The sequence below is a fragment of the Aeromonas sp. PI_26 genome (assembly GCF_027854445.1).
Taxonomy (GTDB): Bacteria; Pseudomonadota; Gammaproteobacteria; order Enterobacterales; family Aeromonadaceae; genus Aeromonas; species Aeromonas veronii.
The window spans coordinates 1-56,994 of the sequence record NZ_JAJNOE010000024.1 but is presented as its reverse complement, the minus strand read 5'-3'; the positions used below and the strand labels follow the sequence as shown (position 1 = coordinate 56,994).

General features: G+C 58.1%; 50 protein-coding genes. 23 read left to right on the top strand and 27 right to left on the bottom strand.

Annotation, left to right across the window (positions count from 1 at the left end):
* From galK to bacA, 3 genes are all read left to right on the top strand, one after another.
* Positions 1-832 (top strand): galactokinase (gene galK / locus LRL22_RS19315; protein ID WP_270906146.1); only part of this gene is annotated, 832 nt, incomplete at its 5' end.
* Positions 829-1,818 carry a galactose-1-epimerase gene (gene galM, locus LRL22_RS19310; RefSeq protein WP_270906145.1) on the top strand — a complete coding sequence of 330 codons (990 nt, stop codon included), beginning with the start codon at positions 829-831 and terminating at the stop codon, positions 1,816-1,818. The genes galK and galM, both read left to right, overlap by 4 nt.
* Positions 1,819-1,933: 115 nt before the next feature.
* A complete protein-coding gene (gene bacA, locus LRL22_RS19305; RefSeq protein ID WP_021230740.1) occupies positions 1,934-2,749 on the top strand; it encodes an undecaprenyl-diphosphate phosphatase in 816 nt (271 codons plus the stop codon).
* Positions 2,750-2,815: 66 nt separating this feature from the next.
* Here the strand turns inward: bacA and LRL22_RS19300 are convergent, their stop codons facing one another.
* The 3 genes from LRL22_RS19300 to LRL22_RS19290 form a co-directional block, all read right to left on the bottom strand.
* The gene (locus LRL22_RS19300; RefSeq protein ID WP_270906144.1) at positions 2,816-3,505 is read right to left on the bottom strand and encodes a ChrR family anti-sigma-E factor; all 690 of its coding nucleotides are present in this window, start codon (positions 3,503-3,505) and stop codon (positions 2,816-2,818) included.
* Complete coding sequence (locus LRL22_RS19295; RefSeq protein ID WP_005355542.1) at positions 3,498-4,067, bottom strand: sigma-70 family RNA polymerase sigma factor; 570 nt, start codon at positions 4,065-4,067, stop codon at positions 3,498-3,500. Before LRL22_RS19295 ends, LRL22_RS19300 begins: the two co-directional genes overlap by 8 nt.
* A 141-nt stretch (positions 4,068-4,208) precedes the next feature.
* The gene (locus LRL22_RS19290; RefSeq protein ID WP_270657060.1) at positions 4,209-4,775 is read right to left on the bottom strand and encodes an LON peptidase substrate-binding domain-containing protein; all 567 of its coding nucleotides are present in this window, start codon (positions 4,773-4,775) and stop codon (positions 4,209-4,211) included.
* 310 nt (positions 4,776-5,085) lie between these two features.
* Here LRL22_RS19290 and argS point away from each other — a divergent pair, with 310 nt between their 5' ends.
* The 9 genes from argS (at position 5,086) to mgtE (ending at position 16,797) form a co-directional block, all read left to right on the top strand.
* Positions 5,086-6,831 (top strand): arginine--tRNA ligase, encoded by a 1,746-nt coding sequence (gene argS, locus LRL22_RS19285; RefSeq protein ID WP_270906143.1) that lies wholly within the window; start codon positions 5,086-5,088, stop codon positions 6,829-6,831.
* Between the two features lie 3 nt (positions 6,832-6,834).
* Positions 6,835-7,680, top strand: a complete 846-nt coding sequence (locus LRL22_RS19280) for an SPOR domain-containing protein (protein ID WP_270906142.1) — start codon at positions 6,835-6,837, stop codon at positions 7,678-7,680.
* A 187-nt stretch (positions 7,681-7,867) separates the two neighbouring features.
* Positions 7,868-8,401, top strand: coding sequence for an ATP-dependent protease subunit HslV (gene hslV, locus LRL22_RS19275; protein ID WP_005340772.1), 534 nt, complete (start codon positions 7,868-7,870; stop codon positions 8,399-8,401).
* 79 nt (positions 8,402-8,480) lie between these two features.
* Positions 8,481-9,809: an HslU--HslV peptidase ATPase subunit gene (gene hslU, locus LRL22_RS19270; RefSeq protein ID WP_149151899.1), complete on the top strand. Its 1,329-nt coding sequence runs from the start codon at positions 8,481-8,483 to the stop codon at positions 9,807-9,809.
* Positions 9,810-10,073: 264 nt separating this feature from the next.
* A complete protein-coding gene (gene nirB / locus LRL22_RS19265) occupies positions 10,074-12,620 on the top strand; it encodes a nitrite reductase large subunit NirB (RefSeq protein ID WP_270906141.1) in 2,547 nt (848 codons plus the stop codon).
* Positions 12,620-12,937: a nitrite reductase small subunit NirD gene (gene nirD, locus LRL22_RS19260; RefSeq protein WP_026456163.1), complete on the top strand. Its 318-nt coding sequence runs from the start codon at positions 12,620-12,622 to the stop codon at positions 12,935-12,937. Before nirB ends, nirD begins: the two co-directional genes overlap by 1 nt.
* Before the next feature lie 57 nt (positions 12,938-12,994).
* On the top strand, positions 12,995-13,807 hold the full coding sequence (gene nirC / locus LRL22_RS19255; RefSeq protein ID WP_270906140.1) for a nitrite transporter NirC: 813 nt from the start codon (positions 12,995-12,997) through the stop codon (positions 13,805-13,807).
* 12 nt (positions 13,808-13,819) lie between these two features.
* A complete protein-coding gene (cysG, locus tag LRL22_RS19250) occupies positions 13,820-15,226 on the top strand; it encodes a siroheme synthase CysG (RefSeq protein WP_270906139.1) in 1,407 nt (468 codons plus the stop codon).
* Positions 15,227-15,372: 146 nt separating this feature from the next.
* Complete coding sequence (mgtE, locus tag LRL22_RS19245) at positions 15,373-16,797, top strand: magnesium transporter (protein WP_270906138.1); 1,425 nt, start codon at positions 15,373-15,375, stop codon at positions 16,795-16,797.
* An 80-nt stretch (positions 16,798-16,877) separates the two neighbouring features.
* Here mgtE and LRL22_RS19240 read toward each other — a convergent pair whose 3' ends face one another.
* Positions 16,878-17,819, bottom strand: coding sequence for a hypothetical protein (locus LRL22_RS19240; RefSeq protein WP_270906137.1), 942 nt, complete (start codon positions 17,817-17,819; stop codon positions 16,878-16,880).
* Between the two features lie 349 nt (positions 17,820-18,168).
* Here LRL22_RS19240 and LRL22_RS19235 point away from each other — a divergent pair, with 349 nt between their 5' ends.
* Entirely contained in the window at positions 18,169-20,160 is a 1,992-nt protein-coding gene (locus LRL22_RS19235) for a bifunctional 2',3'-cyclic-nucleotide 2'-phosphodiesterase/3'-nucleotidase (protein WP_270906136.1), read from the top strand.
* Positions 20,161-20,426: 266 nt separating this feature from the next.
* Here LRL22_RS19235 and LRL22_RS19230 read toward each other — a convergent pair whose 3' ends face one another.
* From LRL22_RS19230 to LRL22_RS19215, 4 genes are all read right to left on the bottom strand, one after another.
* Positions 20,427-21,392, bottom strand: a complete 966-nt coding sequence (locus LRL22_RS19230; RefSeq protein WP_005340795.1) for an ABC transporter permease — start codon at positions 21,390-21,392, stop codon at positions 20,427-20,429.
* Positions 21,393-21,394: 2 nt separating this feature from the next.
* Entirely contained in the window at positions 21,395-22,513 is a 1,119-nt protein-coding gene (locus tag LRL22_RS19225) for an ABC transporter permease (RefSeq protein ID WP_005357011.1), read from the bottom strand.
* Positions 22,513-24,078, bottom strand: a complete 1,566-nt coding sequence (locus LRL22_RS19220) for an ABC transporter ATP-binding protein (RefSeq protein ID WP_270906135.1) — start codon at positions 24,076-24,078, stop codon at positions 22,513-22,515. Before LRL22_RS19220 ends, LRL22_RS19225 begins: the two co-directional genes overlap by 1 nt.
* An 85-nt stretch (positions 24,079-24,163) precedes the next feature.
* Positions 24,164-25,162 carry a BMP family lipoprotein gene (locus LRL22_RS19215; RefSeq protein WP_005340803.1) on the bottom strand — a complete coding sequence of 333 codons (999 nt, stop codon included), beginning with the start codon at positions 25,160-25,162 and terminating at the stop codon, positions 24,164-24,166.
* A 506-nt stretch (positions 25,163-25,668) separates the two neighbouring features.
* On the opposite strand from LRL22_RS19215, the gene uvrD reads away from it, so the two are divergent.
* The gene (gene uvrD / locus LRL22_RS19210; RefSeq protein ID WP_167573774.1) at positions 25,669-27,840 is read left to right on the top strand and encodes a DNA helicase II; all 2,172 of its coding nucleotides are present in this window, start codon (positions 25,669-25,671) and stop codon (positions 27,838-27,840) included.
* A 76-nt stretch (positions 27,841-27,916) separates the two neighbouring features.
* Here uvrD and LRL22_RS19205 read toward each other — a convergent pair whose 3' ends face one another.
* The 4 genes from LRL22_RS19205 to ydfZ form a co-directional block, all read right to left on the bottom strand.
* The gene (locus LRL22_RS19205; RefSeq protein WP_270906134.1) at positions 27,917-29,062 is read right to left on the bottom strand and encodes a beta family protein; all 1,146 of its coding nucleotides are present in this window, start codon (positions 29,060-29,062) and stop codon (positions 27,917-27,919) included.
* Between the two features lie 23 nt (positions 29,063-29,085).
* Positions 29,086-30,318 carry an ImmA/IrrE family metallo-endopeptidase gene (locus tag LRL22_RS19200; protein WP_219265095.1) on the bottom strand — a complete coding sequence of 411 codons (1,233 nt, stop codon included), beginning with the start codon at positions 30,316-30,318 and terminating at the stop codon, positions 29,086-29,088.
* The gene (locus LRL22_RS19195; protein ID WP_125609046.1) at positions 30,311-30,574 is read right to left on the bottom strand and encodes a type II toxin-antitoxin system HigB family toxin; all 264 of its coding nucleotides are present in this window, start codon (positions 30,572-30,574) and stop codon (positions 30,311-30,313) included. Before LRL22_RS19195 ends, LRL22_RS19200 begins: the two co-directional genes overlap by 8 nt.
* Positions 30,575-31,136: 562 nt before the next feature.
* Positions 31,137-31,334 carry a putative selenium delivery protein YdfZ gene (gene ydfZ, locus LRL22_RS19190; protein WP_005342516.1) on the bottom strand — a complete coding sequence of 66 codons (198 nt, stop codon included), beginning with the start codon at positions 31,332-31,334 and terminating at the stop codon, positions 31,137-31,139.
* A gap of 311 nt (positions 31,335-31,645) precedes the next feature.
* On the opposite strand from ydfZ, the gene LRL22_RS19185 reads away from it, so the two are divergent.
* Positions 31,646-32,146, top strand: a complete 501-nt coding sequence (locus LRL22_RS19185; RefSeq protein WP_270906133.1) for a DUF1993 domain-containing protein — start codon at positions 31,646-31,648, stop codon at positions 32,144-32,146.
* A gap of 98 nt (positions 32,147-32,244) precedes the next feature.
* Here the strand turns inward: LRL22_RS19185 and LRL22_RS19180 are convergent, their stop codons facing one another.
* The 7 genes from LRL22_RS19180 to LRL22_RS19150 all read right to left on the bottom strand — a co-directional run bounded on the left by LRL22_RS19180 (position 32,245) and on the right by LRL22_RS19150 (position 37,854).
* Positions 32,245-32,757 (bottom strand): cupin domain-containing protein, encoded by a 513-nt coding sequence (locus LRL22_RS19180; protein ID WP_139433489.1) that lies wholly within the window; start codon positions 32,755-32,757, stop codon positions 32,245-32,247.
* 125 nt (positions 32,758-32,882) lie between these two features.
* A complete protein-coding gene (locus tag LRL22_RS19175) occupies positions 32,883-33,245 on the bottom strand; it encodes a cystatin domain-containing protein (protein ID WP_043821426.1) in 363 nt (120 codons plus the stop codon).
* A gap of 100 nt (positions 33,246-33,345) precedes the next feature.
* Positions 33,346-34,002, bottom strand: a complete 657-nt coding sequence (locus LRL22_RS19170; RefSeq protein ID WP_270906132.1) for a DUF3313 domain-containing protein — start codon at positions 34,000-34,002, stop codon at positions 33,346-33,348.
* 389 nt (positions 34,003-34,391) lie between these two features.
* Positions 34,392-35,522: an ABC transporter substrate-binding protein gene (locus tag LRL22_RS19165; RefSeq protein WP_270906131.1), complete on the bottom strand. Its 1,131-nt coding sequence runs from the start codon at positions 35,520-35,522 to the stop codon at positions 34,392-34,394.
* A 57-nt stretch (positions 35,523-35,579) separates the two neighbouring features.
* Positions 35,580-36,215, bottom strand: a complete 636-nt coding sequence (locus LRL22_RS19160; RefSeq protein ID WP_236398573.1) for a LysE family translocator — start codon at positions 36,213-36,215, stop codon at positions 35,580-35,582.
* Positions 36,216-36,255: 40 nt separating this feature from the next.
* On the bottom strand, positions 36,256-37,077 hold the full coding sequence (locus LRL22_RS19155) for a helix-turn-helix transcriptional regulator (protein ID WP_021230719.1): 822 nt from the start codon (positions 37,075-37,077) through the stop codon (positions 36,256-36,258).
* Positions 37,078-37,137: 60 nt separating this feature from the next.
* On the bottom strand, positions 37,138-37,854 hold the full coding sequence (locus LRL22_RS19150) for a substrate-binding periplasmic protein (RefSeq protein ID WP_270906130.1): 717 nt from the start codon (positions 37,852-37,854) through the stop codon (positions 37,138-37,140).
* Positions 37,855-38,153: 299 nt separating this feature from the next.
* Between LRL22_RS19150 and LRL22_RS19145 the strand changes: the two genes are divergently transcribed.
* Positions 38,154-38,693 carry a hypothetical protein gene (locus LRL22_RS19145; protein ID WP_058056425.1) on the top strand — a complete coding sequence of 180 codons (540 nt, stop codon included), beginning with the start codon at positions 38,154-38,156 and terminating at the stop codon, positions 38,691-38,693.
* A 43-nt stretch (positions 38,694-38,736) separates the two neighbouring features.
* Here the strand turns inward: LRL22_RS19145 and LRL22_RS19140 are convergent, their stop codons facing one another.
* From LRL22_RS19140 to rfaD, 6 genes are all read right to left on the bottom strand, one after another.
* A complete protein-coding gene (locus LRL22_RS19140) occupies positions 38,737-39,936 on the bottom strand; it encodes a 3-deoxy-D-manno-octulosonic acid transferase (protein ID WP_336296657.1) in 1,200 nt (399 codons plus the stop codon).
* 245 nt (positions 39,937-40,181) lie between these two features.
* A complete protein-coding gene (locus LRL22_RS19135; protein ID WP_216960224.1) occupies positions 40,182-40,892 on the bottom strand; it encodes a glycosyltransferase family 32 protein in 711 nt (236 codons plus the stop codon).
* Between the two features lies 1 nt (position 40,893).
* Entirely contained in the window at positions 40,894-41,625 is a 732-nt protein-coding gene (locus LRL22_RS19130) for a glycosyltransferase family 25 protein (RefSeq protein ID WP_139408931.1), read from the bottom strand.
* Complete coding sequence (locus LRL22_RS19125) at positions 41,622-42,941, bottom strand: O-antigen ligase family protein (protein ID WP_216960221.1); 1,320 nt, start codon at positions 42,939-42,941, stop codon at positions 41,622-41,624. Before LRL22_RS19125 ends, LRL22_RS19130 begins: the two co-directional genes overlap by 4 nt.
* Before the next feature lie 39 nt (positions 42,942-42,980).
* Entirely contained in the window at positions 42,981-44,741 is a 1,761-nt protein-coding gene (locus tag LRL22_RS19120) for a polysaccharide deacetylase family protein (protein WP_270906128.1), read from the bottom strand.
* Positions 44,742-44,859: 118 nt separating this feature from the next.
* Entirely contained in the window at positions 44,860-45,816 is a 957-nt protein-coding gene (rfaD, locus tag LRL22_RS19115) for an ADP-glyceromanno-heptose 6-epimerase (RefSeq protein WP_005340846.1), read from the bottom strand.
* 158 nt (positions 45,817-45,974) lie between these two features.
* Between rfaD and LRL22_RS19110 the strand changes: the two genes are divergently transcribed.
* The 5 genes from LRL22_RS19110 to LRL22_RS19090 all read left to right on the top strand — a co-directional run bounded on the left by LRL22_RS19110 (position 45,975) and on the right by LRL22_RS19090 (position 52,023).
* Positions 45,975-46,619, top strand: a complete 645-nt coding sequence (locus tag LRL22_RS19110; protein WP_100644767.1) for a TetR/AcrR family transcriptional regulator — start codon at positions 45,975-45,977, stop codon at positions 46,617-46,619.
* A gap of 115 nt (positions 46,620-46,734) precedes the next feature.
* Complete coding sequence (locus LRL22_RS19105) at positions 46,735-47,925, top strand: glycine C-acetyltransferase (RefSeq protein ID WP_127007235.1); 1,191 nt, start codon at positions 46,735-46,737, stop codon at positions 47,923-47,925.
* Between the two features lie 55 nt (positions 47,926-47,980).
* Entirely contained in the window at positions 47,981-49,009 is a 1,029-nt protein-coding gene (tdh, locus tag LRL22_RS19100; RefSeq protein WP_005340852.1) for an L-threonine 3-dehydrogenase, read from the top strand.
* A 197-nt stretch (positions 49,010-49,206) separates the two neighbouring features.
* Positions 49,207-49,662, top strand: coding sequence for a c-type cytochrome (locus tag LRL22_RS19095; protein ID WP_058056430.1), 456 nt, complete (start codon positions 49,207-49,209; stop codon positions 49,660-49,662).
* Positions 49,663-49,746: 84 nt separating this feature from the next.
* Positions 49,747-52,023: a putative bifunctional diguanylate cyclase/phosphodiesterase gene (locus LRL22_RS19090; RefSeq protein ID WP_270906127.1), complete on the top strand. Its 2,277-nt coding sequence runs from the start codon at positions 49,747-49,749 to the stop codon at positions 52,021-52,023.
* 2 nt (positions 52,024-52,025) lie between these two features.
* Here the strand turns inward: LRL22_RS19090 and rep are convergent, their stop codons facing one another.
* On the bottom strand, positions 52,026-54,038 hold the full coding sequence (gene rep, locus LRL22_RS19085) for a DNA helicase Rep (protein WP_270906126.1): 2,013 nt from the start codon (positions 54,036-54,038) through the stop codon (positions 52,026-52,028).
* Positions 54,039-54,218: 180 nt separating this feature from the next.
* On the opposite strand from rep, the gene LRL22_RS19080 reads away from it, so the two are divergent.
* Together LRL22_RS19080 and LRL22_RS19075 are read left to right on the top strand one after the other, a co-directional pair.
* Complete coding sequence (locus LRL22_RS19080; protein ID WP_270906125.1) at positions 54,219-55,439, top strand: aminotransferase class V-fold PLP-dependent enzyme; 1,221 nt, start codon at positions 54,219-54,221, stop codon at positions 55,437-55,439.
* 13 nt (positions 55,440-55,452) lie between these two features.
* Entirely contained in the window at positions 55,453-55,887 is a 435-nt protein-coding gene (locus LRL22_RS19075; protein ID WP_058056434.1) for a SufE family protein, read from the top strand.
* A 21-nt stretch (positions 55,888-55,908) separates the two neighbouring features.
* On the opposite strand, the gene tcdA is transcribed toward LRL22_RS19075, so the two are convergent.
* Positions 55,909-56,745 carry a tRNA cyclic N6-threonylcarbamoyladenosine(37) synthase TcdA gene (gene tcdA / locus LRL22_RS19070; RefSeq protein ID WP_270906124.1) on the bottom strand — a complete coding sequence of 279 codons (837 nt, stop codon included), beginning with the start codon at positions 56,743-56,745 and terminating at the stop codon, positions 55,909-55,911.
* Between the last annotated feature and the right edge of the window lie 249 nt (positions 56,746-56,994).

Sequence of the window (56,994 nt, the reverse complement as noted above, 5' to 3'; positions counted from 1 at the left end):
CGGTTATGCCCTGCGCGGCCTCGATCTGGTGGTCTCCGGCAATGTGCCGCAGGGGGCGGGGCTCTCCTCCTCCGCCTCGCTAGAAGTGGCCATTGGTCAGGCCTTCAAAGAGGCGCTGGGGCTCGACATCACTCAGGCCGAGATCGCCCTCAACGGCCAGCAGGCGGAGAACAAGTTCGTCGGCTGCAACTGCGGCATCATGGATCAGATGATCTCCGCCAGCGGCAAAACCGATCATGCCCTGCTGCTCGACTGCCGCTCGCTGGAGACCCGTCTCATCCCCATGCCCAGCGATCTGGCAGTGCTGATCGTCAACTCCAACGTGCGTCGCGGTCTGGTGGACAGCGAATACAACACCCGCCGCCAGCAGTGCGAAGCGGCCGCCCGTCACTACGGAGTCAAGGCGCTGCGCGACCTCGATCTGGCCGGACTGGAAGCGGGCAAGGCCGGGCTGGATGATGCTTGCTATCGTCGTGCCCGCCACATTGTCGGTGAAAACGCCCGCACCCTGGCGGCGGCCGATGCACTGGCGAGCCACGATCTGACCCGACTCGGCGAGCTGATGGCCGAATCACACGCCGCCATGCGCGATGATTTCGAGATCACAGTGCCCGCCATCGACGGGCTGGTGGAGATCATCAAGGCCAAGATCGGCACCGATGGCGGCGTGCGGATGACCGGCGGCGGCTTCGGCGGCTGCGTGGTCGCCCTGCTGCGCCCGGAGAAAGTGGCCGAAGTGATCGCCGCAGTCGAGGCAGAGTATCCGGCCATCTCGGGCCTCAAGGCAGACTGCTACGTCTGCTCTGCCAGCGCCGGTGCAGGCAAGCTATGAGCAGCGCCATGACCCCGTTCGAGCTGGAAAATGAAGAGGGGCTGCGGCTGCGCGGCCTCGACTTCGGCGCCACCCTCACCTCCCTCACCCTGCCGGTGGCGGGCAAACAGCGTGAAGTGCTGCTGGGCTGTGCCGACGACGCCTATCCCACCCAGCAGGTGTGGCTGGGTGCGGTGGCCGGGCGTTTTGCCAACCGCATCGGCGGTGCCGAGCTGGTGCGTGATGGACAGCACTGGCCGCTGAATGCCAATCAGGCACCCAACTGTCTGCACGGCGGGCAGGCTGGCTTTCATCGCCAGCGCTGGCAAATCAGGGAGCTGGAGGCGGATCGGGTCAAGCTGGCGTTGCTCTCCCGGGCGGGGGATCAGGGCTTTCCCGGCAATCTGCGGGTAACCCTAGAGTACCGGCTGGAGCAGAGCGATCTGGTGGTGGATTTCATCGCCAGCACGGATGCCGCTACGCCGGTCAGCCTCACCAGCCACGCCTACTTCAATCTCGATGGGCAAACCGATGGCGGCGATATCCGTGACCACCTCATCAGCATCAATGCCGACCACTTCCTGCCGACCGACCCGAGCGGTTTGCCGATCACCATCACTCCGGTGGAGGGGTCGTTCGATCTGCGCCGCGAGCGCCTTGTCGGACAGGATTGGTTGAGTCATCCCCAGCAGCAACAAGCCAAGGGGTACGATCACGCCTTTGTACTCAATGGACCGGAGCAGAAGTGGGCAGCTCGCGTGGTGTCAGGTGACAGACAGCTGGCGATGGAGGTCTATACCAACCAGCCCTCGCTACAGTTCTACACCGGCAACTGGCTGGCCAATACCCCGAACCGCAGCGGCCTGTCGCACCGGGATCACGACGGCTTCTGTCTTGAGGCGCAACAGCTGCCGGACAGCCCCAATCGCCCCGAGCTGGGCAACCCCTGGCTGCTGCCTGGCGAGCGTTATCACCACCAGACCCGCTACCGCTTTATCCGCGACTAACTTAAAGAATTCATGATTTTTACATAGCCTCAGCAGTCACAATCGAGCAAGATATGCCGCCCCGAGACCCTTTCGGGGCGTTTTTACATCAACGAAGTTAAGGATTGTTTGTTCGATGACTGACACTTATAGCCTGCTGGTCGCCTTTATTCTGGGCGTCGTCGAGGGGCTGACCGAGTTCCTCCCCGTCTCCTCCACCGGCCACATGATTATCGTCGGCCATCTGTTGGGCTTTGAAGGGCCCAAGGCAGCCACTTTCGAAGTGGTGATTCAGCTTGGCTCCATCCTCGCCGTAGTCGCCGTCTTCTGGCGCCGCCTGTTTGGCCTGATTGGCATCCACTTTGGCCAGAAGCCGTCCCGGGATCACGCCACCCTGTCGCTGATCCACGTCATCCTCGGCATGATGCCCGCCATCGTGGTCGGTCTGGCCATCCACAGCTGGATCAAGGCCAACCTGTTTGGTCCGCAGACCGTCATGTACGCGCTGGTCGCAGGGGGCATCCTGCTGATCATCGCCGAGAAGTTCCGCCCGGCCGTCACAGCCGAAACCCTGGATGACATCAGCTACAAGCAGGCGTTTGGCATCGGTCTGTTCCAGTGTCTGGCCCTGTGGCCCGGCTTCTCCCGCTCCGGCGCCACCATCAGTGGTGGCATGCTGATGGGGATCAGCCGTCACGCCGCCGCCGAGTTCTCCTTCATCATGGCAGTGCCCATGATGGTGGCAGCCAGCGGGCTTGATCTCTACAAGAGCCGCGATTTCCTCTCGATGGCCGACTTCCCGATGTTTGCAGTGGGCTTTATCACCGCCTTCGTGGTAGCGATGTTTGCGATCAAGACCTTCCTGACATTGATCCGCCGCATCGACTTTATCCCGTTCGCCATCTACCGCTTTATCGTGGCATTCGCCGTCTATCTGGTGTTTGTCGCCTGACCGGCAACCAGCAATCAAATGAAAAAAGGGACCAATCTGGTCCCTTTTTCTATGGCGTCATGGTGCTCAGTAGAGGTGCTGGCTGATGCCGTTCAGCAGCCGCGACAGCCCCTTGGTGAACTGCACCGGCGCATCCTGCACCGTGTAGCAGAGGCAGCCATCGGGCGTATGCGGGCTATGGGAGTGGCTAGCATCGCGCCAGATGAAATCTCCCGCCTTGTAAAGAGTATCGCCATCCTGAATATTGCCCGCCAGCAGCAGAGTCAGCTCATAGCCCTGATGGGTGTGCTCGGGGATGCGGCCGCCCGCTTCGATATGGAGCAAGCTGGCGCGCGCCCCCATCTCGTCCAGCGGCAGACTCTGCTGACGAATGGCCCCGATATGGCGCCACTTGGGCGAACGATAGCGGGCCAGCACCCGTGGCAAACGGTAGGCGTGACCTGCCACCTCCAGCTCGCCGAGCTGGGCTCGGGGCAGATCGATAACGGGTGCAGCAACCGGTTCGGGCTGCGCCAGAATATCCGCCAGCATGGCGTCGAATCCGGCGTCCAGTCCCACTTCATCCCGAGAGTCCAGCTCGGGCTCTGCTGGCGAGGCAAGATATTGCTGCGCCAGCTCCTCTTCGAATGTCTTCAGTCGGGCAGCACAATCGGGGCAGAGTTCACAGTGAGCGGAGAGCCCCACCGCCAGCGGCAGAGGGAGCTCGTCGGCGGCGAAGGCGCGCAGCATAGGGTCGGTTGGATGGGCTTTAATCATGGCCTTGCTCCACTTGCTCTTTCAGTTTCTGTAACGCCAGCCGGAGGCGGGACTTGATGGTGCCGAGTGGCACGCCGAGCCGCTCCGCCAGCTCCTGCTGGGAGAACTCCTGCAGATAGATGCCACGCACTACCTGCTGTTGCGGCTCCGGCAACGTGCCCAGATAGTGGGCCATCTGACGGGTCAGCACCGCATCCTCACCGCCGCTCAGATGCTCCTCTTCGGCCTGAAACTCCAGCACGGGCCACAGCTCCTCGGCACAGAGATCCTCCTTGCTGGCGCGACGACGGCGCAGCATGTCGAAGCACTGGTTGCGCATCACGGTGTAGATCCAGGTGGTCGGCGCACCCTTCTCGGGGTGGTAGAGGCGCGCCTTTTGCCACACCAGCAGCATGGTCTCCTGTACCAGCTCCATGGCGTTGGCTTCGCTGCCGAGGTGGCGCAGGCCGTAGCTGCGAATACGCGGCGCAAAGTGTTGGAACAGGCGGGCAAAAGCAGCCTTGTCGGCCTGCTCTGCCACCCTGATCAGCAGAGATTTGAGGTCGCCATCCGGGTTATCCATCACGGGCGAGGTCCTGCGTATGGTCGAGTGTGGTTGGCCAGTATATGCCATTGCGCCATCCCTTTGGTGTGCTGTCGAACATGCTGTGGTGATGACTTGTACGGCGCTGCGGCAGTGGCGGATCAGCGGGTCAGGAAAAAATCAGTGGCTGGCCACCAGCACCCCCTTGAGCAGGGCGATGGCGGGCTGATTGTCGGCAGCGGCCAGCAACAACTGCTTCTGTTCAGGGGGGATGGGCAGCACCTCCAGCCAGCGCTGGGCCACCCAGTTGCCATCGTCCCAGCGGGGGGCGGGATAGAGGGCGGCGTAGTCGGGATAGTCGGCAAACACCTCCCGCAGCGCATCAACCAGCGGTTGCTGATCGGGATGGAGCCGGCGGGGCGGCCAGGCCGTCAGCGGCGTCACCTCGCCGATACGCAGGCCATCCTGCTCCTGCCACAGATCCTCTATCTGCACCCGCTCCATCCCCTGCACCGTGATCCCCAGCATGCCGTCCGGCAGCCGGTCGAAATCGATGATGGTGACCCGGGTGGCGATGGGCAGCATGTTGCGCAGGGCGTCGGGCTGACGAGGGTCCACCATGCAGAGGGCAAAGCCGGACTCCCCCGCCTCGGCGATCATCCGCTGGTATCTCGGTTCGAAGATCCGCAGCGGCATGATGCCGCCGGGCAGCAGGTGGGCAGATAGGGGAAACAGCGCCAGTCGCATCGCAAACTCCTCGGTTGGGAACCTCTGTTGATACGCCGGGCCAGAGGGAGGAGATCATTCCCGTCATCGGAAAGGAAAAACCCTTAACAATCAGGGGAAAATAGCCTGGACAAGCCGCTTCAATATGCAGTAGAAATGGATAAGCACCGTAATTTCCGCCCAATATTCTGGAATATGGCGCCAAACGCAGTGAAATATCCGCCCGACAGCGAGCGGCGGGTCATCCCTATAGTTTTCTCGAGCCGATGCGGGTAAAATTCACGCCCTTATATATCAGTCATTTTTCGACGCGCAACCTTGGTGGTCAGTTATGAAAGAGCATATTCATCATCTACTTGAACAAACGGTAGCCAATCTCAAGTCAGCAGGCGTCCTGCCGGCGGACCTGGAAGCCCGCGTGCAAGTAGACCGATGCAAGGAAAAAGCTCACGGCGACCTGGCTACCAACCTGGCCATGCTGCTGGCCAAACCGGCCCGCAAGAATCCCCGTGAGCTGGCGGCTGCCATCATCGAGCACCTGCCCGCCTCCGACCTGATCGCCAAGGTCGAGATCGCCGGTCCCGGCTTCATCAACTTCTTCTTCGACCAACGCTGGCTGGCCGGTCAGGTCGAGGCCATGGTGACCTCTGCCAACGCCAACGTACGGTTGCCCGCGCCACAAACCGTGGTGGTGGACTACTCCGCCCCCAACGTGGCCAAAGAGATGGCGGTGCACCACATCCGCTCCACCGTACTCGGTGACGTGGCTGCGCGCGCGCTGGAATTCCTCGGCCACAAAGTGATCCGTGCCAACCACATCGGTGACTGGGGTACCCAGTTCGGCATGCTGATCGCCTATCTGGAGAAGATGTCCAACGAAAACGCCTCCGACATGGAGCTGCGCGATCTGGAAGCCTTCTACACCCAGGCCAAGCGTTGCTACGACGAAGATGAAGCCTTCGCCGAGCGCGCCCGTAACTACGTGGTGAAACTGCAGGGTGGCGACGAGTACTGCCGTACCATGTGGAAGAAGCTGGTCGACATGACCATGGAGCAGAACCAGCGCAACTACGACCGCCTGAATGTCTCCCTGACCAACAAGGACATCATGGGCGAGTCCATGTACAACGACATGCTGCCGGAGATCGTGGCCGACCTGAAAGCCAAGGGGCTGGCGGTCGAGAGCGAAGGCGCCACCGTTGTCTTCCTGGATGAGTTCAAGAACAAGGATGGCGAGGCCATGGGCGTCATCATCCAGAAGAGCGATGGCGGTTTCCTCTACACCACCACCGACATCGCCTGTGCCAAATACCGTTACGAAACCCTGGGCGCCGACCGGGTGATGTACTTCATCGACTCCCGTCAGCACCAGCACCTGATGCAGGCCTGGACCATCACCCGCAAGGCGGGCTATGTGCCGGAATCCGTCCCCCTCGAGCACCACGCCTTCGGCATGATGCTGGGCAAGGATGGTCGTCCCTACAAGACCCGCTCCGGTGGTACCGTCAAGCTGGTTGACCTGCTGAACGAAGCGGAAGAGCGCGCTGCCGCCCTGCTGGAGAGCCGCAACAGCGACCTCTCTGCCGAAGAGAAGGCCGAAGTAGTGCACGCCATCGCCATGGGTGCGGTCAAGTATGCGGATCTCTCCAAGAACCGCACCACCGACTACATCTTCGACTGGGATCTGATGCTCTCCTTTGAAGGCAACACAGCTCCTTACCTGCAATACGCCTACACCCGTATTCAGTCCATCTTCCGCAAGGCCGGCGTCGATGCCGCTACCCTGACCGGCAATGTGACCCTGAACGAGGAAGCGGAAGAGACCCTGGCCCAGAAGCTGATCCAGTTCTCCGACGCGGTCAACGGCGTGGCGGACAAGGGGATGCCGCACCTGCTCTGTACCTACCTGTACGAGTTGTCCGGCAACTTCATGACCTTCTATGAAGCCTGCCCGATCAACAAGGATGGCGTGGACGAAGCAACCCGTCAGAGCCGTCTGCTGCTGTGCGCCGCCACCGCCAAGGTGCTGAAACTGGGCCTCGGCGTACTGGGCATCCATACCCTGGAGCGCATGTAATAGATGGCAACCCGGGATTATGTCGGCAGCCGCCCGCGACGTCGGGCGGGTGGCCGCAATACCAAGAAAGCGGCCCCTCGCCGCTTTCCTGTTATTCCAGTGCTGCTGGTCGTGGCACTGCTGGCAGGCTTTGGTGGCTTCCTTTACATGATCAATGGCAAGGGCAGCGACGCCCCCACCATCGAAGAGCAGGTAAAGGCCAACAAGCCAAAACCACAGAACAACGGGTTGCCACAGGAGAAGTGGAGCTACATCGAACGGCTTGAGAACAAGCAGGTTGATGTTATCGAGCCACCGCCCCAGCCGGGTGTGCTGCCGCCACCACCGGCAGATACCATGACCCTGCAACCGGAAAAACTGCCACAGCCGGTGCCGACCGACATTCCCCAACCGGGAACGCCCATCGGCCAGCCCAAGCCTTATCAGCCCAATCCGGCGACCACCCCTTCCACCTCGGGTGCACCGGTTGCCAGCGCGCAAGAGCAGGTGATCGACCGCAAGGCCGAACGGGAGCGGATGGAGCGGGAGATCCGCGCCGAGCTGGAACGGGAGCGTGCCGAAGCGGCCAAGGCCAAAGCGGCGACCCCGCCAGCCCAGACCGCAGCCGCCGACAGCGGTCGCTACATGATGCAGTGCGCCGCCCTGCGCTCGCAGGATTCCGCAGAGTCGCTCAAGGCGCGTATCGCCTTCACCGCCGGCCTCTCTTCCAGCCTGCAGGTGATCAATGGCGCCAACGGCACCGTCTACAAGGTGATGGTCGGCCCCTTCAACGGCAAGGCCGCCGCCGACGCGGCCAACAGCAAGCTGCAGAGCTCCGGCATCAGCGGCTGCATTCCCAAGAAAGGGTAATCCGCTTACCGATGACACAGGGCCGGGTGGCAACAACCGGCCCTGTTCTTTTGGTGTCACTCGCACCCACGCTGTTTGCTACCCCGTTTATCCCGACCAAAGGCAGGGTTGAAAAGCCCGTTTGCCATCCCCATCTTTCTTGCCATGCACAGTCAGGCCGTCATTCGGCTCAAGCGAGGTAAGTAAAGTGACTACCATAGTTTCAGTTCGCCGCAACGGTCAGGTCGTCATCGGTGGCGATGGCCAGGTCTCTCTTGGCAACACCGTCATGAAGGGCAACGCCCGCAAGGTTCATCGTCTCTATAACGGCAAGGTGCTGGCCGGTTTTGCTGGCGGTACCGCCGACGCCTTCACCCTGCTCGAGCGTTTCGAAGCAAAACTGCAGGCCCATCAGGGTAATCTGGAGCGCGCCGCCGTGGCGCTGGCCAAAGATTGGCGCACCGATCGCGCCCTGCGCCGCCTCGAAGCGCTGCTGGCCGTGGCCGACGAACACAAATCCTTCATCATCACCGGCAACGGTGACGTGGTGCAGCCGGAGCACGATCTCATCGCCATCGGCAGCGGCGGCAACTTTGCCCAGTCCGCCGCCATCGCGCTGCTGGAAAACACCGAGCTGGATGCCAGGACCATTGTCGAGAAGTCCCTCAAGATTGCGGGCGACATCTGCGTCTTCACCAACGGCAACCACACCATCGAAGTGCTGGACTATTCGGCGAAATAAGGCCGCCAAATAAGGCCACCAGCCAAACCCAATTTCCCAAGGGGTGGGCACTGCCCGCCCCGGATACAGGAACACCATTATGTCCGAGATGACCCCGAGAGAAATCGTCCACGAGCTGGATCGTCACATCATTGGTCAGGCCGATGCCAAGCGCGCCGTTGCCGTTGCCCTGCGCAATCGCTGGCGCCGGATGCAGCTCAACGAAGAGATGCGCCATGAAGTGACCCCGAAAAACATCCTGATGATCGGCCCGACCGGTGTCGGCAAGACCGAGATCGCCCGTCGTCTGGCCAAGCTGGCCAACGCCCCCTTCATCAAGGTGGAAGCGACCAAGTTCACCGAAGTGGGCTATGTCGGCAAGGAAGTGGACAGCATCATCCGCGATCTGACCGATGCCGCCATCAAGCTGGTGCGCGAAACCGAGATGGAGAAGATGAAATACCGCGCCGAGGAAGCCGCCGAAGAGCGCATCCTCGACGCCCTGCTGCCCAACCCGCGCAACACCTGGGGTGAGGAAGAGAAAGCCGACAACTCCAACACCCGCCAGATCTTCCGCAAGAAACTGCGGGAAGGTCAGCTGGATGACAAGGAGATCGAGCTGGAGCTCTCCGCCTCCCCGATGGGCGTCGAAATCATGACTCCGCCGGGCATGGAAGAGATGGCCAACCAGCTGCAGGGGCTGTTCCAGAACCTGGGCCAGAATCAGAAGAAGAAGCGCAAGATCAAGGTCAAAGAGGCCATGAAGGCGCTGATCGAAGAGGAAGCGGCCCGTCTGGTCAATCCGGAAGAGCTGAAGCAGAAAGCGATCGCTGCGGTCGAGAACAACGGCATCGTCTTCCTCGATGAGATCGACAAGATCTGCAAGCGCGGCGAAAGCTCGGGCCCGGATGTCTCCCGTGAAGGGGTACAGCGCGACCTGCTGCCGCTGGTTGAAGGTTGCACCGTCAACACCAAGCACGGCATGGTCAAGACCGACCACATCCTGTTTGTCGCCTCCGGCGCCTTCCAGATCGCCAAGCCGTCCGACCTCATCCCCGAGCTGCAGGGTCGTCTGCCGATCCGCGTCGAGCTGACCGCCCTGACCACAGATGACTTCGAGCGTATCCTGACCGAACCGAACGCCTCCCTGACCGATCAGTACAAGGCGCTGATGGCCACCGAAGGGGTCAACATCGAGTTCACCAAGGATGGCATCCGCCGTCTGGCCGAAGCGGCGTGGCAGGTCAACGAGCGTACCGAGAACATCGGTGCCCGCCGTCTTCACACCGTGATGGAGCGCCTGATGGAGGATATCTCCTATGACGCCTCCGAGAAGTCCGGCGAGACCTTTGTCATCGACACCGACTACGTCAACGCCCACCTCGGCCAGCTGATTGAAGACGAGGATCTGAGCCGCTTTATTCTGTAAGCGCAGTTCTGTTTGTAAAAAAACGCCTCCAGAAATGGGGGCGTTTTGCATTTTAAGCCCCAGCCCCCTCCTCTCTATGTCCCACTCGCACCCAGCACCAAAACACTCAACTGGTATACCTATTTTTGTATATCTTTGAATTTTATTAAATTACCCCTGACGAGATATATAAATAGACACTTGATTTGCATCAATTGCCCGCCCCGACTGACTGGGTAGCCTAGCCCCAGAATGATGTTTTATTACTCCAAACTAGAGGCAATCATGAGCAAAGTCAGACTGGTCGTTGTGGGCAACGGCATGGTGGGGCACCGCTTCATCGAAGAGCTGATCGAGCGGGCCGATCCGGGCCGCTACGAGATCACCGTCTTCGGTGCAGAACCCCGTCCCGCCTACGATCGCGTCCATCTATCCTCCTACTTCTCCCATCACACCAGCGAAGATCTCTCCCTCGTCAAACCCGGCTTCTACGACAAGCACGGCATCCGCCTGCTGCTCGGCGAAGCGGTGAAAAAAATCGACAGGGCCAACCGCGAAGTACACTCCAACAAGGGCACTGTGGTCGGGTACGACAAGCTGGTGCTGGCTACCGGCTCCTACCCCTGGGTGCCGCCCATTGCGGGCAGTCAGCACCACGAGTGCTTCGTCTACCGCACCATCGAGGATCTGAAAACCATCCGCAGCGCCGCCAGGAGCGGCAAGAGCGGGGTGGTTATCGGTGGCGGCCTGCTTGGCCTCGAAGCCGCCGGCGCCCTCAAGGCGCTGGGTCTCGAGACCCACGTGGTGGAGTTTGCTCCGGTGCTGATGGCCGAGCAGCTCGACGGTCAGGGCGGCCAGCTGCTGCGCCGCAAGATTGAATCCATGGGCGTGCAGGTACACACCAGCAAGAGCACCAGCGAGATCCTGATGCATGGCGGCGAACAGGCGAAACACCGCCTCGCCTTTGCCGATGGCAGCCAGCTTGAAGTGGATGTAGTGGTCTTCTCCACCGGCATTCGCCCGCAAGATACCCTGGGCCGCTACGGTGATCTCGTCATCGCCGAGCGCGGCGGTATCGTCATCGACGATCACTGCCTCACCTCCGACCCCGACATCTACGCCATCGGCGAGTGCGCCGCCTGGCAGGGCCGCTTCTTCGGGCTGGTGGCTCCGGGCTACAAGATGGCCCAGATCACCGTCGACCACCTGCTCGGCGGCGACAGCCGTTTCGAGGGGGCGGACATGAGCGCCAAGCTCAAGCTGCTCGGCGTCTCCGTCGGCTCCATCGGTGATGCCCATGGTCGTACCCCGGGCAGCCACAGCTATGTGTTTCAGGACGATCAAGCCGGCGTCTACAAGAAGATCGTGGTGAGCGAGGACAACAGCCGATTGCTCGGCGCCGTGCTGGTGGGTGACGTGGAAGATTACGGCAACCTGCTGCAGATGATGCTCAACGCCCTGCCGCTACCGAGCCACCCGGATACCCTGATCCTGCCCGCCTACGCCGGTGCCAAGCCGACGCTGGGGGTGGATGCCCTGCCGGAGAGCGCCCAGATCTGCTCCTGCTTCGACGTCTCCAAGGGCGACATCGCCAAGGCGGTGGCCGAGGGTCACACCACCCTGGCCGCCATCAAGCAGCACACCAAGGCCGGTACCGGCTGCGGCGGCTGCGTGCCGCTCATCAGTCAGGTGCTCAACGCCGAACTGGTTAAGCAGGGCATCGAGGTCAACAACCACCTCTGCGCCCACTTCCCCCACTCCCGTCAGGAGCTGTTCCATCTGGTCAAGGTGGAGGGGATCAAGAGCTTCGACGAGCTGCTGGCCAAACACGGTCAGGGCTATGGCTGCGAGGTGTGTAAACCGACCGTCGGCTCCATCCTCGCCTCCTGCTGGAACGAGCATGTGCTGAGCCCGCGCAATATCCCGCTGCAGGACACCAACGACATCTTCCTCGGCAACATGCAGAAGGACGGCAGCTACTCCGTCATCCCGCGCATGGCCGGTGGCGAAGTGACTCCGGAAGGGCTGCTGGCGGTGGCCGAAGTGGCCCGCGACTACAAGCTCTACACCAAGATTACCGGCGCCCAGCGCATCGGCCTGTTCGGGGCTCAGAAGGATGACCTGCCCGCCATCTGGCGCAAGCTGCTGGCTGCGGGTTTCGAGACCGGTCAGGCCTACGCCAAGGCACTGCGCATGGCCAAGACCTGCGTCGGCAGCACCTGGTGCCGCTTCGGCGTACAGGACAGCGTTGGCCTCGGGGTCTTCCTCGAGAACCGCTACAAGGGCATTCGCACCCCGCACAAGATGAAGTTCGGTGTCTCCGGCTGCACCCGCGAGTGTGCGGAAGCCCAGGGCAAGGACGTCGGCATCATCGCCACCGACGCTGGCTGGAACCTCTATGTGGGCGGCAACGGCGGCATGAAGCCGCGCCACGCCGACCTGCTGGCTTCTGACCTAGACCGCGAGACCCTCATCAAGCTGATCGACCGTTTTATGATGTTCTACGTCACCAGCGCCGACAAACTGCAGCGCACCTCGGTCTGGCTCGGCAACCTGGAAGGGGGCGTCGACTACCTGCGCGAGGTGATCGTCGACGACAAGCTGGGGCTGGCCGAGACGCTGGAGCGCGATATCCAGACCCTCATCGACAGCTACGAGTGCGAATGGTCGCGCACCCTCAATGAAGAGGAGGCGCTCAAGCGCTTCAGCCACTTCATCAACAGCGACAAGCGCGATCCGGACGTTCAGTTCGTCGCCGAGCGCGACCAGCACCGACCGGCGACCCCGGCCGAGCGCATCCCCGTCTACCAGATCGAGGTGGAAACCAAATGATGAAACTTGCCTGCCAACTCAACGACATCCTGCCGGGCACCGGCGTCTGTGCACTCATTGAAGGTCGCCAGGTCGCCCTGTTCCGCCCAAGTGCAGCGGCCGAGGTGTTCGCCATCGACAACCGGGATCCCTTCTTCGCCGCCAACGTGCTGTCGCGGGGCCTTATCTGTGAACACGACGACGAGCTCTGGGTGGCCAGCCCGCTCAAGAAGCAGCGCTTTCGCCTGAGCGACGGTCACTGCTTCGATAACCCGGCGATGTCAGTGCAAAGCTATCCCGTTGAAGTGCGCGACCAGCAGGTCTGGGTCGCCGTCTAAAGCCGATTTCACTCTCTTTCGGGCTGCCAGAGGGCAGCCCTTTCAAGGACTCACAAGATGTACACGGAAACCATTAACAAGTGCGCCGCCAACGCGGCCCGCATCAACCGCTTCGAGCGCAGCGACAAACTCGGCTTCTGGCTCAGCTCCGCCATGGCGGGGGCCTATGTGGGCCTCGGCATCATCCTCATCTTCACCCTCGGCAACCTGGTGGATCCCACCGTGCGACCGCTGGTGATGGGCGCCACTTTTGGCATCGCCCTGACCCTGGTGATCATCGCCGGCTCCGAGCTCTACACCGGCCACACCATGTTCCTCACCTTCGGGGTGAAGACGGGCAAGATCACCATGGGTGACCTGCTGCGCATCCTGCCCCAGACCTGGGCCGGCAACCTGCTCGGCTCCATCGTCGTGGCGCTCATCTACTCCTACGGCGGCAGCCTGCTGCCGGATGCGGGCAGCCTGGCCCACAAGGTGGCGCTGGCCAAGACCCAGGCGCCGGCCCTGACCCTGTTCATGAAAGGCATCCTCTGCAACTGGCTGGTCTGCCTCGCCATCTGGATGGCGCTGCGCACCGAAGGAGCCGCCCGCTTTATCGCCATCTGGTGGTGCCTGCTGGCCTTTATCGCCTCCGGCTACGAGCACTCCATCGCCAACATGACTCTGTTCGCCCTCTCCTGGTTCGGCGCCCACTCCGAGGCCTACACCTTGGGCGGCATCGGCCACAACCTGCTGTGGGTAACCCTGGGCAACACCGTCTCCGGCGCCCTCTTCATGGGTCTGGGCTACTGGTATGCCACCCCCAAGGCTGAGCGCCCGGTCGCCGTGACCGACGCTGCCACTAACTCCAGCCAGACCCAAACCGCCTGATCAGGAGGCCCCATGGACTACTTGCCCATCTTTTGCCGACTCGACAACAAACCCGTGCTGCTGGTCGGCGGCGGCGAGGTAGCACAGCGCAAGGCGCGCCTGCTGTTGGATGCCGGTGCCCACCTCACGGTCGTGGCCCCCGAGCTCGACCCCGAGCTGGCGGAACTGGCTGCCAACGGCAGCATCGAGTGGCTGGCCGCCGAGTTTGCGCCGGCGCACCTGACGGGCAAGTGGCTGGTGGTGGCCGCTACCGATCGGCGCGAGGTGAACGCTCTGGTCTACCAGAGCGCCAATCAAGCGCGGATCTTTGCCAACGTGGTGGATGACCCCAAGCGATCCAGCTTCATCATGCCGTCCATCATCGACCGCTCGCCGCTGATGGTGGCCATCTCCTCCGGCGGCAAGGCCCCGGTACTGGCCCGGCTGCTGCGGGAGAAGCTCGAAGCCATGCTGCCCCAGCATCTGGGGGCCGTGGCGGCCTTTGCCGGCAGCCTGCGGGATCGGGTCAAGGCGCGCTTCGCCACCATGGGGGAGCGGCGCCGCTTCTGGGAGCGGCTGCTGGGGGCAGATCGCCTCGGTCAGGCGCTGGCTCGCGGCGATCACGCCTCTGCCCACCAGCTGGCCGATACCCTGTTTGCCGATGAAAGCCAGACCGGTGGCGAGGTGGTGCTGGTCGGTGCCGGCCCCGGGGATCCGGGTCTGCTCACCCTGCACGCCCTGCGCCAGATGCAGCAGGCGGACGTGGTGGTCTATGACCGCCTGGTCTCCGACGAGGTGATGGCGCTGGTGCGCCGGGATGCCAGGCGCATCTTCGTCGGCAAGCAGGCGGGCAACCACTGCGTGCCGCAGGAGGGGATCAACCAGCTCCTGCTGGAGGAGGCGAAGAAGGGTCAGCGAGTGGTGCGGCTGAAGGGAGGTGACCCCTTCATCTTCGGCCGTGGCGGCGAGGAGCTGGAGACGCTCGTTGGTACTGGCATTGGCTTTCAGGTGGTACCAGGGATCACGGCGGCCAGCGGCTGCGCCGCCTACGCCGGCATTCCGCTGACCCACCGGGATCACGCCCAGAGCGTGCGCTTCGTCACCGCCCACGGCAAGGGGGGCGCCCGGGATCTCGACTGGCCCCTGCTGGCAAAAGACAAGCAGACCCTGGTGTTCTACATGGGGCTATCGAGCTGCGCCACCATCCGCGAACAGCTGCTGGCCCACGGCAAGGGGGGCGACACCCCGGTGGCGCTCATCGAGCGCGGCACCCAGCCGAGCCAGCGGGTCATTCGCGGCACCCTGGAGCAGCTCCCCGAGCTGGCAGTGGGTGTCGAGAGCCCGGCCCTTATCATGGTGGGCTCGGTGGTAACCCTGGCCGAGCAACTTGCCTGGTTTGGACAAGACCAACAAGCCCTCTCCCGCCAGGCCCTCGCCTGAGCGGTCTTGGCATGTGAGTCATGAGGCCACCGCAAGGTGGCCTCATTTTTATCCAGCCATCACCGAATCCCGGTCATAACCTGTTGTTTTAAGTCTGGTATCCTATGGGCATTCGGCCTATCGGCCACCAGCTCAGGAATTTTTTCATGTCTCTGCCCCTCAAAAACAGCGCCAAGCAGCGCGCGGAAGACAGATCCCGCATTCTCACCCTGCTGCTGGGCGACGATGCCCTCACCGACAGTCTGATCGACCCCCAGCTTGAACAGGATGCGGGTCAACGCGACCAGACCAGCCAGCTGAGCGGGCTGGTCAACGGCCTGCCCGCCGCTGACATCGCCGATGCGCTGGAATCCCTGCCTCCCGATGAACGCCACGCCCTCTGGCATCTGGTGAGCGAAGACAAACGCGGCCAGGTGCTGGTCGAGGCGTCGGAGACGGTGTGGGAGAGCCTCATCAGCGGCATGAGCGACCGCGAGCTGCTGCATGCCCTGCGCTCCCTCGACATCGACGATCAGATCTATCTGGGCCAGTACCTGCCCCGCAACCTGATGGGACGCCTGCTCACCTCCATGGCCCCCGCCGATCGGGATCGGGTACGCGAAGTGATCCGCTACGGCAAGCACACGGTCGGCGCCATGATGGACTTCGAGCTCATCACGGTGCGCCCCGACGTGAGCCTCGCCACCGTGCAACGTTTCCTGCGGCTGCGGGGCAAGATCCCCGCCAACACCGACAAGCTGTTTGTCATCGATCGGCGAAACCACCTGCTCGGCGAACTGGCCCTCACCACTGTGCTGCTGCACAAACCCGCCACCCTGGTGAGCGAGGTGATGGAACAGGATCCCATCACCTTTGATCCCGAAGACAACGACGAGGCGGCGGCCCGTACCTTCGAGCGGGATGACCTGCTCTCCGCCGCCGTGGTGGATGGCAAGGGCAAGCTGATGGGCCGCCTCACCGTCGAAGAGGTGGTGGATCTGGTCTATGAGGAGAGTGACACCGACCTGCGCCGGATGGGGGGTATCAGCGAGGATGAAGACGTGTTCGCCCCTGTCAGCAAGGCGGTCAAGACCCGCTGGGCCTGGCTTGCCATCAACCTCTGCACCGCCTTTGTCGCCTCGCGGGTGATCGGCCTGTTCGAGCACACCATCTCCCAGCTGGTGGCGCTGGCGGCCCTGATGCCCATCGTCGCCGGGATCGGCGGCAACACCGGCAACCAGACCATCACCATGATAGTGCGGGCGCTGGCGCTGCAGCACATTCAGGCGGGCAACCTCTCCTTCCTGCTGCTGCGGGAACTCGGCGTCGCCTTTATCAACGGGCTGGTGTGGGGTGGCACCATGGGCATTGCCACCTATCTGCTCTATCAGGATGCGGCGCTCGGCGTCGTGATGACCCTGGCCATGATGCTCAACCTGCTGGTGGCCGCCCTGATGGGAGTCATCATCCCCATGACCATGACCCGCCTCGGCCGCGACCCGGCGGTGGGAGCCAGCGTGATGATCACCGCCATCACCGACACCGGCGGCTTCTTTATCTTCCTCGGGCTGGCGACCCTGTTCCTGCTGTAAACCGTGCGTTGAAAACAACAAGGGAGCCACTGGCTCCCTTGTTGTTTCAGGCGCGTTTGCCCCCCCCTGCCGTTAGCTGCTTATCGCTTGTCAGCGGTGATCAGCAAGCCATTGGTGTCGGGGAAGCCGATGACCAACGCCTCTTTTTTGGCATCCGTGTTATAGGTGGTGACATAGGCGACGCGGTTATCCATCGCCCGGGCCAGAGCAGCATTCCAGAGGTTTTCGATCGGCGTGGCGGCAGCGGATTGCTTGAAGTTGCACTTGCCAAACCCGGTCATGGTCAGCTTGCTCAACCCTGCAGCGGCACTCCCCTCGCCCACCAGCGTACAACCTGCCGCCGGGAACTCGATCGCTACCGTCAGCTTGCCGCCGTTGTTGGTGGTATCCACCTTGCCCACCATGTCGCTGCTGAAGCCATCGCTGTCCGTGGCACTCCAGCTGGCCGTGGTCACCGCTTTGGTGGTCAGGGCCGTCACCGCCACATGACCGCTGAAACCGGAATAGATGGGGGAGTTGTCGGAGAACTTGGTGCCGGTTCGGGTGAAATCAAAAACCCAGCGCTTGATCTCCTTGCCCTGCAGATCGATGACCGGCTGATCCTGGAAGGTGATGAGGTTGTGGTCGTTGGTCACCGAGCTGAGCGCCGTGCTGGTGCCGAGCCGTTCGCTGTTGCGGATCAACTGCACCGGGTAGATCCCGTCTTTGTCGGCTTTCTGGTCAGCCTGACCCAGCCACTGACTGTTGGTCTCGACCTTGCCCACCTGATGATCCACCCAGACACCCCAGTGCTGCACGGTTTCACCCTTCGGGTAGACCAGCGCCAGACCATCCAGATCCTTGATCATGCGCGGCGTCGCCTTGTCGCCGTCGCGGCTCAGCAGATTCGCATGGTAAAGACCCGCCTCCGGCAGAGCCAGCGGCACCCGCTTGGCGATACTGTTGGCAGCTTTTTCGCTGTCACAGCCAGACAGGGCGGCGGCGCAGGCGATGGCCAGCAGCGCTTTGTTGTGCATTTTCATGAGGTTTTATTCCTTGCTGTCGCTTTGTAATTTTTTAGATGCAATCAATCGCCGCTGAATTTAAGGGAAAGGTCATCTATCAGTCGAATGGAGATCTGTAACCAACCATTACAGCCTCGCAGGAGCGGCAGGCCGTGCCGCTTGCCCCGACCGCACTGCGGTGACTACAGGGTGACTAACGGCGGAAAAGCAGCGAGGGTAGCGACTCGAAAAAACAGATGAAAATCAGAGTCATAACTCTATTAACAGGAGGGTAATTAGCCCGAATTGCCAGCCTGCTCACAATCGGATTCTTTTGCTGTCGATAGAATGCACCACGCTGGCATACCCATAACAAGAGAATCCAACAATGAAAACCACCCTCAAACTGAGCGCGGTGGCAGTTATCTTTTTGCTGTCCGGCTGTGACGACAACAACTCTCAGGCCCCCGGTGATCTCACCCTGCGGCTGATCGAAACCTCTGATATCCACTCCAACCTGCTGAGTTACGACTACTACCAGAACAAGCCGGATGCCTCGCTGGGCTTCGCCCGCACCGCAGTGCTGATCCGCAAGGCCCGCGAAGAGAACGCCAACAACCTGCTGATCGACAACGGCGACCTGATCCAGGGCACCCCGCTGGCCGACTATATCCACGACCAGCAGGTCAAACAGCAGTGGCTGAGCAAGCAGACCCACCCCGCCATCAAGGCGCTCAACACCATGAGCTATGATGTCGGCAACTTGGGCAACCACGAATTCAACTTCGGTCTCGACTTCCTCTCAGAGACCCTGAAAGGGGCCAACTACCCCTACATCAACGCCAACGTCTTCCAGGCCGATGCCTTCAGCCGTGATGGCAAGGGCACCATCGACTGGAGCAAGCAGAAATTCAAACCCTATGTGGTGCTGGATCGTCAGGTGAAGGATGCCAACGGCAATACCCAGACCATCAAGGTCGGTGTGCTGGGCCTGACTCCGCCCCAGATCACCCAGTGGGACAAGCGCAATCTGGAAGGCAAGGTGGTAGTGGCCGATATGGTCGAGACCGCCGAGCACTATGTACCCGAAATCCGCGCCAAGGGCGCTGACATCGTCGTGGTCGTGGCCCACACCGGCATCATAGGTGACCCGCGCGAACCCATGATGGAGAACGCCGCCCTGCCGCTGGCCAAAGTGAAAGGGGTCGATGCCCTGCTGCTGGGCCATGCCCACCGCACCTTCCCGGGCGACTACCCCAACATGACCGACGTGGACAACGAGAAAGGCACCCTGGCGGGCGTACCGACCGTGATGCCGGGCGTCTGGGGCAACCACCTTGGCATCATCGACCTGCACATGACCTGGAAAGAGGGTCGCTGGGAAGTGGCCTCCAGCCAGTCCCAGCTGCGCAAGATCGACAGTAGCGCCACCAGCACCGAAGATCAGGCGGTGGTCGATCAGGTCATTGCCGAGCACGAGCAGGCCAACCAGTGGCTGGACGAGCCCCTCAGCAAGATCACCAAGCCAATCCACAGCTTCTTCGCGCTGGTGCAGGATGACCCCTCCATCCAGATCGTCAGCGACGCCCAGCTGTGGCACGCCAAGAAGCTGCAACAGGACGGTCAGCTCAAGGAGAAATGGCCCATCCTCTCCGCCGCCGCGCCATTCCGTGGCGGTCGCAACGGCCCGACCGACTTCACCTATGTACCGGCTGGCGATATCTCCCTGCGCAACGTGGCCGACCTCTATGTCTACCCCAACACCCTGCAGGTGGTCGCCATCAATGGCGCGTCCGTACAGGAGTGGCTGGAGAAGAGCGCCGTCCAGTTCAACAAGATCGATGCCGCAAGCACCGCGACCCAGTGGCTGGTCAACGAGAAGTACCGCACCTACAACTTCGACGTGATCGACGGTGTGAACTATCAGGTCGATGTGACCAAACCCGCCCGTTACGATGTGGATGGCAACAAGGTGAGCGACAGTTATCGCATCACCAACCTCACCTATCAGGGCAAGACAATCGACCCGGCCCAGATGTTCTACGTGGTGACAAACAACTACCGCGCCAGCGGTGGTGGCAACTTCCCGGGCATCAACGCCAAGGTGATCGTCCATGAAGATCAGTTCGAAACCCGCGAAGTGCTCTCCGAATACCTCAAGGATCTGGCAGAGAAGAATCCGGCCGGTTTCGAGCCCCCGGCAGACAACAACTGGCAGCTGGCACCCCTGCCCGCCAATCTGGATCTGCGCATCTACAGCTCGCCACGCAGCGAGGCGCAAGCCCTGACCGGTGGCAAGCTGAACTATGTGGAGACCCTGCCACCCACCGATGCCAAACACCCCGGCTTTGGCGTCTACAAGCTGGTGCTGGCACCCTGAACCTCAGGGTTAATCCGGCAATAACCTCTGCAACCCCCTCCTGATACGAGGGGGTTTTTAATGGTACTGGCAGCGGGATATGCACCTGTAAGCCAGCCGCTCCCCGCAGCAACTCACGCAGCCCCTTTATCCCTTCACGCCATCGCCTCCCTCTATCACACCATCCAGATCCCGACTGATCTGTCCCATCCCGCCCATAAAAAAACAGGCCCACCGAAGTGGGCCTGCTCTTATTTGCTTGGGTGGGAGTATCGCGATAAAGGGCGCTACTCCCGCTCCTTCACATAGGGTGTACCAAGCGCCTTCGGCGCCACCGCGCGGCCGATAAAGCCGGCCAGCAGGAACACGGTCAGGATGTAGGGCAGTGCCTCGATGGCCTGCACCGGAATGGCGAAGCCGCCGATGCTGACCCCTTGCAGGCGGATGGCGACCGCATCGAGGAAGCCGAACAGCAGACAGGCTGCCATGGCATTCCAAGGACGCCACTTGCCGAACACCAGCGCCGCCAGCGCCATAAAGCCCTTGCCCGCACTCATGTTGGGGATGAACTGGGCCGTCTGGGCCACCGCCAGATAGGTGCCACCGATACCAGCCAGCAGGCCGCCGATGAGGAGCGCGGTGTAGCGCATCCGCACCACCGAGATACCGGCGGTATCGACCGCTGCCGGTGCCTCGCCCACCGCCCGCAACCGCAGACCGAAGCGGGTACGGAACATCACCCACCATGCCAGCGGTACGCAGGCGAACGCCACGTACTCCAGCAGGGAGTGGCCGCTCAACAGCTCGCTGTAGAGCTGGCCGATCACCGGCACATCCCACAGCTCCTTGGCATAGGGCAGATCGATGGGGGCGAAACGGGCATCACCGGAAAGCGCCGGGGTCTGGCCACCCTGATCGAACCAGTAACGGCCCAGCGTCACGGTCAGACCGGCCGCCAGAATGTTGATGGCCATGCCGCTCACCACCTGATCACCGCGGTGGGTGATGGTGGCAAAGCCGTGCATCAGGGCAAACAGGATGGAGACACCCACCCCGGCCCCCAGACCTACCCAGGCAGAACCGGAGACCGCCGCAGCCGCACCACTGGCGAACGCTGCCGCCAGCAGTTTGCCTTCCAGCGCGATGTTGACCACCCCGGAGCGCTCGCAGAACATGCCCGCCATGGCGGCCAAAATGAGCGGCGGCGCGGTACGAATGGTCGCATCCAGCATCAGGATCAGAATTTCAAACATGATCAGACTCCTTTAGCTTGCGCGGCTGAGCGGTTGGCAAACGCCAGATAGAGCTGCTCGATGCGCGGACGCATCATGTGCTCAAGGGCGCCACAGAACAGGATCACCAGCCCCTGCAACACCACCACGATGTTGCGGTCGACACCGAACTCGAAGCTGAGCTCGGCGCCCCCCTGATAGAGGAAGCCAAACAGCAGGCTGGCGATGATGACGCCGACCGGATGGTTGCGCCCCATCAGCGCCACCGCGATACCGGTGAAGCCGAACCCTTCCACGAAGTTGAGCTTGATCTGGTGCAGTTCACCCTGCAGCACGTTGAGGGCGAAAAAGCCCGACAGCATGCCGGAGATGACCATCGCCAGGATCACCACCTTGGGATAGGAGATACCGGCGTAGGCAGAGGCGCTTTGGCTGGCGCCGACCGAGCGGATCTCGTAACCCCAGCGAGTGTGCCAGATAAAGACCCACACCAGCGCCGCACAGATCAGCGCCCAGAAGAAGCTGATATTGAGCGGGCTGTTGGGGATCTCCATCCCGAACAGGTTCGCCAGCCCGCTCATCTTGGGCAGCCAGCTTGCTTCGGCAAACACCTTGCTCTCGGTCGCCATCGAACCGGGCGGCTTGAACACCTCCACCAGCAGATAGGCCATCAGCGAGGCGGCGATGAAGTTGAACATGATGGTGGTGATCACGATATGGCTGCCGCGCTTGGCTTGCAGCCAGGCCGGAATAAAGGCCCAGGCAGCACCGAACAGACCACCGGCAATGATGGAGAGCGGCAACAGCAGGGCAAACGGCAGCACATCGCCGAGCATCAGACAGACCAGACCGACACCGAGACCGCCGATATAGGCCTGACCTTCACCACCGATGTTGAACAGACCGGCGTGGAAAGCGACCGCCACCGACAGACCGGTAAAGATAAAGCCGGTTGCGTAGTAGAGGGTGAAGCCGACCCCTTCACCGGTGCCGAACGCGCCGTACCACATGATCTTGGCGGCATCGACCGGGTTGATGTCGAGGTAGTAGAACAGAATGGCCGACACCAGGAAGGCCAGCAGGATGTTGACCGCAGACAAGACGCCTACGGAGACCCAGGCAGGAATACGTACTTGGCTCATCAGTGGGCCTCCTTGGCAACTTCGTCCGGCACTATATTCGCCATCATCAGACCAATGGTGCGCTCATCCGCCTTGGCACCATCCAGCTCGCCGACGATGCGACCATCGGCAATGACCAGAATCCGGTCTGCGAGGCTCATGATCTCGTCCAGCTCCACCGAGACCAGCAAGACGGCCTTGCCCTTGTCGCGCATGGCGATGATCTGCCGGTGGATATACTCGATGGCGCCGATGTCGACCCCGCGGGTCGGCTGGCCGATCAACAGCACATCCGGGTCCTGCTCCACTTCACGGGCGATCACCAGCTTCTGCTGGTTGCCACCGGAGAAGTTGGCGGTCTTGTGATCGGGATGGGGCGGGCGCACGTCCCACTTCTCCATCTTGGCCTGACAATCCTGCTGGATCGCCTCCTTGTTCTGCAGCCACCCCTTGTTGTATTGCGGGCGGCGGTGATAACCGAGAATGAAGGCCTCTTTCGCCTCGAAGCGGTTGATCAGTCCCATCTTGTGGCGATCTTCCGGCACATGACCGAGGCCGTAGTTGCGCACCAGCTCCGGATCGGCCGGGTGCTCCGCGCTCACCTTGTGCACGCCGCTGCGGCTGCTGATGGTGAAGCTGCCCTTGCTCGGCTTGAGAATGCCGCCAAGCAGGCTGAGCAGTTCGGACTGGCCGTTGCCGGAGACCCCGGCGATGCCGACCACTTCACCGGCCCGCACCTCGAAGCTGACCGACTTGACCCGCTCCACCTTGCTGGCGTCGACGTAGCTGAGCCCTTCGATCTTCAGCTTGGCTTCACCGGGCTGGGTTGGCCCCTTGTCGACCTTGAGGCGCACCTTGCGGCCCACCATCAGCTCGGCCAGTTGCTCCTTGTCGGTATCCTTGGTTGCAACGTGTGCCACCATCTCGCCACGGCGCATGATGGAGACCTGATCCGTGATGGCCAGGATCTCCCGCAGCTTGTGGGTGATAAGGATGATGGTCGCCCCCTGATCCCGCAGCTTTTTCAGCACCTCGAACAGGTGATCCGCCTCTTGCGGGGTCAGTACCCCGGTCGGCTCGTCGAGGATCAGGATGCGGGCGCCGCGATAGAGCGCCTTGAGAATTTCGACCCGCTGTTGCAAGCCAACCGGCAGATCTTCGACCTTTTCGTGCAGCGGCACGTCTAGGCCATAGTCTCGCGCCAGTTCGCCAAGCAGCTTTTCGGCTGACGCCACGCTCTGCTGAAGGTGCCAGCCGTTCTCAGCGCCGAGGATGACGTTTTCCAATACGGTGAAGTTATTGACCAGCATGAAGTGCTGGTGAACCATGCCCACCCCTGCGGCAATCGCATCTTGTGAGCCATGGGGTTTGAAAGGATTCCCGTCGATCAGCATCTCGCCTTTGTCGGCATGGTAGAAACCATAAATGATGCTCATCAGGGTGGACTTACCGGCGCCATTTTCGCCGACAATGCCGTGGATACTGCCTTTGCGAACCTTAAGGTCGATCAGCTTGTTGGCGTACACTTCGCCGAACCGCTTATCGATACCTCTTAATTCGATGGCATAGCGATCTGTCTGGTCCATGATGCAGCCCTGCGTTTCATGAAATAAGACTAAAAACCGGCCCGTGCGGGCCGGTGGTGCGTTGAGAGTCGTAGCAACTATCTAATTAGTATTTGCAGGTGTTATCGCTCATGTAGTCATGAACCTTGACCTTGCCAGCGATGATTTCAGCCTTGATGGCATCTACCTTGGCTTTCATTTCCGGGGTGATCAGCTTCTCGTTGTCCTTGTCGAGTGCCCAATCCACACCGCCTTCAGCCAGACCCAGGTTCTTGATACCCGGCTTCCACTCGCCTTTGGCAGCGTCATCCCAGGTCTGGTAAGCGGCCAGACCCACAGACTTGACCATGGAGGTCAGCATGGTGCCCGGTTGCAGGTGGTTCTGGTTGGAGTCCACCCCGATGGCGAACTTGCCGCTGTCCTTGGCTGCCTGATAGACACCGATACCGGTACCGCCGGCTGCGGCGTAAACCACGTCAGCACCCTTGGCGAACTGGGACTTGGCCAGCTCGGCACCTTTGGCCGGGTCAGCAAACGCGGCCGGGGTAGAGCCCGCCATGTTCTGGAACACTTCGATCTTCGGATTGACGAACTTGGCACCCTGCTCGTAACCGCACTGGAATTTGCGGATCAGCGGAATATCCATGCCGCCCACGAAGCCGACCTTGCCGCTCTTGGAAGCGATGGCAGCCAGCGCGCCCACCAGGAAGGAACCTTCATGCTCCTTGAAGATGACGGACTGGACGTTCGGCTTGTCGACCACCATGTCGATGATGGTGAACTGGGTTTTCGGGAACTCGGTCGCCACTTTTTCTACGGCAGAGCCCATGTTGAAACCGACCGCCACGATCGGGCCGTTGCCACGGCTGGCCAGACGACGCAGACCCTGCTCGCGCTGGGCTTCGTTTTGGGGTTCAAACTCTTTGACCTTGACGCCCTTGTCCTTGTTGTAGAGCTCGACGCCGTTACGGAACACGGCTTCGTTGAATGATTTGTCATACTTGCCCGCGGTGTCATAAATGACGGCTGGCTCGGAAGCAGCCTGAGCAGAGAGAGCAGCGAGAGTGAGGGAGGCCACAGTGGCCAGCTTGAGCACTTTAGTCACGATCGTATCCTTGATTGTTATTAAGTGAGGGAACTTGCTTGCCTGTCAGAGCAGGCTATCTAGCACGCAGGCTTACTCTAAGTCAGCCCCGATGCGGGTCAAGCAAATGATAAGGGAAAAACGTTTGCGTTAACGGTTTGAATTCTAAGCAAATAACCTTATAAGCAGTTGTTTTTTAGCTACTTTTCAGTTTTTTATGCTAACAACCAAAAGACCCAAACGACATTTCTCTTATTGTTCAGCAAGTTACTGTAAACCGTTTTCCCCTCTTATTCATCCAGCCCCCCGGCAAGCCCGTGATCCGGCTCGCAAAATCCCCACAAACCGCACGAGCAAGGATTGGCTACAGCTGGAAACCTCCCCGTCCCGTTCTCTCTGCGCCAGCCAAAAATGGCCGCACCGGCGCCCCCGCAAGCGCCCATCTTGCCCCTCCCCCCGAGTTTGGATTTGGTCTGGCAGGGGGATGGCCGTATAATCCCAGCCTGTATAAATAAACAGGAGTGGTGATGGACGTTTCAACCCTGCTCGACGGGCTCAACGACAAGCAAAGAGATGCCGTTGCGGCGCCCCGCAGCAACCTGCTGGTGCTGGCCGGTGCCGGTTCGGGCAAGACCCGGGTGCTGGTGCACCGTATCGCCTGGCTGATGCAGGTGGAACGCTGTTCACCCTTCTCCATCATCGCGGTCACCTTTACCAACAAGGCGGCGGCCGAGATGCGCGGCCGGGTCGAGAAGGTGATCGGCGACGGCGTGCGCGGTATGTGGATTGGCACCTTCCACGGCATCGCCCACCGCCTGCTGCGGGCCCACCATCTGGATGCGGGCTTGCCGCAGGATTTCCAGATCCTCGACTCCGACGACCAGTACCGGCTGATCCGCCGGGTGCTCAAGGCGCTCAACCTCGACGAGAAGCACTGGGCCCCGCGCGCCGTGATGGGCTACATCAACGGCAAGAAGGACGAGGGCTTGCGCCCCGGCGACATCGACCTCTACGGCGACCCCGTCACCCGCACCTATCAGCAGATCTACAAGACCTATCAGGAGACCTGCGATCGCTCCGGTCTGGTGGACTTCGCAGAACTCTTGCTGCGCGCCCACGAGCTGTGGCTCAACAAGCCGCACATCCTCGAGCACTACCGCGACCGCTTCCAGAACATCCTGGTGGACGAGTTTCAGGATACCAACGGCATCCAGTACGCCTGGCTGCGGATGCTGGCGGGCAACAGCGGCAAGGTGATGATCGTCGGCGACGATGACCAGTCCATCTACGGCTGGCGCGGCGCCAAGATCGAGAACATCCAGCGCTTCCTGACCGACTATCAGGGCGCCGAGACCATCCGCCTCGAACAGAACTACCGCTCCACCGCCAATATCCTCAAGGCCGCCAACAGCGTCATCGCCAACAACGCCGAGCGCCTTGGCAAGGAGCTGTGGACCGAAGGGGCCGAGGGCGAGCCGATTTCGCTGTATGCCGCCTTCAACGAGGTGGACGAAGCCCGCTTCGTGGTCGGTCGTCTCAAGGATTGGAAGGAAAAGGGCGGCCTCCTAGCCGACTGCGCCATCCTCTATCGCTCCAACGCCCAGTCACGGGTGCTGGAAGAGGCGCTGATGCAGGATGCCATGCCCTATCGCATCTACGGCGGCCTGCGCTTCTTCGAGCGGCAGGAAATTAAAGACGCCATGGCCTACCTGCGGCTTATCAACAACCGTGGCGACGACGCCAGCTTCGAGCGGGTGGTCAACACCCCGACCCGCGGCATCGGCGATCGCACCCTCGAGATCCTGCGCGGCAACGCCCGCGATCAGGGGCTCAACCTGTGGCAATCGGCCAAGGCGCTGCTCAACGACAAGGTGCTGACCGGTCGCGCCGGTAACGCGGTGCGCGGCTTTGTCGATCTCATCGACGCGCTGGAGGAGCAGGTCTCCCTGCTGCCGCTGCACCAGCAGGCGGATATCGCCATCCAAAACTCCGGCCTCAAGGCGATGTATCTGGCGGAAAAGGGCGAGAAATCCCAGGCGCGGGTAGAGAACCTGGACGAACTGGTCACCGCCTGCCGCCAGTACCAGCGCCCGGACGAGCTGGAGGATATGAGCGATCTCTCCGCCTTCCTCGCCCACGCGGCGCTGGAATCCGGCGAGAATCAGGCGGACGAATATGCCGACGCAGTGCAGCTGATGACATTGCACAGCGCCAAGGGGCTGGAGTTCCCGCTGGTGCTGCTGGTTGGCGTCGAAGAAGGGATGTTCCCCAGCCAGCAATCCACCGAGGAGTCGGGCCGGCTGGAAGAGGAGCGCCGCCTCTGTTACGTCGGCATGACCCGCGCCATGGAGAAGCTCTACATCTGTTATGCCGAGAGCCGCCGCATCTACGGCCGCGAGATGTTCCACAAACCGAGCCGCTTTATCCGCGAGATGCCCGCCGAGTGTCTGGAAGAGATCCGGCTGCGCACTCAGGTGAGCCGCCCCACCCAGTACGGCCGCTTTAGCCAGAACGAGGTGCAGCAGAGCTTCGACGCCAGCGGCATCAAGCTCGGCCAGCGGGTGCTCCATCCGAAATTCGGCGAAGGGGTGGTACTCAACTTCGAAGGGGTCGGCCAGCAGAGCCGGGTGCAGATCCAGTTCGATGAGGTCGGCGCCAAGTGGCTGGTGACGGCCTATGCCAGATTGGAAGCGCTCTGATTTTTCCCGTCTTTTGATACAACCAACCCGGCTTAGGCCGGGTTGATTTTATTAAATAAAGACTGCTAATTTAACATCAAGTGCCTTTAATCAAAGCACTAAAGTTAAAACCCTGAGCAGCTTTAGCCGCAGCATTTTGTTCAAATTCTGCAACCTCTAAGACTACATGAGTGATATGATGACTTGTATCTATAGCAATCCAATCTGTAGGATTGCCTTTAAACTCTTCATTAGCACAAGAATTTATCTTCATATCCCCCCAACTAAAATTCGTACCTCTATAATGAGGACTGCTAATTAAATCCTTGCATAGAGCGTACATCTGAGCTCCTTTTAAGAGCTTTCTTTTCGAATAGCCTCTGATTACGTAATACTTGTCTTTAATTGTATATCTAATTTTCCCATTAGCATCTGGCGCAATTATTCCATCAGCCTGTTGAGGACTAGTAATACAATAATCACCAAACACCAAATGACTATTATGTGGAAGTTCCTTGAGTATCTTCCATGCCATCCACTCACGCCTAACAACATAGCCCGTAGAGCTTTCTTTTGGCACCATATCGTTGATTACTGAATATATAGAGCATCCGGCTAAAACTACATACAAAAAATCATACTTACTTAATGTACTTATTGCTCTACTTGATACTTCCTGAATCTCAGTTATAGGTTGATCTGTTACATCAGAAAAATCGAGCATAACGATGCACTTAGAACAATCCAAATCAAGGGAATCAATAATGTCATTCAGGACATCATAAAAGTGATTCTCTTCGATCATATCCTCAAAAGCGTATGACTCTAATCTAATACAGAAACTCTTTTTAATTTCACTAATGCTGCTCAGCAGGGTCGCGTATTCCGGATCCTCCCATCTCTCGTATCCAATAACAGGAATTACATCAACCCCTTTAGACTCTAGCTCATCAATGATAGCGCCTAGTATATGCTCACCATTTTCAGTTGTAGCATTAGGTGCCCATCTAGAAATATCGACTAGTATTGATGTTTTACCAACGACCTCTGCTATCTGATCTGCAACATCACTTATATATAGCTGAACTGGATGCGCTGACTCAGAATACCTCTTATTATCTTTTGGTACCTGAGCCACCTCAAACAAGGGAACTGTATGAGCTTTTGTTTCCGCACTAAGATTTCTATATGCGGTGAGTTCACCTTTCTTAGCCTTCATGATTGGAACATATTTAGGGATCATACAGTTACCTTATCGTTTAAAATCTACCACTCATTTGATGGGAAAAGTTTACGAACCTCACCATATCCGACCAAGTCTGAGAATTGATTATATTTACCTAGCTCTCTTCTTAATCTCCCTGCGATTATTGAAGGATGTATTCTTAGTTCTCTAGAAAGCAAATCAATTGTTGATGAACTTGGATTTAAATATGCGGAACTGCGCTTCCAAATAACTCTTGGAATAAAGGTATCGCGCGCAATTCGATTTGCCTCCGCTTCTATTTTGCTATTCCCATCTACCTGATGCTCTGTATCATCAACAAATGTTACGGGCTCATCTAGATGTTTCCAAACGTGGACAACTTCGTGCAACAGAGTAAACCAAAAATTATCCAATCGATCATGCCTTAAAGTCAGACCAATTATAGGCCGACCATCACTATCTTTTAATGCAGCACCATCGACAGATGTCCCCTTTAACGCTGGTTCAATCACGACACAAATACCATTTTTCTCTAGCATTTCAATCGCAAGAACAGGCCCATGTTCTAACCAACTTAAATTTGCCAATTGCTTCAAGAAATTTTTATCTATTGAGTTCGGATTGTACTCTGTTAAATTATTTGTCCGCTCTCTTGCTTTTTGTACGACTCGAGCGAGCCATGCATATAATTTATATTGCGTTGATGGCGAGTATGCATCACCACTCAAGGTTCTCTTAAACGCTGCGCCCGTGCGACCGAAATCGAGCCCTTCCATAAAAGACTTAACTTGTTCTTCCACTGTTTTTATAGCTGTTGATTGCAGCCGTTCTAGCCAACCTTTAGCTACCATTTCTTTTATTGGGAACTTTGCCCAATCAATCTCTTCCTTCTTATCTGAGTGTGTATAATCCGCTTCACTTTCTAGACCAAGAAGTGTTTGAGGAGCAATCCCAAGACCTATAGACAAAGACCTTATCATCGCAACAGTGAGGGGCCTTTTGCCAGAAAGCACTTCTGACACTCTACTTTTTGAACCAAAATATGGTGCTAAATCAACTTGTTTTAATCCCATTTCCCCCATTCTAAATTTTATTGCATCGATAGGAGAAACAGGCTCAATCGGAAAATTTGATCTTTCATAGCTATCAATAAGCACAGAAAGAACATCTAATCTGTCTGATTCTGGAGAGCCAGGAACCAACACTTTAGAGAGTAACATCTCTATTTCAGACAAATATGCCTGATACTGCTCTGGAGTTTTAATTACCTTCAAAGGCTGTTGGTTATTCATTTTTAGTCACTTCTTGAATCAAGGCGATACCCTTGTCAAAGGAAAAGAGCAACTTCAATCCATTGCCACTTTCACACACAGGAAAAAGATACACACAATCACCACAAGAACATGCTCGTGGAAACGCGCTAGTCAGCTCATCTGGAGTCTTCCAGTTCGCATTGCTCACCTCTGCAACCCAAGCAGATACCCACACATCGACAGTTTTATCCTGTCCGAGTAGTGAGGAGAGACGCTTTTTTCCTAACAACTGCATCAAAGTTCCCCATTTGGTAACTAAAGATTACTATCTCTCTTAGAGAGCTGTCAACATAAGTTCCATATCTGGGAACTAGATGAGACTCGAACTGATCACTTCCAAATCATGGGGGTACTAATCAGCCGTTTCAATAACCCTATGCTGAATTAATGATCTGCATGATGATCTTTCAAACAACCAGTGGAGCTATCGGTTTGAATCTACATGCGATTGAACAAACAGAATGGGCATGAATCTTTCACTGCCTCGCTGGCAGCCAAACGGGAGCGTGTGGCCTGCCGCCAATTGGCCATCTTGTTCCCCTCATTGAGGCCGAAAAGCCAAGCATAGCCTTGCCTGCTTGCGGGTCGTGATGGTGCGGATATTCCATTACGCGATTGTTCGATTACGCGATCGTCCGATTACGCTTCGCTAATCGAACCTACACGATGACTCAAAGCAGCTTGAGGCGATGTAATTGATGGGTGGGTAAAGCAGAGAGGGGAGATCAGAAACCCGGCCGCCAGATGGGGCGCGGTGGCCGGGTGAATTGTAAAGAGTAGGGTGACAGGGAAAGGGATCAGCCTAGTCTAATCAACTCGATGGGGGCGTAGCGCTCACCGGAGTTTGCCAGCAGCACGCACTTCTCATGCTCCGCCTGATAGGGGGTCATATTGTCGGTGTGGGCCTCTTTCAGAAAATCGACTGCGCCAGTGGCGGCAATCATCACGCGCTGACCCAGGTTCAGCACATTGCGGTTACGGTCATAGATCTTCATCTCATTCTCCTTTTCTTGTGTCCTGGCGAATGCGCAGGCGTCTGTCCAGGACAACGGCATTCAGCCTACGCCCCTGAAAAAAGGTGATTTATGTCACAGATCAAAAAAGGGGCGATAAGGGACTCATAGGTTCAAAAAGCGAGCATGGCCGCTTGGCCAGTGGTTGTCGCGCGAAGTAGCGCTACCCTGCCTTTTTCGTCGTGGCGGGCTCGAACCCGGCAGCGGTTGGGGTATATTGGTGGCCGATTAGCCAGTCTCATTCACCGTGGCCGCGCACGCGGGCCGCTGTTTCAACAAGATGGAGAGTGCTCATGAATCGCGATATCACCGCCCAGTTCATCAAGATGCTGACCAACCTCGACCACTGTCTGGTCAAGGCCGAGGCTCACGCCGCAGCGAAGCAGTTCAACGTGGAGAACTTCTTCGGCGAGCGGCTGATCGTCGATATGCTGCCGCTGTCCAAGCAGGTGCTGATCTGCTGCGATTCGGCCCGCGCCGTGGTCGCCACCGCCAGCCACAGCGAGCTGCCGGCCATGGGCGATGATCCCAAAACCATGGCGGATCTGCGCGCCCATATCGGCAAGACCATCAGCTATCTGCAAGGCAAGCTGGACGCGGACTACAGCCAGTATGCCAGCGGTCGTTACGTGCCCCACTGGGCGGGCGGCAAGGGGATGGATGGCCATACCTGCGTCCATGAGTACGGCATTCCCAACTTCTACTTCCACCTCACCATGACCTACGCCCTGCTGCGCCGCGCCGGGGTCGATCTCGGCAAGCGCGACTATCTGGGCGGGCTCAACCTGCAATAAGCGCTGCCCACTCGGGGCGAACAGATAGCAAAAGCCTGCCAAGCGGCAGGCTTTTTTATATCGGGTGGTGCTGGGCTGGTACGCAGAAGATCTGCGCCCTAGAAGGGGCCGTTGCTCTCGCGCAGCTTGTCGGGCAGGCCGTCGTGATCCCCCAGTTCGCGCTCGGGCACGTCATCCCAGTGCAGCTTGCCGAGGGTGATATTGCGCTCGGGGTGCACGGCGTAGTGGATGCGGTTGTCCTCCCGATCGGTATCGCCAATGCAGAGCAGGCGGACAGTCTCTTCGGTGTTGTTGATAAAGGCGTGGGCCAGCCCGTCACCGGCCTTGAAGCCGACCGAATCCCCCGGTTGCAGCCGATAGAGCACGCCGTCGAGCCAGACATCCGGCGTCCCTTCCAGCACGTGAACGAACTCATCCTCGGTCTTTTCGGCATGGGGCCAGCTGGTGCGATGGCCGGGTTCGACGATCTCGTGGTGAATGCCGATGCGGCTAAAGCCGAAGTGCTTGCCGAGGGCACAACCGCGCGACAGGGGCTCCTGACTGCCGGAGTAGTAGCGCGGCGTCTGCTCTTGCAGCTCGCGCCAGTGTTTGATGCAGGGGTGGCGATTCATAGCGGTTCCTTTTCCATGAGGATGCAGTCACGGGAAGGGTCATCCTGACTGTCAGAATGCGGGGAGAAAAGCAGAAATTTTCTGGTCAGATGAGCCCCTCTGACGAGGGGCTCAACAAGCAGGAATTACTTGGCCTTGACGCAAGGCAAGGGAGGAAGCTCGCCCTGTGCAGCCGTGCGGGTCATCTGGTAGTTGCCGGCAAGATCCCGATAGACACGGGTGTTCCACACCTCTCCGTTGTCGAGCTGGAACTCGATGTCGTAGTTGACCCCGGAGACCACCTGGCTGCGCACCTCGCGGATGCTCTGCAGTTTGGCGGCCGTGTTCATGCGAGCCAGCACGCTGGCCAGCGCAGCCTCCCCTTCAGTATTGGGCAACGGCTGACTCTGCCAGCCACCCGCCATCGGCGCACACTCAGGAGTGGGTGACGAGGTGCTGCAGGCACTCAACAGGCCAGCAACAAGGATGGGTAACAACACACGTTTCATATCATTTTCTCCTGCCTGCAAAATGACCACCTTATCAACATCTTGCCATTATTGCAGCCCAAAAGGCTCCCGCTGCGCCCCGCTTGGACGCACCAATCGATCAGCGCCCCAGATTGTCCGCCAGCTGTTTGGCGCGGCTGGCCGCCCACTGGTCGATCATCTTCTCCATCTCCCCAGCGGTGATGGGCTCATCCTTGTGGGTGCTGTCCGGGCTCTCGCGAGCATCCATCACCCGCACCAGCAGCTTGCCGCTCTGGGAGTCGAGCAGCTGGGCCATACTGCCCACCTTGAGCAGGTAGGGCTCCTTGCCGATCACTTCGCGGGTGACATTGATGGCGATCTTGGCTGGCAGCAGGTCACGCAGCTTGGGGTCGGGGCGGGTCAGGTCGAAGTTGGTGACGGCGGCCTGGATCCGCATCACTTTCGGGCCGGGGGCGGTGGCGATCTTGACGCCCTGCTTGATCAGCTCGCTCTGGAACTTGTCGTGGTAGTAGCGGCCAATCTGGTTCTGTTCGTTGGCGGTCAGCAGATACCACTGACCGTTCTCCTGCCGGATAAACTGCAGCGGATCGAGCAGCACCTCATTGTATTGGCGCAGGTCAACGCCCGGCTCCTTGTAAACGCGCTGATTGGGGTTGCTCTCGCTCTGCTGGAAGGCAGTCAACGGGATCGCCTGCAAGCTGTGGGATACCTGATTCTTGACGGCGCAGCCACCCAGAAGGGCCGCAGCCACGGCAACCATCACGACCTTTTTCATATTTGCTCCTGCATTTTACTGTTTGTTTTTGCTGTGGATTTCGCACCACATGGCTGGAGAACCCGTGCCGGATGCCGCCAATGTCACAGAGAAATAACCGATTCATCACCTTCCCACAAGCAACAGATCAGGATTGTTCAGCTCACATCCAAGTTGTCACAATTGAGGCACTTTCGTACAGGGTCAGCCAGGGTACGAACGGCAATCTGGCGAGGGTTCGGTTGTTTAATCCGGCTAAATGGGGCGGCGGAAAGCGCTCAGTTTTTTCAAACGATGCGAGCCGCGGGCGGCATGAGTTGAACGGGGAAATGCCCTGGAACGGGCGATGACCGATCATCAGCCATCTTGCGCAAACTTGCCTGCCGCCGGAGAAGCAGCAGGCTCATTCATCAGTTATCGAGATCCCAAGGGCACTGCTTGACCAGCCCCTCTTTACCGCTGGCGACGATCGCCTGCTGCACCATCCGTTTGTAGCGATTCTTGATATGGGCGGGCAACGCGGGCACCAACAGCCGCTCGTCAAACTCCGGCAGCGGGCGATCCGGCAGCACCGCCTGCTCCTGCGGGCTGAGGGGCGGCCGGGAGGCAATATTGCTGGCCGAGATGGTGGGCGTGCCCACCAGCATCTGGCGTTGCAGCGGCGCACTCAGCAGAAAATCCACCAGCAGGTAGGCGGCCTTGAGCCGCGCAGGATCATCCCCGACATGGCGAGCGATGGAGAGCGCATCGAGGGCATAGATGGCCCCCTCCTGCACCATGGCGATCCGCCACTGCTGCTCGTTCTGCTTGTTGCACTCCACCAGTTCCAGCCCCCAGGTGGTGGCAAAGGTCTGCTGGCGCAGATCCTCACAGCGGTTGGCCTGATTGAACCAGAAGCCGCGACTGGCTCGCAGCCGCTGCGAGAGCTGCTGCTCCACCTCTTGCTGCAAGGTCTTGTCGGCCAGCATCTCGCCACTGGCAAACAGGGCGGGCGACTTGCCCAGCGAGAGCAGCACCGAAAAGAGCAGCGGCTCGAACTGGTCGCAGAACTCGGCAAACTGGCCCGACGGCGAGCTGTTGGCGAGCACCTGCCAACTGGTGGGCGCTTGCGGCACCTGCTTGCTGTCATAGGCGAGGCTGAACATGGCGTAGGAGAAGGGTACCGAGTAATTGCGCTCCCCCTGCTTGTCATACTCGGTGTTCTTGAGGGCGGGCTTCACCTCGGCGTAGTGCTGCAGGCGACTGAAATCGATGGGGAGCAGCAGTTTGAACAGCGGCTGGTGATGGGCCTTGTAGAAGTAGCTGGTCGGCAGCACCACATCGGCGCTGCGGGTGCGCAGGGCTCGGTAGACGCTGTCGAAATCGGTCAGCAGCGGCTCGATCCGGCTGACCGTCGCCTCCACCCCATGGGCTTTGGCGTAGTCGGCAAACTGTTGTTCATAACCCGCAGGCAGATAGCCCCACTCCAGCAATTTGAGCTGAACCGGGGCCGCCAGCGCCGGGGTCATCCCCAACAACCAGCAAAGAGGCAGTAGACGCATGGCCGGGTACTCCTGACAGGTAAACCTTGTTGGAGTATAGGCCCATGCGCCGACTCGTCAGGCCACCAGCTCGGCCCCCATGCTCACCAGAATGGAGAGGCTGACCACCGCAAACAGCACGCCTGTCACCAGATTGAGTGGCCGCTGCACCCGCAGCAGCAGGCGCTGGGCACGCTCGGTGGAGAGGCTCCACGCCAGCAGCCCGAACCAGCAGAGGGAGATGATGAAGAGCTCTCCCACCAGCAGGCTGCGGGTCATTCCGTCCACCTCTGGCGTCACCATGGCGGCCAGCAGACCGATAAAGAACACCAGCGCCTTGGGGTTGAGCAGGTTGGTGGCAAGGCCAGTGCGCACTCCCCTGCCCCAGCCGCGCAGCTCGTTGGCGGCGCTCTGCATCACGGGACTGCTCTGCTGCCGAGCTGCCATCAGGGCGCCCCACCCCAACCAGCCCAGATAGAGGGCGCCGCAGCACTTAATCACCATAAACAGCAGCGGATGGCTGGCAATCAGCATGCTGATCCCGGTCAGGCTCAGGGTGGCGTGCACCATGATCGCCAGCGAGATGCCCAGCGCCGCGCCAAGGGCGGTCGGCCGGTGCAGGCTGGTGCGCAGGATCAGGGCGAAATCGGGGCCGGGGCTGGCCAGTGCAATCAGGTGCATCAGGCCGAGGGTAACGAACAGACTGGTCAGCATAACAACTCTCGCTTTAACGACGGAGAGCCAGCATGGCGGATCAGCGGGGGGCGCGGCTTGTAAAAGATTGCATCTGGGCACGAAATTCGGCGGGCGTCAGACCGAATGCCTGGCGAAAGCCGTGGTGGAAGTGACTCTGATCGAAGAAACCGACCGCCAGCGCCACCTCGCTCACCGCCATCCCGCTCGCCAGCAGCCGCTTGCCCTGCTCCAGCCGCAGCCGTTTCAGCCAGGCGTAGGGAGTCATGCCGCTGCGCTTCTTGAATTGGCGCAGGAAGGCGAAGCGATCGAGCCCGAGCAGCCCCGCCAGCTCTTCCAGCGAGTGGGGCTCGTCGAGGGCCGCCATCAGGTAGTCGCGCAGGAATCGCAACTGGGGATCCGCCAGCTGGTGTACCTCGGGGGCCAGATGCAGCAGTTCCCCCAGCAGGGCAAGCAGCTGGCTCTCGATCAGCAGGCCATCGGCCTTGGGGTTGTCGAGATAGCCGTGCAGCTGGGCAAAGCCCTGATAGAGGTCGGGGCGGCTCTGCAATCCCTTGTCGAAGAAGGGTTCCGGCTGCTCCGGCAGCCAGAGCGCCAGCTGCTGCGGATCGATGGCAAAGACCCGCACCTCGTACCCTTCCGGCAGCAGGCTGAGGCCGTCGTGCACCTCATCCGGGTTGACGGTAGAGAGCACCCCGCGCACCAGATGGTGGCTGTTTCCCTTGTGGATAAACTTCTGGCCACCCCGCTGCACCAGCCCGATATGGTAGTCGAGATGGACATGGCGGCCGTAGCTGAACGCCCTGTGGTGGGAGTGTGACAGCTCGACCCCCGGCAGGTGCGGGGATTGCCAGTAGCGGATAAGGGAATCGGTGTTATTCATGGCTTATAGATACACCAGAAGCGGGCCTTGGACTTGTAGATTATTGCACGCAACCCCCTCTCAACGCCCCCACAGCCGCGGGGTTGGCTCCACCAGCGAGGCGAGCGGCACCCGCTCCACCATCTGACGCATATGTTGCACCAGTTCGGGATTGCCATCCCCCAACGACTTGTTCAGCACGATATGTACCTGCAGCGGGGTGACCGGCAGGTAGATGAGGCGGGTCGCCGCAGGAAGTTTGGCGCGAAAATGGTTGGCAGAAATATCGTTGGAGAAGAGCGCGGCATCAATCCGTCCGCGCAGCAACTTCTGCATGTTGCCATGCTCCCAGCTGAGCTGGGAGAGGGTGTCGATATGGATCTGCGGATGCTGCAACAGCGGCGGCACGATCGCCTGACTCGACCAGCCGATGGTGGTGCCGAAGAGATCTTCCTGCCGTTCGACCGAGCGAAGTCGCGATGGCACCAGTACCACCAGCACTGGCCGCAGCAGCAACAAGTGGGGGTCGATATAGCGAAAGTGACGAGCACGCTCGGGACTGTAACTCAGCAGCGGAGTCAGATCGCACTCGCCGCTCTCGAGGTTGCTGAGCAGCCGCGCCACATTGAGCCCCTGCCACTCGATGGTACGCCCGATCGCGGGTTCGATATGACGGCGAAAGTAGTCGATCACCGGCCCGGAGACCTCGCCCTGCTGATCGATGGTGACCAGCGGCGCCAGCTGAAAGACACACCCCCGCAGTGGCGCGTTGATCGCCACAGCCTGGCTGATGGTCATAAGAGGGAGAAGAAGTGCCGATAGCAGTAATAACAAACGCGTGCCCGAACGAGAGATGCCCATAGGTGACGACCCGATGCCCTGATAGCCATCAGCATGGCACAAGGCAAAGGGGCGGGCTATCCGCTCCTGCCGCGCTTCGGCCTCTTGTGCCCCCTACTCCCATGACCAATGGGCCCCCGTTTTATTGCGGTGAAAATCAATACTTCCGCTGCTTTGATGGATTTTGGTCTCTTGAGATATAGTGCGGCCCCATTCATCAAACCGGCGGGTGAGCGCCCCGCCGGACAGGTAAATTCATGAGACTGTTTTTGCTGTTGTTGTCGTTGTTTGCTGCGACTGTAAGTTCTGATGAAAAGCCGCGCCTGCCCTATTACGACTGGGGTCGCTGCCCGTTTGAAGGTTGTACCTATCAGTCGTGGACCACCAAGCAAGAGGTGATCGTCAGAGCCGAACCATCCCTGACGGCCAAAGCACTGTTCCGGCTACCCCGCGGCCAGCAGGTGGAAGGACTGACCGGGGTCGTCATTACCGAACAACCGGGGATCGTCGAGATACTCAGGTCGGTCAAGCTGGGCTACAGCAAAGAGGGCAAAGGGCCGCTGTTGAATATGAAGGCAGGGGAAACGCTTTATATCCTCGGCGGACTGGGCGAAGGCAATAGCCTGTTCTGGTACAAGGGCAAAACCTACATTCTCGATTATGACTATGCGCGCAAAGAGATCAGATACGGTCGGTCACCGCAGAACCAGTGGTGGGTAAAAATCCGGGACAAGCAGGGACGTGAGGGTTGGGTTGCCGAAGCCAAAAACTTCGCCCATATGGACCGTTTCGAATAGTGACAGCCAGCCCACCGAGATCGGGGAGCTGGCCGTGGATGACTCACAGCCTTGGTTGCAGCTTCATCTCTTGCAGATACTCCAGCACCTGGGTTTTGTAGTCCGCCTGATAGGAGAACTTGGTGCTGTCGCACGCCGCAATCAGGTTCACAGCGGTGCAGAACAGGGTGGCTGCCAGCAGCCCCTTGCCAACCCACTGCGGGTAACGGCGGCTCCAGCGCACCAGCAACAGCAGGATCGGGAACAGGGCGTAGGGGAATATCAGCATCAGGTGCCAGTAGTTGAAGATGATGGGCGAGAGCGCCGCACTCACCAGCACAGCCAGCACCGCCGCCAGCGCATAGAGGCCGAGCCAGCTTTCACCATCCACTGGCGCGCGGTCGCTGCGCAGCAGGCGTGGCTTGAGTTCACGCCACAGCTGCCAGTTGGCCTTTGCCGCCAGCAGCACAGTCGCCGAGCCTACCCCGTAAATCACCACCCGCCAAAGCCAGACTGCCGCCATCTGCAGGTATTCGTGCCCCGCCAACCAGATGAACTGGGTATCGTTGACCAGCTTGCTGGCAAACAGCCAGGAGCCGTAACGCAGCCAGTAGAGCACTGATTTCAACACCGGATAGACATGCACCAGCCCCCAGCCGATATAACGCTGACGCGCCTCGGGATCGACGTTTTGGGTGATGTGGCTGTTGCTCATCACTTCCATGACGTAAGGGATCAGGGAGGCACCGATCAGCAGGGTAGCTACCACCACCCCGCTCCAGCTCACCTTGAGAATGCGACGCCAGAACAGATAGGTGGACATCACCGCCAGCAGCGGCCAGGAGTAGTGCAGCTGCATCGCCATGCCGATGGCCAGCAGGTGAACAATCATGTGCCAGAAGGAGGCCCGCTCGCGCATATGCCAGGCCGACCAGCAGTGCATGGCCGAGAAAAGGAACAGATAGGAGGGGTTGTAGAGCAGACTCTCGTACTGGAACCAGGGGTTAAGCCAGCAGAGCACCAGAAACAGCAGGCGCACCCTGTCATCAAACACCTGACGGATCACCGCATCAAACAGCAGGAATCCGACCAACCGCATCGCCAGCAGCAACACCATGGGGGCATAGGGAGAATCCCACAGCAGCAGCGGCCCGCCAATCAGCCAGGCCGACAAGCTCCCCGGCACATTGCCCACCGCACTCGCCGCATTGCCATAGCTGAGCCAGACCCCCTCATAAGCCCCAAGGTAACCCTTGTAGAGCATCTGGGTCTGGTCGCCGGTGAGGAGTTGGTGGCTAAAGAACAACCAAGATAACATCAGCCCAGACAAAATAACGGCCCCAAACATCATCTTGCTGTAGCGCTCACTAAACACAACCATCAAATTCATACCAACCAGAAAAATTTGACTGGAACTTTAACAGTTATTCACCAACGTTTCCCAACTGCAACTCACATTTTATCATCGACATCAAGCGTTAAGAATGAATGCAAAAAGCGTATCATTCCTTAACTCCTGAAGCGAAATAGCTCTTTTTGATATTCATATAGAAACCCCAACATACCCTTATGTTTTGATTTCAGGAATACTAATCCGTTTGAGCGTTTCCAACTATGTTGAAACCAGTGTGTTACATATCTATCTGGGTGTGGAGTGTAATTTATTTTTTCGCCACTATAATCATAAAAATAATGTTTATCAAAAACCCCAACATTTTCCACAATAGATTCATTTTTAATAATATGGGTCATAATATCAGGCCCCATATAGAGCTCTGAATTCATGATTTCATTCTCGTAGAAATGGATCAACCGTGCTAATGTAGAAGAATCCTGCTTGGCGTAAATTATTGCCGTACCAATTCTATCACCCTCTTCATAACCAACCCCAAAATTATAGTCATGAAAAATACCAAACGGATTTTTATTTATTGTAACATCCGTATCCATATATAGACCACCCTCTTCAGCAAGAATTTTCAAGCGAAGATAATCAGTCACAAAAGCATAGAGACCCTTTTCATAGCATCGCCTGGAAAATTCACACCCAGCGATCCAATTTTTTATTTTAGGGTCACAATCTAACCATAGCTTATATTTGTACCCCTGCTTACTCCAATCATCAATACATACATGTGCAAGTGGTGGCAAGCGGTCTCCCAACCATATTGCATGTATTTTATCACAACCTATTTCTACATTATTTTTTGTAGTTTTCATGTTACCCCTTCTGATTTTTATATTTTTTATTCCAAAAATACATTCTTACAAAGCGATAAAATCTATATATTTCTCGAGATGCCTTAAAAAGTAGTGGCACCTTAGCCAAGGCTACCTTGTTTTGAATTCCACTCTCCATATCACCGGGACTATATATTGCATATGGTAGCACACCGACTGACTGGACTTTGTGTCGATATGACTCACCAATAAAGTTATCTACTGAACATAGCCATCTGCTACTGCAACCAACCAGCTTTCTAGCTCCTTCAGGATTAATACTATATCCCGTCGTCCACCTAACATTATTATGCCAGAGCATTGTTTGTATTCCATGCTCATATTCCAGTGCCGTCGCGTCACCGATCTGCGGCTCCAGCTTCAAATACTCATATTTTTCATGTAGTTTAGGTAGGGCTTCGAATATATCACAGAAATATCTTGTCGGTAGAAAATCATCCTCAAGGACAATTATCGGCTCATTTAGCTCTATGCATTTCTCCCATAGTAAATAATGACTAGCATAGCAACCTTTCTCACCAGGAGTCAGTGGACGACTTCTTAATAATTTTCGGTGCATATCATCTGGACACCCTTGTAATCTTTCTGGCAGTCCAGCAAAACCATTTATTGCATCAAAAAATTCAAACTCAACATCAAGTTCTGCCAAAACTCGCTTAACTCGCTCACGGCGAGACTCAGCATTTTTTAAGCTGACAATAAAAATTTTCATATATTATATTCGTCCAATTTATTTCGGCGAGATTGATATTCAAGAAAGTCACTATATAATGCAAATGAATACACTGTTCCCATAAAGGTATTGAAAACCCATTGACCTGAACGCATATACAAGAACGATTCAAAATTGTTAATTATTAGCCAATAGATCAAGAAACTAATGGCAATACCTTTTATTAAGGTAGGAGCATTACTCCTCACAGCCTTGTATACAGGATAGCACATCAGTACATAGGTGAATACGAGCCCCATTGCACCATAAGAAACTGCAGTTTCAAAATTTGAATTATGCAGATGTCTAAATTCCGCCTTAATATAGTCAGGCAAAACAGTTGACTGAGTAATCACTAAAGAACGGCTGCCATCACCAGTACCAAAAATAGGATGAGAATAAAACCAATTAATCGCTTCCAGCCATGTCTGTAGCCTGACACCAATACTTATATCTTTCACCTCCCGCCAGTTCCCTGATAACATGTTATGTAAATCACCTGGATGTGAAAAGCCAGCATAAATACGATTATGAACAAAATCAACATGATATATGAGAATTCCGATGACGAATAATATACCATATAGCATGATAATCTTTCTGAGTGAAACCCTGTCTCTAAAATAAGCATACAACAATGGTATCAAAAATATAGATATGAAAACTGCCAGCCAAGATTGTCTTGACTGTAACATCATCAACAATGCCCCTAAAAGAACCAAAAACAAACATGATATTGAAACAACAATACCTTTGTTATTTATTTTTCGTGGCGCAATAGTATATATAAACCAAAGTGTACAAATGAAAGCTGCGCCTATTATCAAGGAACCATGCTGCGCATTTCTATAGCCAAAGTCTACTCGACTACCGTGCATTCCAATTATAAATTGTTCAAAAAAATCAGAGTAATAAAACAACGTAAAAACACTACCAACAGAAAATGCAAGTAGTGTCACGATAGATCGCTTAAGTGACCCCTTTAGCCAAAAAGCCACGACAAGAAACACCATTAAATAAGAAAACGGTTTGAGATTAGGAGTAGGCTGTGCGAGTTCAGGTATAGTTCTAGTTGACATAAACCAGCTTGCGAACTGAATTACTCCTCCAATTACTAGCAACCAAAATACTACATTTCTGGAAAAAAAATCCCGATACACTGCTATTGCCACCAAACCACCAATAATCATAACGGTTTGAAAGAAATCGCCAACAACCTGAAATGAATCTTTAAACATCACGTAGCATATAATGGAGAGAAACATTAATGATGAGCAACGCTCACTCTCCAAGTATCGCTTTATAGAGTCTGTCATACCTATTAATTACCTTGAGTATGGCAGGAAGCTATCAGTTCACTTCCTGAACACATAATTCCCGCGAATTTTTCGCCACAGCCCAAACACATCGGTGCGGGGGAAAATGGCAATCCGGCGGATCTGGAAAGGGTCCTGGTGCATTGCTTTGGGGCCGCTATTGGTAGCGACAGCAAAACGATACCCGGCGGTGATAGCCTGTTCCTTGGCACTCTCATCCATATCTCCGTAAGGGTAGGCAAACGAGAGCAGCGGATGGCCAAGCAGGGCCTCCAGTTGGCGTTTATTCTCCTGAATTTCATGGGCTTGTTGTTCGGGTGTGAGCTTGCTCAAGCGGGGATGGGTCAGGGTATGACCACCAATTTCCACATGACCGCTGGCGGCCAACGCCTTGACCTGCTCACCACTCATCAATGAAACCTTGGTATCCGGATTGGTCGGATGCTCGACATCCCAACGGTTATAGCCTTCACCGGTAACCACATACACCACGGCTTTATAACCATATTTTTCCAGCAGCGGCAGCATGCGGGTCAGGTTGTCCTGATAGCCGTCATCGGCGGTGATCATAAGGTACTTCTTGCCGTATTGCAGACGGTGGATAAAGCCTTTGTCCGCCAAATCGCGGAAAGTCAGGGTTTCGTAGCCTAGCCACTTCATCAGTCGCAGATGCTTCTCGAACATGGTGATCGGCATCCAGGTGCCATGCACTCCTTTCTCGCTATCCTGCTCGATAAAACGGTGGTACATGATGACCGGCATCTCGCGGCGCAGTGTTTCGACTACGGCATCCTGATAGATGGTTTCGAGGCCAGATACTACCCCCTGCAAGCCATACTCATCCTGAATGCGTTGCCGAATGACTTCCGGCACCACCTTGCTTGCGAGGGCGGATTCGATTTCGCCCTTCAGTGCGGCAAAATCGATGGCCAGATCCTTGGGGCCGATATCGCCAAAATTGCTGGCCAGCGCCTCGTCCAGATTCTGTTCGGTTACCAGACCAACTGCCTTGGCTTCACCAATGGCAAAGGCGGGCCGACCACAGAGCAGTGCTTCCATCGCTACCCGACCGGCACCAATTACCAGATCACAACCTGCGAGCAAGGCAGGCACATCATCGACATAACCGACAAACTCGGCACGGCCTTCGAAACGGGCAAAGCGCTCCGGTACCTTGGTACCGCTGACAATCCGCACCTTGCAGGCATCCAGATCGAGTATCTCGTCGAGCAGACGGTAACAGAGCTCCCCTTTGGGGCCGCTCAAACGGCCAATGATGGCAATCACCGGCTTTGGGTTGTCCGGCGCTGGCACAAGCTGGAATTTGTCGGTTTCGATACCGTTGCGCAGCACCTGCACGATCGCGGGATCGACCCCCAGATTGTCGACTATCTGATGGGCAATATCTTCACAAACGGCAACCGCCCGATAGCCGAGTGCATGGAAGGCCTTGCGCGAAGCGTGCACCGGCTGGCGACCATGCACCGTGGTGATCATCGGGGTGCCAGTCAACTTGCAGGCCACATAACTGCTCCAGCCGGAGGCGCGGGAGTGAGCATGCACCAACTGAATATGATGCTTCTTGATGAGATAGATGAGGTAAAAGACGTGCCAGAAGCGGCGCAGAATGCTGCGCTTGTTGAATCTCAGCTTGAAGACGGGGCCAAGGGTCGGCTTGGTCAGGGTATCAGAAACATAAAAGACGTTGTGACCACGCTGGGTCAGTTCGTTACCGACCGTGGTGGCATAGACCTCAGCTCCCGTAACCTCGAGCTGGGAGAGTGCCATCAATATATTCATCGCGCGGTTACCCGATAGATAAGAGAGGAACGGCAAGCAGCCACAGAGACCAGAAACCGGAAGCAGGCGAGTGCCCACTTCCGGTTTTGCGCTCAAACTGCCGCGTTGTGCTCACCCGTTAGCGGTTGAGCCAAGCCATGTAATCCGCTACCCCTTCGGCAACGGTTTTAAACTCGGCGTCATAACCCACGCTGCGCAGCTTGGTCATATCAGCCTGGGTGAAGCTCTGGTAGCGGCCCTTGAGGTGATCCGGGAAAGGAATGTACTCAATGGCTCCCTTCTGATGATGCTTGATCACCGCTTCGGCCACGTTCTGGAATGGCTCGGCACGGCCGGTACCGCAGTTGAAGATGCCGGAATGTTGCGGGTTCTGCCAGAACCAGAGGTTTACCTTGCAGACGTCGTCAATATAGATGAAGTCACGCATCTGGCCACCGTTCGGGAAGCCATCGCAACCTTCGAACAGCTTGGGATTCTCGCCCTTCTTCACCTGGGTATTGAGGTGGAAGGCAACGGAAGCCATGGAGCCTTTGTGCTGCTCGCGCGGGCCGTAGACGTTGAAGTACTTGAGGCCAACGACCTGAGAGTTGATCTCCGGCATCCAGCGGCGGACGTACTGGTCAAACAGCTGCTTGGAGTAGCCGTAGACGTTGAGCGGCTGTTCGAACTTGGGATCTTCGATGAAGTTGTCGTTGCGGCCACCGTAGGTCGCGGCAGAAGAGGCGTAAATGAACGGAATTTCACGCTCGATGCAGTAGTGGAACAGATCCTTGGAGTACTCGTAGTTGACCTCCATGATGAACTTGCCGTTCCATTCGGTGGTGGCAGAGCAGGCGCCTTCGTGGAAGATCACCTCGATGCCGTTATCCCACTCTTCAAACTCGTCACCGGAGACGATGCGAGCCTGAAACTCGTCTTTGTCCATGTAGTCAGCGATGGTCAGATCGACCAGGTTGACGAACTTGGTGCCGTCGGTCAGGTCATCAATGACCACGATATCGGTCCGTCCTTGAGCGTTCAGCTGCTTGACCAGATTGCTGCCGATAAAGCCAGCACCGCCAGTTACTACGATCATGGAGTTTGCCTCTCGTACGTTGATGGCTACATGTGACTGCTTGTTAAAGCTGTGTATAGTGAGCCAATTTGAAATTGCCGAAAAGTTTATCACGGGCTGTCCGGGGATTCGACCTTGTTCAAAACTGCCCCGAGCGGAACCTGTTGGAGGAATGAGTGATGAAAACCAGAGACAGGATCATTCACAGCGCGACCGAGCTGTTCAACGATCAGGGTGAACGCAACATCACCACCAACCATATTGCGGCGCACATGGGCATCAGCCCAGGCAACCTCTACTACCACTTCCGTAATAAAGAAGACATCATCCACTCCATCTTCGACCAGTATGCCCGCCACCTGAGCGAGAGCTTTGTGCCGACCCGCAACCGTGAAATCACCCTGCAGGATCTGATGGGCTATCTCGATGCCATCTTCTATCTGATGTGGCAGTTCCGCTTCTTCTACGCCAACCTGCCGGACATCCTGAGCCGTGACGAACCGCTGCAACAGAAGTACCTCAAGGCCCAGGAACAGATGCGCTCCTCCGTGGTCGCCCTGCTCAGAAGCCTGCGCGAAGGGGGCATTATCGATGTCAGCGATGACGACCTGCCGGATCTGGGCCAGACCATCAAGATGGTGGTGACCTGCTGGATCCCGTTCCAGATCGCTCAGGCTCCCAACACCCGCATCACCAAACCGCTGCTCTATCAGGGCGTATTAAAGGTGCTGTTCCTGCTGCGCCCCTATGTGCAACCCCAGGTGGCCGGACAGATCCAGCAACTGGAACAACACTACCGTCAGCTGGCCCAACCAGCTGGGTGAGATCTGTTTCACATTTGTTGAATATCAGCACAATCATTTGAATTTACCGCAACAGATTGCAGTAAAATGTCGCCCTCTGTTGATACGCAGCTGAAATAGCCACTAAGGATCGAGGATGTCTAACGGATTCTATCGTCACCTGACCGAGCAACTGAACCAGGTGCAAGCTGAAGGGTTGTACAAGCAGGAGCGCATCATCACCTCCGCCCAACAGGCCAGCATCGCCGTCGGCGGTGAGCAGGTACTGAACTTCTGTGCCAACAACTATCTGGGATTGGCCAACCACCCGGATCTGATCGCTGCCGCCCATCAGGGGCTCGACAGCCACGGCTTCGGCATGGCCTCGGTGCGCTTCATCTGTGGCACCCAGGATCAGCACAAAGCGCTGGAGCAGAAGATGTCTGCCTTCCTCGGCACCGAAGACACCATCCTCTACTCCTCCTGTTTCGATGCCAATGGCGGTCTGTTCGAGACCCTGTTCGGCGCCGAAGATGCCATCATCTCCGATGCACTCAACCACGCTTCCATCATCGACGGCGTGCGACTGTGCAAGGCCAAGCGTTATCGCTACGCCAATAACGATATGGCCGAGCTGGAAGCCCAGCTCAAGCAGGCTGACGCCGATGGCGCCCGCTTCAAGCTGATCGCCACCGACGGTGTCTTCTCCATGGATGGGGTCATCGCCGACCTCAAATCCATCTGCGATCTGGCAGACAAATACGATGCGCTGGTGATGGTGGATGACTCCCACGCCGTCGGCTTTATCGGCGAAAATGGTCGTGGCACCCACGAATATTGCGGCGTGATGGAGCGGGTCGACATCATCACCGGCACCCTGGGCAAGGCGCTTGGCGGCGCGTCCGGTGGCTATACCTCCGGCAAGAAAGAGGTGATCGACTGGCTGCGTCAGCGCTCCCGCCCCTACCTCTTCTCCAACTCGCTGGCCCCCTCTATTGTCGCCGCCACCATCAAGGTGATCGACATGCTGGCGGAAGGTCACGACCTGCGTGCCCGCCTGAAAGAGAACAGCCGTTACTTCCGCGAGCGGATGAGTGCCGCCGGCTTCACTCTGGCTGGTGCCGACCACGCCATCATTCCGGTGATGCTGGGGGATGCCAAACTGGCCTCCGAAATGGCAAGCCGCATGCTGGCAGCCGGCATCTATGTGGTGGGCTTCTCCTTCCCGGTCGTGCCCAAGGGCCAGGCGCGCATTCGCACCCAGATGTCTGCCGCTCACACCCGCGAGCAGCTGGACAAGGCCATTGACGCCTTTATCCGCATCGGCCGTGAACTCGGCGTTATCTGATTTGAATCAAGGGGCTGCAGCCCCTTTTTTCTGCATTCATATTGAAGGAACAGCCATGAAAGCACTCTCCAAACTGCACAAAGAGGTCGGCATCTGGATGACGGATGTGCCAGCCCCCGAGCTCGGCCACAACGACCTGCTGATCAAGATCCGCAAAACCGCCATCTGCGGCACCGATATCCACATCTACAACTGGGACGAGTGGTCCCAGAAGACCATTCCGGTACCCATGGTGGTCGGCCACGAATATGTCGGCGAAGTGGTCGCCATCGGTCAGGAGGTGCGCGGCTTCGCCATCGGCGATCGGGTCTCCGGCGAAGGGCATATCACCTGCGGTCACTGCCGCAACTGTCGCGCCGGGCGCACTCACCTCTGCCGCAACACCATTGGTGTTGGTGTCAATCGCCCGGGTGCCTTTGCCGAGTATCTGGTGATCCCCGCATTCAACGCCTTCAAGCTGCCGGACAATATCCCGGACGAGCTGGCCGCTATCTTCGACCCGTTCGGCAATGCGGTGCACACCGCCCTCTCCTTCGATCTGGTGGGTGAAGATGTGCTCATCACCGGTGCAGGCCCCATCGGCATCATGGCCGCCGCCGTCTGCCGCCATGTGGGTGCGCGCCACGTGGTGATCACCGACGTCAACGAATACCGGCTGGAGCTGGCCCGCAAGATGGGCGCCACCCGCGCGGTCAACGTGGCCAAGGAGAAGCTGGCCGACGTAATGAGCGAGCTGGGCATGACCGAAGGGTTTGACGTGGGGCTGGAGATGTCCGGCGTCCCGAGCGCCTTCCAGGAGATGCTCGACAAGATGAACCACGGCGGCAAGATCGCCATGCTCGGCATCCCCCCCTCCACCATGGCCATCGACTGGAACAAGGTGATCTTCAAGGGGCTGTTTATCAAAGGGATCTATGGCCGAGAGATGTTCGAGACCTGGTACAAAATGGCCAGCCTGATCCAGTCCGGGCTGGATCTCTCCCCCATCATCACCCACAGATTCCACATCGACGAATTCCAGCAGGGGTTCGATGCGATGCGCTCCGGCCACTCCGGCAAGGTGATCCTGAGCTGGGATAAATAACCCGTTTCACCCCTTGGTTACTCGAAACCCGGCGAATGCCGGGTTTCTTTTTATCTCCACCACCCAAATTGCCGTGATATCGGCCAAAACTTTGTACGCAGAGTGTTTAACACTTCACACACAAGCGTTTAAATGACTGTAACTATTCGGTTATAATCCCGTCGTTTACATGGATAATAAAAGACTGCTGGGAGTATATGAGCGTGTTGAAAAAACTGAGCTATTTGCTGGCTGTCGGGATGACGGCCGCCAGCTTGTCTGGGGCAGTGCTTGCTGCCGATGAGATGTCACCGGAGGCCATTGCCGAGCGGATCAAACCAATCGGTCAGGTCTATACCGCCAAGGATCTGGAAGGTATTGCCGGCGCGAGTGCTGCACCGGCGGCGACCGCCTCTTCCGGTCCCCGCGATGGCGAAACGGTATACAAGGGCGCCTGCTTTGCCTGTCACGACACCGGCGCCGCTGGTGCCCCCAAACGGGGTGACAAGGCCGCCTGGGATCCTCGCATCGCCCAGGGCATTGATACTCTCAAGAAACATGCCATTGAAGGCTTTACTGGCAAGTCCGGCATGATGCCTCCGCGCGGCACTTGTGCGAACTGTAGTGATGAAGAGATTGAAAACGCCATCCACTACATGATCGACAAGCTGTAAGTATTTGAAAGGGCCGCAATTGCGGCCCTTTCAATCTATCGGCTTCCGACTACTCTTGTAAGGTAGACATATCGGGAGTTGCACATGTCGTCCCAATCCATCGAACCCCACTACTCAACTCCTCTGTTGGCGTTGGTCTCTGCCATTATGGACTTCCCGGCGCCACAAACCGCCACATCTGACGATTACGATGCCCTGATCCAGCAGATTGACCAACTCTGCCCGCTGCAACATTTCGGCATGCTGGGCCTCTCCGATACCGGTCTGAACTGGCTTTACGCCTACAAGGTCAGCGACATCTTCAAGCAACAGCTGGGCCGGGAGCAGTCCCGCATCACCGATCAGCTCACCCAGCTGGATGAGGCCGAAGGGTGGTGCGTCTTCCCCATCGAGCATGGCCAGATACAGTGGTTGCTGGCGCGCGGCACCCCCGCCGACCTGCCGACCCTGCGCCTGCTGCTGGAGTGTCTGGCCAAGCGGCTGACCGAAACCCAGGCGGGCTCCCATCTCACCGAGCTTCCTTCGCCGCTGATCCGCAAAGACCCGAACTGGAAAAAGAAAATCGAGAGCATCAGCCGCATCATGCGGCTCGCCAATACCCTGCCGGCCCAGGCGCTCTTCTCCCAACTGGAGGCGGTACTGCGCCAGATGCTCACCATCGAGGACATGCTGTTGGTCAGGCTAACCAGTCAGAAGCTGGAAAAAATCTACCCCGCCCATCCCCATCAGGGAGACGAGTTCATCAGCGGCTTGTGCCACAGCACCAGCAATATCGAGGTGAGCCGGGAGTCACGCTACTGGCACAGCATGCCGCTGCGGCTGCAACAACAGTACTTCGCCCACTTCATCATCAGCACGGCTCAACCGCTGGAGACCGACGACAAGCTGTTTCTCGACTTTCTGCGTGGCCAGCTCACCCTGCTGCTGGAGCTGAGACGGATCCGCCAGCAGCTCAACGATATCAATACCGAAGACTCCATCAACCAGCGGCTGCAACAGCTGCGTCAGACCAACCTCAGGCTGCAAAAGCAACTCAAGCAGCATCAGGAGCTGGAACGGCGGCTGCAATTCGATGCACTTCACGACCCGCTGACCCAACTGCCCAACCGCGCGCTGTTGATGAACCACCTCAACCACGCCATGACCCACTACAACCGCTACAAGTCGCCGGGATTCGCGGTGATTTTTATCGATGTGGATCACTTCAAGCAGATCAATGACACCCTGGGCCACAGTGCTGGCGATCAGCTGCTCAAGGAGGTGAGCCGCCGCCTGCAGACCTGCATCCGGCAAAATGATCTGGTGGCCAGACTGGGGGGTGACGAGTTTGTCATCTATCTGGACAGCAGCAAGAGCGACGATGACATCAGCCCGGTGCTCAACCGCATTATCAGTCGTCTCTCCTACCCGTTCCGGCTACTCGGCAACGAGTTGAGCATTACCGTCAGCCTGGGGGTATCGAGCGTATCCGAGCAAACCTCAGATATCTGCCAGCTGCTCCATCAGGCCGATCTGGCCATGTATCAGGCCAAACGCAATGGTCGCAGTCGCATCGTCAGCTACTCGGATGATTGCATCAACCAGAACTGGAATTCGCCGGAAGAGATGCTGGCCAGAGCCCTGCGGGAGGGGCGTATCGTCCCCTACTTCCAGCCGGTGATCCGGCTGCAGGATAGCCGCCTGACCGGACTGGAGGTGATGGCGCGCTGGCTGACCGAGGAGGGGATTCTGAAGGATGCGTTCGACTTTATTCCGCTGGCGGAGCAGTGCGGCCTGATTCTGGAGCTGGATTACCAGATCCTGCGCCACACCTGTCAGCAACTGAAAAACTGGCTGCCAATCTCCGGGCAGAGCAAGTTCAAGGTCGCCATCAATCTGTCGGGCAAGCATCTGGTCAACCATGACCACATCATGCGACTGATGGGGATCATCGAAGAGGAAGGTGTCGCCCCCGGCTATCTGATTTTTGAATTCAACGAGCGGGAACTGTCGCGACAAGATTCCGATGCACTGGCGTCGCTGCACGAGCTGCGCGCCAAGGGTATCCAGATCAGCCTCGATGATTTCGGCACCGGCTTCTCCTCCCTCAACGCTCTGTTCCACTTCCCGGTGGATTACATCAAGGTGGATGACAGCTTTACCCAGCGGATGCTGCAATCGCCCAAAGATTTGGCGCTGATCCGCGCCATGCGGGATATCTGTCAGGATCTCGATTACACCCTGGTAGTCGAGGGGATCGAGAACCAGCAGCAATTGCAGAAGCTGATTGATATCGGCTGCCGGATGGGGCAAGGGCGCTATATCTCACCGCCCATGCCGGGAGCAGACATAGTACCGCTACTGACCCCGGCAAATCCTTAGGATTAATCCTTCTTGAACAGCGCCCGCAGGTTGGCAACACCAACCTGCCCCTTCTGCTGGCGCTCCTCGGCAGTCACCTTCTTCTGGTTTTCCCATTCAAGGTCATCTTGCGGCAGCTCCAGCAGGAAGCGGCTCGGCTCTGGCCGTACCGACTCGCCAAACTGACGCCGCTCCTTGCAGAGGGTGAAGGTCAGTTCGGTCTGAGCCCGGGTGATCCCCACGTAGGCGAGACGCCGCTCCTCCTCCACATTGTCCTCGTCGATGCTGGTCTGGTGAGGCAGCAAGCCCTCCTCCATCCCCACCATGTAGACATAGGGGAACTCCAGCCCCTTTGAGGCATGCAGCGTCATCAACTGCACCTGATCCGCATCATCCTCCCCTTCGTTGCGCTCCATCATGTCGCGCAGGGTGAGGCGAGTGACCACCTGGGCCAGCGTCATCGACTCCTCCAGCTCATCCCCTTCCAGCATCTCGGTGATCCAGCGATAGAGAGTGGAGACGTTCTGCATCCGCATCTCGGCCGCTTTCGGGCTGGGGGAGGTCTCGTAGAGCCACTCTTCGTAGTGGATCTCCTTAATCATGTCCCGCACCGCCTCCACCGGATTGCCACGCTGCGCCTGATCGCCAAGGCGAACCAGCCAGTTGGTGAAGGCCTGCAGGGCCACGAGGCCACGGCCGGAGAGGTGCTGCTCCAGCCCCAGCTCGAAGCTGGCAGCAAACAGACTCTTGCCGCGCTGGTTGGCGTATTGGCCAAGCTTTTCGAGGGTGGTGGGGCCGATCTCGCGACGCGGCAGGTTGACCACCCGCAGGAAGGCGGTGTCCTCATCCGGATTCACCAGCAGCTTGAGGTAGGCCATGATGTCCTTGATCTCGGTGCGGGAGAAAAACGAGGTGCCGCCGGAGATACGGTAAGGGATCCGGTTGGTCATCAGCGCCTTCTCGAAGATGCGCGACTGATGGTTGCCCCGATAGAGGATGGCGTAATCCTTGAACCGGGTGCGGTTCATAAACTTGTGTCCCATCATCTCGGCGGCGATCCGCTCCGCTTCGTGCTCCTCGTTCTTGGCAAACAGCACCTTGAGCTTCACCCCTTCATCCAACTCGGAGAAGAGCGCCTTGTCATAGACGTGGGGGTTGTTGGCGATCAGGATGTTGGCGCACTTGAGGATCCGCCGCTTGGAGCGGTAGTTCTGCTCCAGCTTGATCAGCTTGAGGCTGGGGAAATCCTCGCTCAGCAGCACCAGATTCTGCGGCTTGGCACCGCGCCAGGAGTAGATAGACTGGTCATCATCCCCTACCACGGTAAAACGTGCCCGCTCGCCGACGATCTGCTTCACCAGCTCGTATTGGCTGGTGTTGGTGTCCTGATACTCATCGACCAGCAGATAGCGGATCTTGTTCTGCCAGCGCTCGCGCACCTCCTGATTGCTCTTGAGCAGCAGGGTCGGCATCACGATGAGGTCGTCAAAATCCAGCGCGTTATAGGCCACCATCTGGCGGTGATAACGCTCGTAGAGCTGGGCCATCAACACCTCTTCCGGCCCGCGAGCGATGCGCATGGCGCGGGCTGGCAGGATAAGGTCGTTTTTCCAGTTGGAGATTTGGCTGATAAGGGCCGAGAGCTTGTCCTTGTCGTTGTCGAGCTCGTCTTCAGTCAACTCTTTCAGCAGCGCCAGCTGGTCGGTGTCATCGAACAGGGAGAAGTTCGCCTTGAGATTCAGGCTCTTGTGCTCCCGGCGGATGATCTCGAGCCCCAGGGTATGGAAGGTGGAGACCATCAGCCCCCGCGCCTCCTTGCGACCCAAAGTCTGGCCAACCCGCTCCTTCATCTCCCGCGCAGCCTTGTTGGTAAAGGTGACCGCCGCTATGTTGCGCGCACTGTAGCCGCACTGCTGCACCAGATAGGCAATCTTGTTGGTGATGACGCGGGTCTTGCCCGATCCGGCACCCGCCAGCACCAGGCAAGGGCCGGAGACATACTTGACCGCTTCGTTCTGATTGGGGTTAAGCTTCATGGGCCGGATCTCTTGGCTTATGATGAGGGGCGGCATTGTACCAGAAATCACCCGATGAGCCGTACCTGCTGCACGGCAGGCAACCGCCAATCGGGCTTATCGCACCTTGTGTTCGGGCGCTATTTTCAGGATCATGGCTGACCTTCGAAATGATGATTTTTTCCAGATAGTGAGGGGAGCATGAATCAGCAACAGCACAACCAACTGCGCAGCCAGTTTCCGGCCTTGGCGCAGGAGGTAAACGGCCACCCTCTGGTCTATCTGGACAACGCCGCCACCACCCAGAAACCACAAGCGGTACTGGATGCCATCGCTCACTACTATGGGGTCGACAACGCCAACGTGCACCGTGCCGCCCACGCCCTGAGTGGCCGCGCGACCCGCGCCTTCGAAACAGCCCGCGAGACGGTCGCCCGCTTTATCAATGCGGCTCGCAGCCACGAGGTGATCTGGACCCGCGGCACCACGGAGGCGATCAATCTTGTGGCCCAGAGCTGGGGGATGAGCGAGCTCAAAGCGGGGGACGAGATCATCCTCAGCACCCTGGAGCACCACGCCAACATTGTCCCGTGGCAACTGGTCGCCCAACGCACAGGAGCGGTGATCCGGGTCATCCCCCTCAATGAGCGGGGCGATCTCGATCTGGCCGCCTATCACGCCATGCTGGGGCCACGTACCCGATTGGTGAGCGTGGCCCATGTTTCCAATGCCCTCGGCACCGTCAATCCGGTCACCCGGATAGTAGAGGCCGCCAAAACGGTTGGCGCCGTGACGCTGATCGACGGCGCCCAGGCGGTGGCTCATCTCGAGGTGGATGTGCAAGCCATCGGTTGCGACTTCTACGCCTTCTCCGGCCACAAGCTCTATGGCCCGACCGGCATCGGTGTGTTGTGGGGCCGCACCGAGCTATTGGAGCGGATGCCGCCCTGGCAAGCCGGTGGCGAGATGATCGATCGGGTCAGTTTCAGCGGCACCACCTTCAATACCCTGCCTTTCAAATTCGAGGCGGGCACCCCCCATATCGCTGGCGCTATCGGCCTCGCCGCCGCCATCGACTTTGTGATGGCGCAAGATAGGGAATGGCTCGCCCAACATGAGCAGGCACTGACCGACTATCTGGTAGCTGGCCTGCAACAAGTGCCGGGGTTGCGTCTGGTCGGCGAACCCGGCCAACGCGCCGGTGCGGTCTCTTTCTTGCTCGACGACATCCACCCGCAAGATGCTGCTACCCTGCTCGACATACAGGGTATCGCCCTGCGAGTCGGCCATCACTGCGCCATGCCGCTGATGGAATCGCTCGGGATCGGCGGCACCATGCGCGCCTCGCTGGCTTGCTACAACAATCGGGATGATGTCGACGCCCTGCTGGCCGCCCTGCACAAACTCTGTGACTTCTTCTAAGGCAGACAACCGAATGAGTGACCTCGCAAGCTATACCCAGATTGGCCTTGAGCCCAACGCCGACACCATCCGCCAGCAGTTTGCCGCCGCCCACGGCTGGGAGAACCAGTATCGGCTCATCATCCAGCTCGGCAAGCAGCTGCCAGCGCTACCCGCCGAATGGCAGCAGGAGGAGTTCCGCCTCAAGGGGTGTGAAAGCCAGGCTTGGCTGAAGGGAGAACAAAGCGAGGATGGCTGCTGGCACTTTGCCTGTGATTCCGATGCCCGCATCGTGCGTGGCCTCATCGTCATCGTGCTGGCAGCACTCAACCACCAATCGTCTGCGGCGATCCAGGCCTTTGATATGGAAGGCTATTTCACCGAACTGGGACTTGAGAAACACTTGAGCCCGTCACGAGGTAACGGGCTCAGAGCTATCGTGCTGGCGATCCGGGAACAGGCTGTCTAACCCGCTCTGTTCAGTGGTCGATTAGGCTTCACCAATCGACCCGGCTTCTTCATTCCCGCTCTCTTTCTCGGCGCGGGCCCCCCGCTCAGCAATCGTCTTCAATACCCGGGACGCGGCAACCAGCCCAAAGGTTGCCGTCACCGGCGTCACGGCGCCAAAACCGGAGGCGCAATCCATCTTCATGGTGCCATCGCTGGCCGCCTTGGCCTGACAGGTGCCACCATTACCATCCGGATAACTCAGCTGCTCGGTTGAGAAGACACACTCCACCCCGAATTTGCGCGCCGGATTCTTGCTGAAGTTGTGCAGCCGGCGCAAATCGGAGCGCACCTTGGCCGCCAACGGGTCTTGAATAGTCTTGGCCAGATCCGCCACAGTGATCTGGGTCGGATCCATCTGCCCGCCAGCACCACCCGCCACAATCACCGGGATCTTGTTGCGCTTGCAGAAGGCAATCAGCGCCACCTTGGCCTTGACCGAATCGATGGCATCCACCACATAGTCAAACTCCCGCTTGATATGCTCGGCCAGGTTATCAGCGGTGACGAAATCGTCCACCTCGATCACTTCGCAATCAGGATTGATGGCGCGAATACGCTCGGCCATCACCTCGGTCTTGAGGCGACCAACCGTCCCCTGCATAGCGTGGATCTGGCGATTGGTGTTGGTGATGCAGATATCGTCCATGTCGATCAGGGTGATCTGGTTGATTCCGGCGCGGGCCAGCGCCTCTGCCGCCCAGGAGCCCACGCCACCGATCCCCACCACACAGACTTTCGCCTGGCTAAAGGAACACAGGGCATTCTGACCATAAAGACGGGCAATGCCCCCGAATCGCTGTAGATATTCTGCTTTCATACCACCACCTTGCTTGAGGGCGGCCATTATAACGGCAACCACCGCCAGCCGCGATGGCAGAACCGGAGAAAATCGGGAAGGAAAAACAGGGAAAACGGCAGAGAAGAGGGAATAAAAGGTCAGTTATTAGACGATTTTATGAATTGCAGGTAATAAAAAACCCCGCTTGATGAGCGGGGTTCTTAAGTTGGGTGCCTGGCAGTGTCCTACTCTCGCATGGCGAATGCCACACTACCATCGGCGCTACCG

What these genes read in the sequence shown, in the direction of transcription:
- LRL22_RS19290 (WP_270657060.1), bottom strand. Translation starts at nt 4,775, where the DNA reads ATGCGACTGGCGCTGTTTCCCCTATCTGCCCACCTGCTGCCCGGCGGC.
- mgtE (WP_270906138.1), top strand. Translation starts at nt 15,373, where the DNA reads ATGTCTCTGCCCCTCAAAAACAGCGCCAAGCAGCGCGCGGAAGACAGA.
- LRL22_RS19110 (WP_100644767.1), top strand. Translation starts at nt 45,975, where the DNA reads ATGAAAACCAGAGACAGGATCATTCACAGCGCGACCGAGCTGTTCAAC.
- tdh (WP_005340852.1), top strand. Translation starts at nt 47,981, where the DNA reads ATGAAAGCACTCTCCAAACTGCACAAAGAGGTCGGCATCTGGATGACG.
- LRL22_RS19135 (WP_216960224.1), bottom strand. Translation starts at nt 40,892, where the DNA reads ATGAAAACTACAAAAAATAATGTAGAAATAGGTTGTGATAAAATACAT.
- LRL22_RS19230 (WP_005340795.1), bottom strand. Translation starts at nt 21,392, where the DNA reads ATGTTTGAAATTCTGATCCTGATGCTGGATGCGACCATTCGTACCGCG.
- argS (WP_270906143.1), top strand. Translation starts at nt 5,086, where the DNA reads ATGAAAGAGCATATTCATCATCTACTTGAACAAACGGTAGCCAATCTC.
- LRL22_RS19240 (WP_270906137.1), bottom strand. Translation starts at nt 17,819, where the DNA reads ATGAAAATGCACAACAAAGCGCTGCTGGCCATCGCCTGCGCCGCCGCC.
- LRL22_RS19165 (WP_270906131.1), bottom strand. Translation starts at nt 35,522, where the DNA reads ATGCGTCTACTGCCTCTTTGCTGGTTGTTGGGGATGACCCCGGCGCTG.
- LRL22_RS19155 (WP_021230719.1), bottom strand. Translation starts at nt 37,077, where the DNA reads ATGAATAACACCGATTCCCTTATCCGCTACTGGCAATCCCCGCACCTG.
- LRL22_RS19120 (WP_270906128.1), bottom strand. Translation starts at nt 44,741, where the DNA reads ATGAATATATTGATGGCACTCTCCCAGCTCGAGGTTACGGGAGCTGAG.
- LRL22_RS19145 (WP_058056425.1), top strand. Translation starts at nt 38,154, where the DNA reads ATGAGACTGTTTTTGCTGTTGTTGTCGTTGTTTGCTGCGACTGTAAGT.
- LRL22_RS19140 (WP_336296657.1), bottom strand. Translation starts at nt 39,936, where the DNA reads ATGCTCTACAAGGGTTACCTTGGGGCTTATGAGGGGGTCTGGCTCAGC.
- LRL22_RS19175 (WP_043821426.1), bottom strand. Translation starts at nt 33,245, where the DNA reads ATGAAACGTGTGTTGTTACCCATCCTTGTTGCTGGCCTGTTGAGTGCC.
- nirC (WP_270906140.1), top strand. Translation starts at nt 12,995, where the DNA reads ATGTACACGGAAACCATTAACAAGTGCGCCGCCAACGCGGCCCGCATC.
- nirD (WP_026456163.1), top strand. Translation starts at nt 12,620, where the DNA reads ATGAAACTTGCCTGCCAACTCAACGACATCCTGCCGGGCACCGGCGTC.
- LRL22_RS19200 (WP_219265095.1), bottom strand. Translation starts at nt 30,318, where the DNA reads ATGAATAACCAACAGCCTTTGAAGGTAATTAAAACTCCAGAGCAGTAT.
- LRL22_RS19180 (WP_139433489.1), bottom strand. Translation starts at nt 32,757, where the DNA reads ATGAATCGCCACCCCTGCATCAAACACTGGCGCGAGCTGCAAGAGCAG.
- LRL22_RS19150 (WP_270906130.1), bottom strand. Translation starts at nt 37,854, where the DNA reads ATGACCATCAGCCAGGCTGTGGCGATCAACGCGCCACTGCGGGGGTGT.
- bacA (WP_021230740.1), top strand. Translation starts at nt 1,934, where the DNA reads ATGACTGACACTTATAGCCTGCTGGTCGCCTTTATTCTGGGCGTCGTC.
- tcdA (WP_270906124.1), bottom strand. Translation starts at nt 56,745, where the DNA reads ATGAAAGCAGAATATCTACAGCGATTCGGGGGCATTGCCCGTCTTTAT.
- LRL22_RS19160 (WP_236398573.1), bottom strand. Translation starts at nt 36,215, where the DNA reads ATGCTGACCAGTCTGTTCGTTACCCTCGGCCTGATGCACCTGATTGCA.
- LRL22_RS19235 (WP_270906136.1), top strand. Translation starts at nt 18,169, where the DNA reads ATGAAAACCACCCTCAAACTGAGCGCGGTGGCAGTTATCTTTTTGCTG.
- rfaD (WP_005340846.1), bottom strand. Translation starts at nt 45,816, where the DNA reads ATGATCGTAGTAACTGGCGGTGCTGGCTTTATCGGCAGCAATCTGGTC.
- nirB (WP_270906141.1), top strand. Translation starts at nt 10,074, where the DNA reads ATGAGCAAAGTCAGACTGGTCGTTGTGGGCAACGGCATGGTGGGGCAC.
- LRL22_RS19080 (WP_270906125.1), top strand. Translation starts at nt 54,219, where the DNA reads ATGAATCAGCAACAGCACAACCAACTGCGCAGCCAGTTTCCGGCCTTG.
- LRL22_RS19075 (WP_058056434.1), top strand. Translation starts at nt 55,453, where the DNA reads ATGAGTGACCTCGCAAGCTATACCCAGATTGGCCTTGAGCCCAACGCC.
- ydfZ (WP_005342516.1), bottom strand. Translation starts at nt 31,334, where the DNA reads ATGAAGATCTATGACCGTAACCGCAATGTGCTGAACCTGGGTCAGCGC.
- LRL22_RS19220 (WP_270906135.1), bottom strand. Translation starts at nt 24,078, where the DNA reads ATGGACCAGACAGATCGCTATGCCATCGAATTAAGAGGTATCGATAAG.
- LRL22_RS19295 (WP_005355542.1), bottom strand. Translation starts at nt 4,067, where the DNA reads ATGGATAACCCGGATGGCGACCTCAAATCTCTGCTGATCAGGGTGGCA.
- LRL22_RS19195 (WP_125609046.1), bottom strand. Translation starts at nt 30,574, where the DNA reads ATGCAGTTGTTAGGAAAAAAGCGTCTCTCCTCACTACTCGGACAGGAT.
- LRL22_RS19170 (WP_270906132.1), bottom strand. Translation starts at nt 34,002, where the DNA reads ATGAAAAAGGTCGTGATGGTTGCCGTGGCTGCGGCCCTTCTGGGTGGC.
- LRL22_RS19130 (WP_139408931.1), bottom strand. Translation starts at nt 41,625, where the DNA reads ATGAAAATTTTTATTGTCAGCTTAAAAAATGCTGAGTCTCGCCGTGAG.
- LRL22_RS19125 (WP_216960221.1), bottom strand. Translation starts at nt 42,941, where the DNA reads ATGACAGACTCTATAAAGCGATACTTGGAGAGTGAGCGTTGCTCATCA.
- LRL22_RS19225 (WP_005357011.1), bottom strand. Translation starts at nt 22,513, where the DNA reads ATGAGCCAAGTACGTATTCCTGCCTGGGTCTCCGTAGGCGTCTTGTCT.
- LRL22_RS19205 (WP_270906134.1), bottom strand. Translation starts at nt 29,062, where the DNA reads ATGATCCCTAAATATGTTCCAATCATGAAGGCTAAGAAAGGTGAACTC.
- LRL22_RS19185 (WP_270906133.1), top strand. Translation starts at nt 31,646, where the DNA reads ATGAATCGCGATATCACCGCCCAGTTCATCAAGATGCTGACCAACCTC.
- galM (WP_270906145.1), top strand. Translation starts at nt 829, where the DNA reads ATGAGCAGCGCCATGACCCCGTTCGAGCTGGAAAATGAAGAGGGGCTG.
- LRL22_RS19280 (WP_270906142.1), top strand. Translation starts at nt 6,835, where the DNA reads ATGGCAACCCGGGATTATGTCGGCAGCCGCCCGCGACGTCGGGCGGGT.
- hslU (WP_149151899.1), top strand. Translation starts at nt 8,481, where the DNA reads ATGTCCGAGATGACCCCGAGAGAAATCGTCCACGAGCTGGATCGTCAC.
- LRL22_RS19105 (WP_127007235.1), top strand. Translation starts at nt 46,735, where the DNA reads ATGTCTAACGGATTCTATCGTCACCTGACCGAGCAACTGAACCAGGTG.
- LRL22_RS19300 (WP_270906144.1), bottom strand. Translation starts at nt 3,505, where the DNA reads ATGATTAAAGCCCATCCAACCGACCCTATGCTGCGCGCCTTCGCCGCC.
- LRL22_RS19095 (WP_058056430.1), top strand. Translation starts at nt 49,207, where the DNA reads ATGAGCGTGTTGAAAAAACTGAGCTATTTGCTGGCTGTCGGGATGACG.
- rep (WP_270906126.1), bottom strand. Translation starts at nt 54,038, where the DNA reads ATGAAGCTTAACCCCAATCAGAACGAAGCGGTCAAGTATGTCTCCGGC.
- LRL22_RS19090 (WP_270906127.1), top strand. Translation starts at nt 49,747, where the DNA reads ATGTCGTCCCAATCCATCGAACCCCACTACTCAACTCCTCTGTTGGCG.
- cysG (WP_270906139.1), top strand. Translation starts at nt 13,820, where the DNA reads ATGGACTACTTGCCCATCTTTTGCCGACTCGACAACAAACCCGTGCTG.
- uvrD (WP_167573774.1), top strand. Translation starts at nt 25,669, where the DNA reads ATGGACGTTTCAACCCTGCTCGACGGGCTCAACGACAAGCAAAGAGAT.